Raw genomic sequence first — 52,168 nt, 5'->3', positions numbered from 1 at the left:
TTCTTGACGACCATAGAGCATTGGAACCACCTGATCCCATCCCGAACTCAGTAGTGAAACGATGCATCGCCGATGGTAGTGTGGGGTTTCCCCATGTGAGAGTAGGTCATCGTCAAGATTAAATTCCGAAATCCCTGTCTGCTAACGCAGACAGGGATTTTGTTTTTGTGCTCAAAAAACACTGAGCATCACCCCGCAACAAACAATCGATAAACCCAGCGAAACCCCAACTGGAACGGGACACCCCCACCCAGGCCCCCACGCTCTTGCAGCTTGCAGCTTGCAGCTTGCAGCTTGCAGCTTGCAGCTTGCAATGCGCCAATTCCCCCGAGCAATGTTAAGGTTCGCCTTTGGATTTTGCTTTCTCCTAAGGATGCCGTCATGCCGGTTACTACGTCTCTCAATGCAGGTTTTATGGTGGTCCACGGTAACCGCCTTGATGAGTTACGCAGCCTGGTAGTGAGCTGGATGCGCCTCTACCCCTTGGCGCCTCTGGAGAACGAAATTGCTCTGGTGCAGAGCAACGGTATCGCCCAATGGCTAAAGCTGGCTCTGGCTGAAGATGCTCAAGATGATGATCTGGGCGGCTGCGGTATTGCGGCGGCAGTAGACGTGCAACTGCCCGGCAGTTTCATGTGGCAGTTGTATCGGATGGTATTAGGCAGCGAGGAAATCCCCGCCAAATCGCTGCTCGATAAAGCGCCCCTGACGTGGCGTCTGATGCGCTTGCTCCCGGCCCTTATTGATCAGCCGCACTTCGAGCCCTTACAGCGCTTTCTGACCCACGACACCGATCTGCGTAAACGCTATCAACTGTCAGAACGCCTGGCCGATCTGTTCGACCAATATCAGGTTTATCGCGCAGACTGGCTGGAAGACTGGGCCGCCGGTCGCCATCAATTACGCAATGCTCGAGGTGAAAGCCCAGCCTTAAGCCCTGCCAACTGCTGGCAAGCCGAACTATGGCGAGCCTTGCTGCTCGACGTTGGCGAGGAAGGCATGTCGCAAAGCCGTGCCGGGGTTCACCAACGTTTTATCGAGAAGATAAACAGCCTCGAACAAGCACCGCCCGGCCTGCCTGCACGGGTGATCGTTTTCGGTATTTCGTCACTGCCCGCTCAAGCGCTGGAAGCCTTGGCAGGGCTCGCACGTTTTAGCCAAGTCCTGTTGTGTGTGCACAATCCTTGTCGCCACCATTGGTCTGACATCGTTGCGGACAAAGATCTGCTACGCCATCAGTACAAACGCCAAGCACGCAAAGCCGGGATGCCCACAGCGCTGGATCTCGACATCCTGCACCAACACGCGCATCCACTGCTTGCTGCGTGGGGTAAACAAGGTCGCGACTACATCAACTTGCTCGATAGCTACGACGATCCCAACAGCTATCGCAGTGCGTTTCGTGATGGCCGCATCGACCTGTTCAGTGAAGTCGAGCCACGCAACCTGCTCAATCAATTGCAAGACGACATTCTTGAGTTGCGCCCCCTTAACGAAACCCGTGAACTGTGGCCCGCTGTCGATTTAGAAACAGATCACTCCATCCGCTTTCACATTGCCCACAGTGCGCAACGAGAAGTCGAGATCCTTCACGACCAGTTGCTCAAGCGATTTAGCGACAACCCGGACCTGCAACCGCGCGATGTGATCGTGATGGTGCCGGACATCGACAGCTACGCTCCGCATATCCGCGCCGTGTTTGGTCAGATCGAGCGCGACGACCGTCGCTTCATCCCCTACACCCTGGCCGACCAAGGTCAGCGCGGCCGTGACCCGCTGCTGATTGCCATTGAGCACCTGCTCAAATTGCCTGACAGCCGTTTCCCAGTCAGCGAAATTCTTGACCTGCTGGACGTTCCGGCCTTGCGAGCCCGCTTCAACGTGCAAGAGCGTGATTTACCGACGTTGCACCGTTGGATAGAAGGCGCAGGTATTCGCTGGGGGCTCAATGCACAGCAGCGTGCAGGTCTCGGCTTGCCGACAGGCCTGGAGCAAAACAGTTGGCGGTTCGGCTTGCGCCGCATGCTGCTGGGTTATGCCGTCGGCAGTGGTGAAGCGTGTGATGGTATTGAGCCTTACGATGAAATCGGCGGCCTGGATGCGGTATTGATCGGCCCGTTGGTGGCCCTGCTTGATGCTCTGGAAATCGCCCACCAAGAACTGTCGCAACCGGCATTACCGCAGCAATGGGGCGAGCGCCTGCAAGCGTTGATGCAGTTGTTCTTCCTGGCCGAAACCGAGCACGACGACTACTTGCTGGCCCAGCTCGAGGAGCTGCGTGAGACCTGGCTCGAAACCTGTGAACTGGTTGGCCTGCAAGACGAGTTACCGTTAACCGTGGTACGTGAAGCTTGGTTGGCGGGCCTTGACCAAGGCAAGTTGTCTCAGCGCTTTCTCGCCGGGGCCGTCAACTTTTGCACCCTCATGCCGATGCGTGCGATCCCATTCAAACTCGTCTGCCTGCTCGGCATGAATGATGGTGACTACCCACGTGCGCAGCCGCCGCTGGACTTCGACTTGATGGGCAGTGACTACCGCCCGGGCGATCGTTCCCGCCGTGAGGATGACCGCTACCTACTGCTTGAGGCGCTGTTGTCTGCCCGCGAGCAGCTTTATATCAGTTGGGTAGGGCGCAGTATTCGCGACAACAGCGAGCGTCCGGCCTGCGTTTTGATTGGCCAATTGCGCGATCACCTTGCCAGTGGCTGGCACCTTCAAGCGGGCCATGACCTGCTTGAGGCCATGACTCAAGAGCACCCGCTGCAGCCCTTCAGCACGCGCTACTTTCACGAAGGTTATCCGCGTCTGTTCAGCTATGCCCGTGAGTGGCAACAACTGCACGAACCACAGACTGCACCGGCGCTGCCCGGAACACTCGCGGCCCACGCGCAGGAAGAGCCTTTAAACCTCACTCAGTTGCAGGACTTCTTGCGAAACCCTGTGCGCCACTTCTTTAGTCAGCGTCTGAAAGTCTTCTTTGAAGCGGCTGAAGTGCCGCTGGAAGATGAAGAACCTTTCGTGCTCGACGCGCTGCAGCGTTACACCCTCAGCGACAGCCTTCTTGAAGCGGCCCTCGCTCAGCCAGATCAGCCGGAACAGGCTTTAGAGCACCGCGCCCGACGTCTGCAAGGCAGCGGATTGTTACCGATGGCAGGCTTCGGAGAGTGCCTGCAACACGAACTGATTGAGCCACTCCCCGATGTTTTGCAGCGCTATCAACAGCTTCTGGCTTTGTGGCCAACGCCGCTCAATAGCGCACTGCCAGTGAGTTTTGAAGGTCACGGGCTGATGCTGGAAGGATGGCTGAGCAATCTGCATCAACGCAGTGACAACGGCCTACTGTCCATCACCACGATTCCTAACAGCATTGGGGCGATTAAAACGCGCAAATGGCATCGTCTGACGCGCTCATGGGTCAATCACTTGGTGGCCTGCGCCAGTGGCCTGGACATGTCCACTGCCCTGGTTGCCAGTGATGACACCTTGCTGCTCGCCCCGCTAACCCCCGACCAGGCCCGCGATATTCTGGGTAATTTACTCATGGCCTGGAAGGTCGGCATGGGCCGTCCGCTGCCGGTTGCAGTAAAAACGGCGTTCGCCTGGCTGGCCCAAAGCGATCCGGCCAAGGCCGATGCCGCCGCGCAAAAAGCCTACGAAGGTGACGGTCAAACCAGCGACGGCGAGCGCCGTGAAAGTGCAGCACTGGCGCGCCAGTTCCCCGATTACGCCGCATTGATGGCCGACGGTGAATTTGAAGACTGGTGCGATGCACTCTATCGCCCACTCTTTGATGCGCCTTGGCGCTCATTAAACAGCGAGGAGTCCCGCTAATGAGCGAGCAAAAAGTACCTTTAGCGTTGGCTTTTCCCCTACGTGGCAGCCAACTGATCGAAGCCAGCGCCGGGACCGGCAAAACCTTCACCATTTCGGCCCTCTACCTGCGCCTGATCTTGGGCCATGGCGGCGCCGAGACCGGGTTTGGCCGTGAGTTATTGCCCCCGCAAATTTTGGTAGTGACCTTCACCGACGCCGCCACCAAAGAACTGCGTGATCGCATCCGCACTCGGCTCGCTGAAGCGGCGCGGTTCTTCCGTGACGAAATCAAGGCCCCGGATGCGCTGGTTGAACAACTGCGCGACGAGTTCCCGCCTGAGCAGTGGGCCGCCTGTGCTGGCCGCCTCGACATCGCCGCGCAATGGATGGATGAAGCTGCCGTTTCAACGATCCACAGTTGGTGCCAACGCATGCTGCGCGAGCACGCCTTCGACAGTGGCAGCCTGTTCACCCAAACCCTCGAAACCGACCATAGCGATTTGCTCGGCGAAGTGCTGCGCGATTACTGGCGACTGTTCTGCTACCCCATGCACGGTGACGCGCTGAACTGGGTACGAGCTAACTGGGGCGGCCCTGGCGCTTTAATGCCACGTGTTCGCGCCTTGTTTGGCAGCTCTCGTCCTAGTGCAAATGCAGAACAAACCCCGGCTGAGATCATTGAAGCCTGCTTGCAAGAGCGTCGTCAGGCGCTGTCACAGCTCAAAATCCCGTGGTTGCAATGGGCTCAAGAGCTACGCGATATCTGCCTGCAAGGCGTGGCCGCCAAAGCCGTTGATGGTCGGAAAATGCAAGCGCGTTACTTCGAACCCTGGTTTGAAAAGCTCAGCGCGTGGGCGTCTGACGAGTCCCAAGAGCAACTTGATCTGGGCACCGGCTTTACCCGCCTGACACCAGACGGCATGGCCGAAGCCTGGAAGGGCGAACCCCCTCATCACCCTGGGCTGGACGCCATGGCAGGGCTGAAAACAGCGCTGGATGCATTGCCCAGCCCTGATGCTGCCGTGCTGGAGCACGCAGCCCGCTGGGTGAGCGCACGCTTTGAAGCAGAAAAGCGCCGCCGTGCCGAGATGGGGTTTGATGACATGCTGCTCAGGCTGGATGCCGCACTGCAGGCTGAGGCCGGTGAGCGATTGGCGACCTTGATCCGCGAGCAATTCCCTGTCGCGTTGATCGATGAGTTCCAGGACACCGACCCGGTGCAGTACCGCATCTTCGAAACGATCTACCGCATCGAAGACAACACCCCGGAAACGGGCTTGTTCCTCATCGGCGACCCCAAACAGGCGATTTATGCCTTCCGTGGCGCGGATATCTACACCTACTTGCGCGCCCGTCAGGCCACCAGTGGCCGGCTGCATACGCTGGACACCAACTTTCGCTCCAGTCATGCCATGGTCGAAGCGGTCAACCTGGTCTTTGAGCGGGCCGAGCAGCGAGACACCGGGCGCGGCGCTTTTTTGTTCCGTGACGGCGCTGAAAACCCGGTGCCTTTTGCTCCGGTTAAATCCTCGGGGCGCAAAGACACGTTGCAACTGGATGGCCAGCCCATCACGCCTTTAACATTTTGGCAATTGCCATCCGAGCAGCCTGTCTCGGGCGTCGTGTATCGCCAGCAACTAGCGGCGGTGTGTGCCAGCCAAATTGTCGAGTTGCTCAATGGTGGGCAACAAGGTCGCTGTGGCTTTGCCAAAGAAGGCCAGCCTTTAAAAGGTCTGTTGCCCGCTGACATTGCCATTCTGGTCCGCGACGGTAAGGAAGCTCAGGCCGTACGGCGAGAATTATCAGCACGGGGTGTACGCAGCGTTTACCTGTCGGATAAGGATTCGGTCTACGCCGCGCAAGAAGCCCACGATGTCTTGGCCTGGCTCAAAGCCTGCGCCGAGCCGGACGTTGAGCGCCCGCTACGCGCCGCTCTGGCCTGCATCACCCTGGGCTTGCCGCTGATCGAGCTCGAACGCCTGAACCAGGACGAACTGGCCTGGGAGCGGCGCGTCATGCAGTTCCGTGGCTACCGCGAAACCTGGCGCAAGCAGGGTGTACTCGCCATGTTGCGCCGCCTGTTGCATGACTTTGAATTACCTCAGGCCTTGATCGCCCGCCCGGACGGTGAGCGCGTGCTGACCAACCTGTTGCACCTGTCGGAACTGTTGCAACAAGCCGCTGCGGAACTGGATGGCGAGCAAGCATTGATCCGGCACTTGGCCGAACACTTGGCCTTGTCCGGGCAAGCGGGCGAAGAACAAATCCTGCGCCTTGAAAGCGATGAGCAGTTGGTCAAAGTGGTGACCATCCACAAATCTAAAGGTCTGCAATACCCCTTGGTATTTTTGCCGTTTATCTGCTCGACCAAACCTGTGGATGGCAGCCGTTTACCGCTGCATTACCACGATGCGCAGGGCAACGCTCACGTCAGCCTGAAGCCGACGCCCGAGCTGATCACTCAAGCGGATGACGAGCGTCTGGCCGAAGACCTACGCTTGCTTTACGTGGCGCTGACGCGTGCCGAGTATGCTTGCTGGCTGGGCGTTGCCGATCTTAAACGCGGCAACAACAATCGTTCGGTCCTGCACCTTTCAGCTTTGGGCTACCTGCTGGGCGGTGGTGCGCTGTTGGCCGAGTCCACGGCGTTGGAACGCTGGCTGGCGGACTTGCAGCAAGACTGCACGGCGATCCAGTACGGCCCCGTTCCAGCCGTCAATGATGACCGTTTTTACCCACCGCTCAATCAGGCCACCTTGCTCAAACCGTTGGTGCCGACCCGTCGTGCGGCAGAAAACTGGTGGATTGCGTCCTACAGCGCATTGCGCATTAGTGACAGCCTCAGCCCTGCCGAAGCCCCTGACAGCGCCCTGGCGCAAAAACTCTCGGACGATGAAAGACTGGACCCGGACGCACCGCGTGATGTGTTACTCAGCGGTGGCGATATCCACCGATTCCCGCGTGGGCCGAATCCCGGGACCTTCCTCCACGGCTTGCTGGAGTGGGCGGGCAGTGAAGGCTTCAACGCCGATGCCGACACCGTCAAAGACGCCGTAGCCCGGCGCTGTAACCGACGCGGCTGGCAAGGCTGGATCGACACCCTGAGCGACTGGTTGCAGCATCTGCAGCATGAGCCGTTGCGTCTGAATAACGGCCAGCCTGCTGTGGTACTGAGTGAACTGAACCAGTATCAAATCGAAATGGAATTCTGGTTCGCCAGCCACAAAGTTGATGTCCTGCAACTGGACCAGCTCGTACGTGAACACACCCACGGCGGCGCGGCGCGAGCGGCTGCTGAGCCGAGCCTGCTCAATGGCATGTTCAAAGGGTTTATCGACCTGACATTCGAACACGAAGGCCGGTACTACGTGGCGGACTACAAATCCAATTGGCTGGGTGCTGACGATTCGGCCTATACCGAACAGGCAATGAACACCTCGATTCTGGACAACCGTTACGACCTGCAATACGTTTTGTACCTGCTGGCCCTGCACCGTCAACTCAAGGCCCGCCTGGCGGATTACGACTATGACCAGCACATGGGCGGCGCGTTGTACCTGTTCTTGCGTGGCACGCGCTCGCAAAGCCAGGGGGTGTTTTTTGCCCGGCCGCCTAAACAATTGATCGAAAGCCTGGACTTGCTGTTCCAGGGCAAACCGCAGCTCAAACCCGCTGAACCGGCGTGGGAACAGGGAGTGTTGTTATGAGTCGTTCGTTTGCCGAACTGTTGCCCACGCCATTAACGGCCGAAAGTCTGGCCGAGCTCCAGCCTTTGAAACACGCCTCCGATTTGCTGCTGTTGCTTGAGCGTTGGGTTGAGCGCGGCTGGCTGCGCGCACTGGACAAAGCCTTTGTTGCGTTTGTGCATGAACGCGACCCGCAGGGCGACCCATTGGTGTTGTTGGCCGCGGCCCTGACCAGTCACCAACTGGGCCACGGCCACGTCTGCCTCGACCTGTTTGAAACCCTTAAACAACCGGACTTCGCACTGTCATTGCCGCCCGAAGGTGACCCGCAAACCGGTGCCATGTTGTTGCCCTCGCAACTGCTTGAGGCGCTGGATGGCAATACTTGGTGCAAAGCCCTACAGAACAGCGCGTTGGTTGAGCAGGCGGGCGAGCCATCGGCCGACTCGTCGAGCCGCCCTTTGGTGCTCTGCGAACGCCGCCTGTACCTGCGCCGCTATTGGGCCTATGAGCGACGAATCGACAGCGCATTGCGCCAGCGTCTTTCATCTTCCGAACCCACGCCGGCCGATTTGCCTGCGCGGCTGAACGGGCTTTTCGGTGCTGCGCAGGGCAATGCGCCGATTGACTGGCAAAAACTGGCCTGCGCGTTGGCCACACGCGGTGCCTTCAGCATCGTCACAGGCGGCCCGGGTACCGGCAAAACCACCACTGTGGTGCGTTTACTGGCGCTGCTCCAGGCACCGGCGGTTGAAGCGGGCGCTCCCTTGCGAATTCGCCTGGCAGCGCCCACGGGCAAAGCGGCTGCGCGCTTGACCGAATCCATCAGCCTGCAAGTTAAATCGTTGGAAGTGGACGACAAGGTTCGGCAAAAAATCCCCAGTGATGTCACCACCGTTCACCGCTTGCTGGGCAGCCGCCCCGGTACGCGGCATTTTCGGCATCACGCTGGCAATCGCCTGCCGCTGGACGTTTTGGTCGTCGATGAAGCCTCGATGATCGACCTCGAAATGATGGCCAACCTGTTGGACGCATTGCCCGAACATGCCCGGCTGGTGCTGCTGGGTGACAAAGACCAATTGGCCTCGGTCGAGGCGGGTGCGGTATTGGGCGATTTGTGCCGCGATGCCGAAGCGGGCTGGTACACCCCGCACACCCGTGAGTGGCTGGAGCGCGTCAGCGGTGAAAACCTTGCCGCCAGCGGCTTGCAACAAGACCTCGACGGCACCCACCCGCTGGCTCAGCAGGTGGTCATGCTGCGCCATTCACGGCGCTTCGGTGAAGGCAGCGGCATCGGCCAACTGTCGCGCCGGGTCAACCAGCAACTGGCGCAAGAAGCTCGGGCGCTGTTGACGGCGGGTACCTACCCCGACCTCTTTGCCTTGGCGCTCAAGGGCGAGCAAGACCGGGCCTTCGAGCGTCTGGCGCTGGAGGGCCGAGGGGCAGAGGCCAAAGGCTATCGGCATTACCTTGAAGTCCTTCGCCATCAGCGTCCGCTCGCGGCGGCGGGCCTTGAAGACCCCTGCTGGGCCGCGTGGGCCGGCAAAGTGCTGGAAGCCTTCGAAGCGTTTCAGGTGCTGTGCGCCGTGCGTAAAGGGCCGTGGGGTGTTGAAGGCCTGAACGAGCGAATTACCCGAGCCTTGTTCGCTCGCAAGCTGATTGACAGCGACCAGCATTGGTACGAGGGGCGGCCGGTGCTGATGACCCGTAACGACTACGGCCTGGGGCTGATGAACGGCGACATTGGTATTGCCCTCAAACTGCCCGAGCAGGACGGCCAGAGCCAACGCCACGTCTTGCGCGTGGCCTTTGCGCGCAATGACGGGCAGGGCGGCATCCGCTTTGTGCTGCCAAGCCGTCTGAATGATGTGGAAACCGTGTACGCCATGACCGTGCACAAATCCCAAGGCTCTGAGTTTTCGCACACCGCGCTGGTACTCCCCGAAGCGCTTAACCCCGTGCTGACCAAAGAGCTGATCTACACCGGGATCACCCGTGCCAAACACTGGTTCAGCCTGGTTGAACCTCGTGCCGGGGTCTTCGAAGAGGCTGTGCAGCGCAAGGTCAAACGCCTGAGTGGCCTGATGTTGGGCTTGGGGTGAGCGCCCTGAAAAGGGACGAACTGAGCCGGCAATAAGGCGACCGGTATCACAGCCCCTAGACGGGCTGTGGTATCGTTTCGACATTATTCTTGGAATGAATACAGAGATTTCCTGCATGGATGTGGCTGTCTCATCGACAGAGCAGCGTTTTGGAGGGTGGCTGCGATGCCTTTCTCTTTGCCTGTTGCTGTTCAGCACTCCCTGCCTGGCCCAACATGACGCTTCCGTTAATCTGGCGGATCAGCGCGCCAAGGCTGTGACCCAAGTGGTGCTCGGCATCCTCAGTTATGCGCGTTGGCCTGCCGAGCCCGCCCAGTTGGAACTGTGCGTGATCGGTCCTACCGAATTCACCGACGACTTACTCAAAGGTACGACTCAATCCAGCGGCAGGCCGGTGCATGTCACTCGTTTGCTGGCGAACAATCCGGCAATTGCCACCGCCTGTCACTCCGTCTATCTGGGCAAATTAAGCACAGAAGAGCGCACCTACGTGTTCGACATCCTGGCTGGCCAAGCCGTGCTGAGCATCAGTGAAGAGGTTAGCCAGTGCACGGTCGGCAGTTTGTTTTGCCTGAACGTGCGCGATGATCAAGTAGCGTTTGAAGTGAACCTCGACTCGGTTGCCCGCAGCGGCGTGCGTATTCACCCCAGCGTGTTGCAACTGTCACGCCGTCGGGTCGAACAGCCATGAGCCTGATCAAGCGTTCTCGTAACCGTCGCAGGTTGCGCTCGGTGTTGCGTCGTGGGCATTTGAGCGTGGCCTTGGTCGCCGTGGTGCTGGCCAGCCTTTCATTGACGCTGTTGGGCATCCTTGCGCTTAAGGTGTACGCCGATCACAACCTGCATTTGATTGCGCGGGCCATCAACTACACCGTCGAGGCCGCCGTGGTGTTTGATGACAAAACGGCTGCGTCCGAAGCGCTGGCCATGATCGCGTCCACCGAAGCCGTGGCCGAAGCCAAAATCTACAACGTCGAGGGTGAGTTGCTGGCCTACTGGCGCCGTCCGGAAAGCGGCTTTCTGTCGCGGGTCGAAATGCTCTTGGCCAATGGTTTGCTCGAACAGCCGATTAGCGTGCCGATTGAGCATCAGGGCAAGCAGGTAGGGGCGGTTATCGTCAGCGGGCACGGTGCCAATGTGTTGCGCTTTTTGCTCAGCGGATTGTTTGGCGTCATCGTCTGTACCGCACTCAGCGCCTGGAGTGCGCTGTACTTGTCGCGGCGCTTGCTCAATGGCATCACCGGGCCTTTGCACAAACTGGCTGAAGTGGCCCACGCTGCACGCAGTGAACGAGCTTTCAACCGCCGCGTGCCCTCTGCGCAGATTGCTGAAATGGACAGCCTGGGCAATGACTTCAATGCATTGCTGGACGAGTTGGAGTCTTGGCAAAGCCACCTGAAAAGCGAAAATCAGGCGCTGGCGCATAAGGCCAGCCATGACTCGCTCACCAATCTGCCCAATCGCGCCTACTTTGCTGCGCGGCTGGCGCGAACCCTGCGCTCGACCAACCCGGCCAACGATAAAGTCGCCGTGCTGTTTCTCGACAGCGACCGCTTCAAAAACATCAATGACACCTACGGCCATGCCGCCGGTGATGCCGTCCTGGTCGCCGTGGCCACCCGCGTGCGCGCGCAATTGCGCGAAGACGACGTGGTCGCGCGTTTTGGCGGTGACGAATTCGCCATCCTCCTGGCGCCGCTGTATCACGTTGAAGACGCCCAGCGCATCGCCGACAAGATTATTGCCAGCATGCAGGAGCCGGTCGAGTTGCCCGGTCACATCAGCATCGTGACCTCGCTCAGCATCGGCATCGCCGTTTATCCCGAACACGGTGCAACCCCGGACTTGCTGCTCTGCGCAGCGGATGCGGCGATGTACCAAGCCAAACGCCTCGCCCGGGGCGGACAACATCTTGCCGAGTCGGAGTACTCGCCAACCCCGCTATTACCAGGAGCTTAACCCCCATGCATACAGTCACTCGTCGCTACCAACAACTGTTCGGCGTTGTCTGGTTAATGGCCGTGCTGGTCTTGACCGGCTGCCAGACCGCCGCCCCGCAAAAAGGCCTGAGTGCCGCGCAGATCGCCGTGTTGAAGGAACAAGGTTTCCAACTGACCGACGAAGGCTGGGCGTTTGACCTGTCGGGCAAGGTGCTGTTTGGCAGTGACCTGGATGCCCTCAACCCGCAAAGCCAGCAAGTCGTTGAGCGCATTGGCCGTGCTTTGCTGGGCGCCGACATCCCGCGCGTGCGGGTAGACGGGCACACTGACTCTTCGGGGCAAGAGTCCTACAACCAACAACTGTCAGTGCGCCGTGCCAGCAGCGTGGTCAAGGCACTGACCAAAGTCGGCATGCAGCCTGAAAACATCCAGACCCGTGGATTGGGCAGCAGCGCCCCCGTGGCCTCCAACAAAACTCGCGCCGGACGCACCGAAAACCGCCGCGTCTCGATCATCGTCATTGCCGACTAGCCCCCCGTTGGAACACCCGTCTACGACAGCAACAGGCCACCGATAATCGACAGCATCCCCCAATCGGTTCCCTCTCCTTCGGGAGAGGGCTAGGGTGAGGGAGGGCTTTTAAATCAAGAGCCAGTCAAGACTCCGCAAATCTCAACGCCCGCGTCTCCCCAAGCAGCAGCGGCGCATTCAGCTCCGTCACGTTGCGGATGTAATCCCACAGCAGCGTGATCCGTTTCAACTTGCGCAGATCCTCCCGGCAGTACATCCAGAACTGCCGTGTCAGGTTGATTTCATCGGGCAGCACCGGCAATAAACGCGGGTCTTGCGCCGCCAGAAAGCACGGCAAAATCGCCAGCGAGCGCCCTTGCTGCGCCGCCACGTACTGCGCGATCACGCTGGTGCTGCGCAAGTTAGCGCTGGCGCCAGGCAGTACGTTGGCCAGGTACAGCAACTCGGAACTGAATGCCAGATCGTCGACGTAGCTGATAAACGGATGCTCGGCCAAGTCGGCAGCCCGGCGAATGGGCGGGTGCTGGTCCAGGTAGTCCTGGGTGGCGTACAACTGCAAACGGTAGTCGCACAGTTTGCAGCACACATAAGGCCCGTGTTCCGGGCGCTCCAGCGCAATCACGATATCCGCCTCACGCTTGGACAGGCTGATGAAGTGCGGCAGCGGCAGGATATCCACCGAGATGGCCGGGTAGGTATCGACAAAATGGCTGAGTTGCGGGGTGATGAAAAAGCTCCCGAAACCCTCGGTGCAGCCCATGCGCACGTGCCCCGATAACGCCACGCCAGAGCCGGACACTTGCTCGCAGGCCATGTGCAGCGTGCTTTCAATAGACTCGGCATAACCCAGCAAACGCTGGCCTTCGCTGGTCAGCGTAAAGCCATTGGTGCGCGACTTTTCGAACAGCAACGTGCCCAGGGCGGCTTCCAGCGAGCTGATGCGCCGTGACACCGTCGTGTAGTCCACGGCCAGGCGCTTGGCCGCGCTGCTGGCCTTGCGGGTTCGGGCTACCTCGAGAAAAAACTTCAGGTCGTCCCAGTTCAATGCGCTTAACGATGTGATGTTTTTTTGCATGTTTGACCGGCTTTTATGTGCGTTCTTATTAGAAGAACGCACACCTATACTCCAAAAACAGTCCTGCGACCAATCTGGACGCCCGCCCCTGTCGTTTACGGGCTCATAAAAATAAATTCGGAGACTTCCATGAACGTTTCTACCACCCCGTACCAAAATGCCCGCCTGCTGATTGATGGCGAATGGGTCGAGTCGCAGACCACCGAGTGGCACGACATCGTTAACCCGGCCACTCAGCAAGTGCTGGCCAAAGTACCGTTTGCCACCCTTGATGAAGTCAACGCCGCCATTGCGGCCGCGCAACGCGCTTTCCAGACCTGGAAGCTCACGCCCATCGGCGCGCGGATGCGCATCATGCTCAAGTTGCAGGCGCTGATCCGCGAACACTCCAAACGCATCGCCACCGTCCTCAGTGCTGAACAAGGCAAAACCATTGCCGACGCCGAGGGCGATATTTTCCGTGGCCTGGAAGTGGTCGAACACGCGTGCTCCATCGGCACCTTACAAATGGGCGAATTCGCAGAAAACGTCGCAGGCGGCGTCGATACCTACACCCTGCGCCAACCTATCGGCGTGTGTGCGGGCATTACCCCTTTCAACTTCCCGGCCATGATCCCGCTGTGGATGTTCCCGATGGCCATTGCCTGCGGTAACACCTTTGTTCTCAAGCCTTCCGAGCAAGACCCGCTGTCGACACTGATGCTGGTCGAGCTGGCGCTGGAAGCGGGCGTGCCACCGGGTGTGCTTAACGTGGTGCACGGCGGCAAAGCGGTGGTAGACGCGCTCTGCACCCACACCGATATCAAAGCCGTGTCGTTTGTCGGTTCAACCGCCGTCGGCACTCACGTCTATGACCTGGCCGGCAAGCACGGCAAGCGTGTGCAGTCGATGATGGGCGCGAAAAACCACGCCGTGGTACTGCCTGACGCCAACCGTCAGCAAACCCTCAATGCACTGGTCGGCGCCGGTTTTGGGGCGGCCGGCCAACGCTGCATGGCCACCTCGGTAGTGGTGCTGGTGGGCGCGGCTAAACAATGGCTGCCGGACCTCAAAGCGCTGGCGCAAAACCTCAAGGTCAACGCGGGCAGCGAGCCGGGTACGGATGTCGGCCCAGTGATTTCCAAGCGTGCGAAAGAACGCATCCTGGGGCTGATCGAAAGCGGGGTCAAAGAAGGCGCGGTACTGGAACTCGATGGTCGCAACATCAGCGTGCCGGGCTTTGAAGACGGCAACTTTGTCGGCCCGACCCTGTTCTCGGGCGTGACTACCGACATGCAAATCTACACTCAGGAGATCTTTGGCCCGGTGCTGGTGGTGCTCGAAGTCGATACCCTCGACCAGGCCATTGCTCTGGTCAACGCCAACCCGTTCGGCAACGGCACCGGCCTGTTTACCCAAAGCGGTGCGGCGGCGCGCAAGTTCCAGAGCGAAATCGACGTGGGCCAGGTCGGCATCAACATTCCGATCCCGGTGCCGGTGCCGATCTTCAGCTTCACCGGTTCGCGCGGTTCCAAACTTGGCGATCTGGGCCCGTACGGCAAGCAAGTGGTGCAGTTCTATACTCAAACCAAGACGGTCACCAGCCGCTGGTTCGACGATGACAGCGTGAATGATGGCGTCAACACCACCATCAATCTTCGTTGAGGGCACGACCATGAACATCGCATTTATTGGCCTCGGCAACATGGGCGCGCCCATGGCGCGCAACCTGCTCAAAGCCGGGCATTCGTTGAACCTGTTTGACCTGAACAAAGACATCCTCGCCGAACTGGCGGCGCAGGGCGGGCACATTAGCGCCTCGCCACGTGAAGCCGCACAGGGCGCTGAGCTGGTGATTACCATGCTGCCAGCGGCGGCCCATGTACGCAGCGTGTGGCTGGGTGAAGACGGCGTATTGGCCGGTATCACCGAAGGCGTGCCCGCGGTGGATTGCAGCACCATCGACCCGCAAACCGTGCGCGACGTTGCCGCCGCAGCCGCCAAGCAGGGCGTGCACATGGCGGATGCTCCGGTGTCCGGCGGCACCGGCGGCGCACAATCGGGCACCCTGACCTTTATGGTCGGCGCCAACAAAGCGTTGTTCGACACCTTGCACCCGGTGCTGTCGCAGATGGGCCGCAACATCGTCCATTGTGGTGAAGTGGGCACCGGCCAAGTGGCCAAGATCTGCAACAACCTGGTGCTCGGGATCTCGATGATCGCGGTCAGCGAAGCCATGGCGTTGGGCGCGGCATTGGGCATCGACAGCCAAGTACTGGCGGGGGTGATCAACAGCTCCACCGGGCGCTGCTGGAGTTCCGAGGTGTACAACCCGTGGCCGGGCATTGTTGAGACGGCCCCGGCATCACGCGGCTACACCGGTGGTTTTGGCGCCGAACTGATGCTCAAAGATCTGGGGCTGGCCACTGAGGCCGCGCGTCAGGCCCATCAGCCGGTGGTGCTGGGCGCTGTGGCGCAACAGTTGTATCAAGCCATGAGCTTGCGCGGAGAGGGCGGCAAAGACTTCTCGGCCATCATCAACGGCTACCGCAAACCCGAATAGGGTTTTCCAGGGAATCCGCGTCGGGCGGATTCCCTGGGTTTTACCGGATGCGATCAGGCAAAAACGAAATACTTGCGCACGGTTTCAACCACTTCCCACGTGCCTTTCATCCCCGGCTCAATCACAAAAATGTCACCGGCCCGCAGATGGATCGGCTCTTTGCCCTCCGGGGTGATGATGCAATAGCCTTCACGGAAATCGCAGTACTCCCACTTCACATACTCCACGTACCACTTGCCGGGCGTGCAGATCCACGTGCCCATGATTTTGTTGCCGTCCTCGCTGGTGTAGGCGTTGAGGTTGACGGTATGCGGGTCGCCTTCGAGCTTTTCCCATTTGCAGGCATCCAGTACGGGCAAAGGATGCGTGTCGCGAAGTACGGTAATCGGCGCAGACATAAGAACTCCGTTGAGGGTGTGAGACACAAACCTCACCCTAACGGGCCTTGCGCGTGGGCAGATGCCTGGTTCCGACACTCAGCGGCCCGAATACGCACCCCCAGATACGCAAAAGCCCCGGCACTTGAGGGTAAGTGCCGGGGCTTTTTAATTGCGCGTCGGGATTAGTGGCGGTTAACCAGCGTTTTGCCCATGCGCAGACGCACGCGGTAGAACACGTAAATGATCAGCAACCACACCGGCATCGCATACACCGAAGGGCGAACGTCGGGGATCATCCAGATCACCGAGACGATCACCGCCATGAACGCCAGGCACAGCATGTTGCTGAACGGCGACCAGAACGCTTTGAAGCCAGGCTCCACGCCGCGCTGGGCCATCGCCTTGCGGAACTTGATGTGGGTGAGGCTGATCAGCGCCCAGTTGATCATCAGCGAGGCAACCACCAGTGCAAACAGCAGCTCCAGCGCTTTGTGCGGCGCCACGTAGTTGACCACCACACACAACAACGTCACCAGCGCCGACACACCCAGCGCCCGCAATGGCACGCCATTTTTGGTCAGCTTCATCAGCACTTTCGGCGCATCACCTTGTTCGGCCAGGCCAAACAGCATGCGGCTGTTGCAGTACACGCCGCTGTTGTACACCGACAGCGCGGCGGTCAGCACCACAAAGTTAAGGATCTGCGCTGCGGTGTCGCTGCCGATCAAAGCAAAAATCTGCACAAACGGGCTGCTGCCGTAGGCATCGCCACCGGCGCCCAGCGTGACCAGCAACTGGTCCCACGGGTACAGCGCCAACAGCACGGTGAGTGCGCCCACGTAGAAAATCAGAATCCGGTACACCACCTGGTTGATGGCTTTGGGGATGACTTTTTTCGGCTCGCTGGCTTCGGCGGCGGTGATACCCACCAGCTCCAAACCGCCAAAAGAGAACATGATGAACGCCATGGCCATTAGCAGCCCGGTGCCGCCGTTGGGGAAGAACCCGCCGTGGCTCCACAGGTTACTGATCGACGCTTGCGGGCCACCGGCGCCGCTGAACAGCAGGTAGCAACCGAGCACGATCATGCCGAGAATCGCCACCACCTTGATGATCGCGAACCAAAACTCCATCTCGCCGAAGACTTTGACGTTCAGCGTGTTGATCAGGTTGACCAGCACAAAGAACACCACGGCGCTGACCCACGTCGGCACCTCGGGCCACCAGAACTGGATGTATTTACCCACGGCCGTCAGCTCGGCCATGCCCACCAGTACGTACAGCACCCAGTAGTTCCAGCCCGCCAGGAAGCCCGCGTAACCGCCCCAGTATTTGTGCGCAAAGTGGCTGAACGATCCCGCCACCGGCTCTTCAACGATCATTTCGCCCAGCTGGCGCATGATCAGAAAGGCGATAAAACCGGCAATCGCATAGCCGAGAATCATCGACGGTCCCGCCGACTTGAGCACGCCTGCCGAGCCCAGAAACAGCCCCGTACCGATCGCGCCGCCCAAGGCAATCAGCTGAATATGGCGGTTTTTCAAGCCGCGTTTGAGTGTGACCGGGGGGGAGTTAGCGTCAGCCATCGGTTGCCCTGTTGGTTGGTGTATTCAGTGTGTTGATGCCATCACCCGGATGCCTTGGGTGCCAGCAAGCCGGGGATATTACTCTTGGTAAAAATTCAGGCATACAGGCGAAGGCGTCTCTGGGAGATTTCTTACAGATTTAATTCGTCGATAACGCCTCAAACAAGGCCTTGGCGTAAGCCGGTAATTGTTCAAACGAACGGGCGCACAGTAACAATTTGCGCGCCGCCCACGGCTCGCTCAGGGGCAAAACGCTGAACGTGGGCGGCGCTTGCCAGCGTTCAATCGTGGCCTTGGGCACAATGCCCAGCCCGGCGCCCCTGGCCACCATGCGCACCACACCGTCAAACCCTTCTGCGCGGATCCGCACCTGCATGCGCGTGCCTGCATGCAGCGCTTGTTCCTCCAGATACACCGCCAGCGCGCTATTGGCCGACAGCCCGACATAATCATGGCTCAGGGTGTCTGCAAACGTCAGCGCGGGTTCTTGGGCCAGCGGGTGGTCCTGCGGAATCACCAGCACCAGCGGGTCGTCGCGAAAAGGCCGGGTGTACAGGTCGTGGGTATCCACCGCGGTGGACACCACACCAATGTCGGCGGCGTTCTGGCGCAAGGCGTGGGTAATGCGCAGGCTGGTAAGTTCTTGCAGGTCGACACTGATGGCCGGGTGCTGGTGCACAAAATCGGCCAGCAACTCCGGCAGGTACTCCGTGAGGGCGGCGGTATTGCACAACAGGCGCACCTGGCCTTTAAAGCCATGGGCGTACTCGGCCATGTCGTGATGCACGCGCTCGACCTGTTGCAGCAACAGCCGGGCATGTTGCGCCAGGGCTTGCCCGGCGGGTGTCGGGCTGACGCCTCGGCGGCTGCGCTGCAAACACTCAACCCCAAACGCGGCCTCCATGGCACGAATGCGCGCACTGGCGGCTGCCAGCGACAAATGGCTGAGGCTGGCGCCCGCCGTAATATTGCCCGCCTGCACCACATTCAAATACAAGCGCAGATCAATCAGGTCGAAATGCATATGTCGTGTACGCCTCAATTCAACTGTAGGAGCGAGCTTGCCTCGCGATCTTTTGATCTTTTAAAAAGATCGCGAGGCAAGCTCGCTCCTACAGGGGGGGGTGTTCTGCCTATGTCTAAACAAGAGTCTGGCTCAATGTATGACGCATTTTCAAACCTTGCGCCATCCCCCAGCATGGCCACATGAATACATTAATCGCGTACTACCAACACTTGGGCTGGGCCTTGTCACTGCTGGTTATGATGACTTTTCTGCTGGCGGGCACGGTCAAAGGCATGATTGGCCTGGGCTTGCCCACCGTCGCCATGGGCATGCTCGGCCTGGCTATCGCTCCGGCGCAGGCTGCGGCCTTGCTGATTATCCCTTCCATCGTCACCAACACCTGGCAACTGGTGGCCGGCGGGCAACTGCGCGAGCTGATCAAGCGCTTGTGGTCCATGCAAGTGGGCATTCTGCTGGGCACCGGTCTGGGCGTGCTATGGCTGAGCGTCGACAGCGGCGGTTGGGCCGTGCGCGCATTGGGCGCGGCTTTGTTGCTGTACGCCCTGGTCGGGCTGTTTCTACCAGCCCTGCACGTGCCGGCGTCTGCCGAGCGCTGGGCGGGACCGGTCTGTGGGTTGATCACAGGCATCATCACCTCGGCCACCGGCGTTTTTGTGATTCCTGCTGTGCCGTACTTGCAAGCCCTGAGCTTGAACAAAAACCAATTGGTCCAGGCCTTGGGTTTGTCTTTCAGCGTCTCGACCCTGGCCCTGGCGGCCGGGCTTTATTGGCGCGGCGCGTTGGGCGGTGGCGAACTGAATGCCTCGGTGCTGGCGCTGTTGCCCGCGATGCTGGGCATGTGGCTGGGGCAATGTTTGCGTCAACGCATCAGCGCCGCGTTGTTCAAGCGCGTGTTTTTTGTCGGCATGGCGGTGTTGGGTGCTCATTTATTGATCAGCGGCTAAAGCTGCTTTGCAACAATCTGATAGTTATTCGTGATCTGCACGCAAAGGTAATTTGCTTTAGCGCGGGTTTTTCCTAAAGGCTGGGCTCTATATCGTGGCCCTACGTTTTAATCCTTTAAGACCCCCGTGCCGCTCAACAGCGCTGAGGGTTAATTCCTGAAGAGGCTGCTCATGAAAAAAATTCTGTTACTCAATGGCGCTAAAAAATTCGCCCACTCTGATGGCCGCTACAACCTGACCCTGCACGACACCGCGCTGGCCTTTTTTGATCGTCAAGGCTTTGAAGTCAAAGTCACCCACATCGACGAAGGCTACGACGTGGCCGAAGAAGTCGAAAAATACCTGTGGGCCGACGTGGTTATTTACCAAATGCCGGGCTGGTGGATGGGCGCGCCGTGGATCGTCAAAAAATACATCGACGAAGTGTTCACCCAAGGGCATGGCAAGCTCTACGCCAGTGATGGCCGCACCCGTTCCGACGCGTCCCAGCGTTATGGCAGCGGTGGTCTGATTCAAGGCAAACAGTACATGCTGTCGCTGACCTGGAACGCTCCGCAGCAAGCGTTTGAAGACCCGGCCGACTTCTTTGAAGGCAAGGGCGTGGACGCGGTGTACTTTCCGTTCCACAAAGCCAACCAGTTTTTGGGCATGACCGGCTTGCCGACCTTTCTGTGTGTCGACGTCATGAAACGCCCGCAACCGGACGTTGATGCGGCGCGTTACGAGCAACACTTGAGCGAAGTCTTCGGCTTGTAACCTGCCTGAAAGCTGCTCGTAGTCGCTGTCGAGGCACGAGGCTGCGAGGGAGCCACCTTATTTCACGACGGCTTTGCAGCCGATCGCAGCCTCGTACCTCGTCAGCGGCTACTATCAGTCGTTACCAATGAGGGGCACGTGTGAAAGCCAGATCCGATGAGCTGCAAATATTTGTCTCGGTGATTGAGTGCGGCTCGATCTCCGCCGCCGCCGAGCAAGCCGGGCAAACGCCTTCGGCCGTCAGCCGCACGCTGTCACGGCTGGAGGCCAAGCTCGAAACTACGCTGATCAACCGCACCACGCGGCGCATGGACCTGACCGAAGAGGGCAAGTTCTTCTTCGAGCAGGCCAAGTTGATTCTTGAGCAAATGGACGAGCTTGAAGAACGCCTCATCTCGCACCAGCGCACACCGTCCGGGCGTCTGCGCATCAACGCAGCGGCGCCGTTCATGCTGCACGCCATCGTGCCGTACCTCCCCGAGTTCCGGGCGCTGTACCCCGAGATCCAGCTGGAACTCAACAGCAACGACCTGATCATCGACCTGCTAGAGCAAAGCACCGATATCGCAATCCGCATCGGCACGCTGGCGGACTCGACCTTGCACGCCCGTTCATTGGGCTGCAGCCCGCTCAACATTCTGGCCAGCCCCGAGTACATCGCCCGGCACGGTGTACCCAACAGCGTGGCCGAGCTGGCCAACCACACCCTGATCGGCTTTACCCAAAACGACGGCCTCAACCAATGGCCGTTGCGGTTTGCCCAAGGTGATCGCTGGCCTATCCAGCCGGCCATCAGTGCCTCTAGCGGCGAAACCGTTCGCCATTTGGCGCTGCAAGGGCAGGGCATTGCCTGCCTGTCGCACTTCATGACCCACGAAGACATCAGCGCCGGGCGCTTGCAGGTGCTGTTGGGCGAATTCAACAGCGGCTATCGCCAGCCCATTCATGCCGTGTACTACCGCAACTCGCAGTTGGCGTTGCGCATTCAATGCTTTCTGGACTTTATCCAGACCAAGCTGGCGAGCTATGCAGCGCCGTATTTCAAAGACTGACGGGCTTACTCCTACAGACGTTTAAGGCCAACACCCACACATATAGCAACGTCTGCACCTGACGCATCGCTTTCTATTGAGTGAAGTTTCCGAGAGAATCCCGACCGCCTTGCGGCGCTCGATAGGCGTGGATAGTCTCGCTGAGTCACTGACAATCAGTGACCGGCTTTGACAGGCCTAACAGAACTAGCTGGGCGGCGTCATAAACAGTTCATCGTGTTATGGCGGCTGTGTGCGGGGCACTTTCGAGTGCGCCGGGTTTTGCTAGCTCCCCCGGTCTGTCAAACCGCACATAGCTGCCACCTGTTCCGTTTGACAGCGGGGGGGATGGTAGCTCCACACGTTTGGAGCCCTAGCATGAGTAAAATTGTCCCCGATCCACCCCTAAATTCCCTTAATACCGCTGCTCACTCCTGTACCTCACTGTTCGGTATCAACTCCGGCATTGGTGCGCGTGACGCGCTGACGCAGGTTTCGCTGTTGCTTAAAGGCGCTGAACTCAACGCCGACGATATTGGCTCGCACCTCAGCGGCTTTGAAGCCGAGCAACTCTGGCGTATTACCCACAGCGTCGAGCTGGCGCGTGGCGTGGTCGATGCACTGCTGGCGGACCAACCACCCGCTTAGGTGCGGGTGCAGGCGGCAAGGTGTAGAGGTTGAACACCTTCGCCGTCTGCGGCTTTTGTGTAGCGCTGCGCAGTTTTCCTTTTGCTGTTTGAAATTTTTGACGAAATCAGACAAGGTTCGGCAACAGTTGATAACAATAAAAGGAAGTAGCGAATGCGTATTGTGTGGTTCAAAACCCTGGCTTTGACGGCGGCCATTGCCGCCAGCTCCTCGGCGTATGCCGTCACTCTGGAAGGCGGCGCAGTGGCTGCACCGGATCAATACGGCGCTGAAGTGGCAGCGCAAATCCTCAAAAAAGGCGGCAACGCGGTCGATGCCGCCGTCGCGACGGCTTTCACCCTGGCCGTGACTTACCCCGAAGCCGGCAACATCGGTGGCGGCGGTTTCATGACTTTGTTCATTGATGGCAAACCCTACTTCCTCGACTACCGCGAGACCGCCCCCAAAGCGGCCAGCCGCGACATGTACCTCAATGACAAAGGCGAAGTCATCGAAAACCTCAGCCTGGTAGGCTCCCGTGCGGCGGGCGTGCCGGGCACGGTCATGGGCTTGTGGGAGGCGCATCAGCGCTTCGGCAAATTGCCATGGGCCGAGTTGATCACCCCGGCCGTGGGTTACGCAAAAAATGGCTTCAAGGTGGCCGATCAGCAATTCCAGTACCGCGAAGATGCGCTGGCGCTGTTTAACGGCACCACAAACTTCGGCGATTACTTCGGCACCATGAAGCCGGGCGAAACCTTCAAGCAGCCAGAACTGGCCAAGACCCTGGAGCGCATCGCTGACAAAGGCGCCAAAGAGTTCTACCACGGTGAAACCGCCGACCTGCTGGTCGCGCAAATGCAAAAAGACAAAGGCCTGATCACCAAAGAAGACCTCAATGACTACAAGGTCAGCTGGCGTGAGCCGATGCGTGTCGATTTCCGTGGCAACACCTTGTACACCGCGCCGTTGCCCAGTTCGGGCGGCATCGCCTTGGCGCAACTGATCGGTATTAAAGAAGACCGTGCGGCAGACTTTAAAGGTGTGGAGCTGAACTCGGCCCCGTACATTCACCTGCTGGCGGAAATCGAAAAGCGCGTGTTTGCTGACCGTGCCGATTACCTGGGCGACCCGGACTTCGGCAAAATGCCGGTGGCTGAGCTGACCGACCCGGCGTACATCGCCAAGCGTGCGAAAGAAGTGAACCCGAAAGCGATTTCCGAAACCGCCAAGGTCAAACCGGGCCTGGAACCGCATCAGACCACGCACTTCTCCATCGTCGATAAAGACGGCAACGCCGTGAGCAACACCTACACCCTGAACTGGGATTACGGCAGCGGCGTTGTGGTTAAAGGCGCGGGCTTCTTGCTCAACGATGAAATGGACGACTTCAGTTCCAAGCCGGGCGTGGCCAACGCCTTTGGTGTGGTGGGCGGCAATGCCAACGCCATCGAGCCGGGCAAACGCATGCTGTCGTCGATGAGCCCAAGCCTGGTCACACGCGATGGCAAGGTCACACTGGTACTCGGCACGCCGGGCGGTTCGCGGATATTCACCTCGATCTTCCAGGTGCTGAACAACATCTACGACTACGACCTGCCGCTGGAAAAAGCTGTGGCAGCGCAGCGCGTGCATCACCAGTTGTTGCCTAAAGACACCATCTACTACGACGCTTACGCACCGCTGACCGGCAAAGTCGCGGATGAGCTCAAAGCTATGGGCTACACCCTGGAAGATCAGGGCTGGAACATGGGCGACATCCAGGCCATCCGTGTTAACGGCACCGCCCTGGAAACCGCCTCCGACCCACGTGGCCGTGGCGTAGGGCAAGTCGTGAAGTAACCTCTTAACTCTGTAGGAGCGAGCTTGTCTCGCGATCTTTTGATCTTTTTAAAAGATCGCGAGGCAAGCTCGCTCCTACAGTTTTCTCACTTTCTGCGCAATTTGTTACCATCCATTTCTCGTTTTCTCCCTTCGCATCTCCCGTCTTTTAGGTAACCCATGAAATTCTCACGTCTGCGCGCTGATGTCCTGGCCGGGCTCACGACGTCATTTGCCTTGCTGCCCGAGTGCATTGCCTTTGCCCTGGTGGCTCATCTCAACCCGCTGATGGGCCTGTATGGCGCGTTCATTATTTGCACCATTACCGCGCTGTTCGGTGGTCGACCGGGCATGGTGTCCGGGGCTGCGGGCTCGATGGCGGTGGTGATCGTGGCGCTGGTGGTGCAACACGGTGTGCAGTACCTGTTGGCGACCGTGCTGCTGAGCGGGCTGATCATGCTGGCGTTCGGGCTGCTCAAACTCGGCAAGCTGGTGCGCATGGTGCCGCACCCGGTGATGCTCGGGTTCGTGAACGGGCTGGCGATTGTCATTGCCATGGCGCAACTGGATCACTTCAAAGATGGCGACACCTGGCTCAGCGGCATGCCGCTGTACGTGATGATCGGCCTGGTGGCGCTGACCATGGCCATTGTCTATTTATTACCGCGCCTGACCCGCGCCGCGCCGCCTGCGCTGGTTGCGATCTTGAGCGTGGGGCTGGCGGTGTACTTTTTGGGTCTGCCGACCCGTACCCTCGGTGACATGGCGCACATTGCCGGGAGTTTGCCGACGTTTGCCCTGCCAGATATCCCGTGGAACCTCGACACCCTGCGCATCATTGCGCCGTACGCGATCGTTATGGCGGTGGTGGGGCTGCTGGAAACCCTGCTGACCTTGAACCTGACCGACGAAATCACCGAGTCCCGGGGTTACCCGGACCGCGAGTGCGTGGCGCTCGGGGCGGCGAACATGGTGTCGGGGGCGTTCGGTGGCATGGGCGGCTGCGCGATGATCGGGCAAACCGTGGTCAACCTCAGCTCGGGCGGGCGAGGGCGGCTGTCGGGGGTGACGGCCGGGGTGATGATCTTACTGTTCGTGCTGTTTTTGTCGCCGTTTATTGAGCGAATTCCGCTGGCAGCGCTGGTCGGGGTTATGTTCGTGGTGTCGCAACAGACCTTCGCTTGGGCCTCTTTGCGGGTGCTGAACAAAGTCCCGTTGAACGATGTGCTGGTGATTATTGCGGTCACGGTCATCACCGTCTTTACCGACCTGGCGGTTGCGGTGATGTGCGGCGTTATCATCGCGGCACTCAACTTTGCCTGGCAACAGTCGCGGCAGCTGTATGCCGAGACGTCGGTGCAAAGCGACGAGAGCAAACTGTACCGGGTTCACGGCACCTTGTTTTTCGCCTCGACCACGGCGTTTCTCAAGCTGTTTGACCCGACCGAAGACCCCGCCAGCGTGACCCTGGATTGCAGCCAGTTGAGCTTTGTCGATTACTCGGCGATTGCCGCGCTGGACACGTTGCGCGAGCGCTACCGTAAAGCGGGCAAGCATTTGCGCGTTGTGCACGTGTCGGAGCGCTGCAAAAAACTGCTCAAGCGCGCCCGCGTGCCTCACGTTTAACACCCTCTCCCGTGGGAGAGGGTTTCTAAAGGTCGGTTACACCTTAAAGTGGCTGACCATTGCTTGCAGTTGTGTCCCCAGTCGCGCCAGTTCAACGCTGGACTTGGCGGTTTCATCACTGGCCGCAGCCGTTTGTTCTGACACGTCACGCACGTTGAGGATGCTGCGGCTGATCTCTTCCGCCACGGCACTTTGCTGCTCGGCCGCTGCGGCAATTTGCTGGTTCATCGACTGAATATTCGACACGGTGCGGGTAATGCCCTGCAACGAAGTGCCGGCCTGGCGGGTCAGGTTCACGCTGCTATCGGTCAGGGTGCGGCTGTTGTTCATGACCACGGCTACTTGTTGAGTGCCACTTTGCAGCGCCGCGACCAGGGTTTGGATTTCTTCGGTGGAGTTTTGCGTGCGCTGCGCCAAGGCCCGCACTTCATCGGCCACCACCGCAAACCCACGCCCGGCATCACCGGCACGTGCGGCCTCAATCGCCGCGTTAAGCGCCAACAGATTGGTCTGGTCGGCCACGGCTTTGATCACGTCCATGACGCTGCCGATCTTGTCGCTTTCTTCTTGCAGCACAGCCATGGCCTGGGTCGAACGACCGACTTCCACGGCCAGGCGCTCGATCTGGTCAATGGCCTGATTGACCACGTTGTCACCGGCGCGGGCTTCGTCGTCGGCGGCCGCTGCGGCGTGGGACGCTTGCTCGGCATTGCGTGCGACTTCTTGCACGGTCGCGGTCATTTCGTGCATGGCGGTGGCCACTTGATCGGTTTCGACCTTCTGGCTGTTGACCCCGGCGCTGGTCTGCTCGGTGACCGCAGACAACTCCTCAGCTGCGCTGGCGATTTGCGTGACGCCGTCGCGAATCCCGCTGATCAAATCACGCAGGGTCGTGCCCATGCGCGCAATGCCTTGTTGCAGGATGCCCAAGTCATCGCGGCGAGTAACCTGCAGGTTGTGGCTCAGATCACCGCTGGCAATGCGCTCAACGACGTCCAGGGTTTCACGCAGCGGGCGGGTGATCTGACGGGTGATCACGACCGCCGCCACCACGCCCAGCAGCAAGACCAGCAAGGTGCTGATCAATTGCAGGCGGTTGGCACTGGCGCTGTCGGTGTCACGGCGTTCCAGCTGAATGTTGTACAGCTCGGTGCTGCGGCTAACGATGCCGTTGCCGTAGTCCGTCATGTCTTTGCGGCGGTCGATAATGCTGTTGTCAGTGTCAGTGAATACTTGCAACGCCTGGGTGTACTCAGCCATGGCATCACTTAACGCACGCAAGGTGTCAGCGGCGCTGGTGCTGAAAAAAGCGTTCAACCCCGCAAGGCTGGCCGTCGCAGCGGCCAGTTGGCTGCGTGCAGCTTGTTCGGTCGCAGGTGTTGGCGAGGCAATGTAGGCGCGGCCCAGATCACGGGCCATCAGGAACTGTTCGCGCACTTTGGTGACCGCCTGGTACTGCTCAAAACGGCCTTCTTCGCCCGCCGGGCGTTGCAAGGTGCGGGCATCCAGCGTGGCGATGTCGGCCAGCGTCGCTTTGGCGCTGCGATCCATGCGCTCACGCGACACCGCAGACTCAACGTAAGCCTTGCGCATCGCCACCAGGGCGCTTTGGTAGCGGGTGATGAGGTCGTGTTGCTCGTTCAGCAACTTGAGGTTTTCGGGGCTCTTGAACGTGCCCAGCAGTTGTTTTTGCTGCGCCTCAAAGGCCTCCAGGTTGGTCTGCACGTTCTGTGCGGCGGTTTCATCGCCATTGGTCAGCATGTACTGCAAACGTGCAACCCGCAGGTTGGTCAGCGCACTGTTGAGTTGCGTGATATCGGTCATCCAGTTACTGCGGTCAATCAATGTCCCCAGGCTGAACCAATTGCTGATTGCCATCAGGCAGGTGAGGGCCAAAACCAGGCCGAAGCCCAAGGCCAGTTTCATGTTGACGCTGATGTTGCTCAGCCAACTGTTCATTTTAATCTCCAGGAACGGTGCGCGCAGGATCTGTTCTCGCTGGAGGGTTTTGTTTTTTTGGCCCAGCAAAATACGTGTGTTGAGCTGTATCGGCGGCGTTGAGCAGAGCTGAAACGTTTTTTGATGCGCAATGATCAGTGGTTAAAAAGGTCCTCCAAAACGGCAATCAAAGGTGTGTTTAAAGACTTTTTTCACATTTGCTTCACCTGCCTCCTACACCCGGATTTCTAGACTATGTTCAGTTTGGGAAAAGCCTTGCTATGCAAGACTGTTTTCTTACCAGCGGGATTGTTCACCCATCCATTGTCATATTCGCGTTATAGGGTGGCAGCGACTGTTGTTCACTGACTGCCATAGGGGCGTTCTACGTGATTTTGAGTCTTCGTTTAGCGGGTGCTAAGCGCGCATTACTGCGCAAAGCGTTCGCGCGTTATCGAAATGCACTGGTGGTGGTCGTAGCGACGGGGTTGACCGTATTTATTACCCTTCAATTGCTGGCGCCTGCACCTGCGCCCAATCTGGCGTTGCCCGGCAATGCCAGCCGGGTGCTGGCACTTAAACAAAGCTGGGCTAAAGGCGATGTGATTGCGCTGGTTCGTCACGGCGAACGTTGCGACCGCACCTCGACCCTCTGCCTGGGGCCTGAAGACGGCATCACCGTGCACGGCGAATCCGTTGCCCAGGCGCTGGGTTATGAGTTCCGTCAAATGGGGCTGGCCCATGCCGATATCTACAGCAGCTTGCTGACCCGCTCACGGCAGACGGCAGACGCGATGTTCGTTCGCCCGGTTGAGGCTCAAGACTGGGTGTTCAACTGCCGAGGCAAAATGCTCAGCGACGTGCTCAAGCACAAAGTCCCGGGCCGCAACCTGGTGCTGGTCACCCATAGCGAATGCATGGACGAGCTTGAGAGCCAGATGCATGTGCCCACAGAGACTACCTTCAGCTATGGCGCTTCGTTGTTTCTCAACGTAGAGGGCGCCAGCGCACAGCCGCAAATGCTCGGTTATGTCGAAACCAAAGACTGGAACGCCATCGTGCCGCCAGGCACCCTGCCATCTGGCCATAGCCTCGAAGCCTCACGGTTTTAACACCTGATCAAAAGATCGCAGCCTGCGGCAGCTCCTACAGGAATACACGCTTGTAGGAGCTGCCGAGGAACGACGGCTGCGATCTTTTGACCTAGAGGATCAAGCCAACACACGATTCCAATTGTCTTCGACCGGCAGCGGCACGTCCCTGAGTTCCTGGGCCACGGCTTTTTCGATGTCGTCAGCGCTGAGTTCTTTCTCATCAAGCCACGGCCACGTGGCATCCGCATCGCGAAAGTTGAGCTGGTCGTTCAACTGCTGACACGCGAGCGCGAGCAAGTGCATCAGCACCCACTGGCTGGTGAGGTACGCCTTCTGTTGCACCGGGCTGCGGTTGAGCAGGGCGGTGACCTCTGTCACCTGCGGGTTTGGCCACGCGCTGCTGCGCAGGTTCCAGACCAGCGCGCCGTTGTTCGAGACGTCTTTGTCGGCCAGTGCCGGGTCGGCGCTGACCTCGATGCTCAGCTTTAAATGTTGATGCTCAAGCTGGTCAATCAGATAACGGGCGAGGCCGGATTGGCGCAGGTACGCCGTCGCGGTCTTGTAGGCCAACTGAGCATCATAGTCGCTCAGGCTCTGGCTGGTAATGCTGATGGTCATGGCTAGCTCCTTGACTGGGTAACGTCCAGCACAGGGAGCGTAGCCAATGTGCCGTAATCGGCCACGCCAAGTGTCGTTCTATTGCCGCGGATCAATCTTCTGAAGCGGGCGCCAGCGTCACGAAGTAAAAGTGATGACGACCAACACTGACCGTGTCCAGCACCTTCAGCGCCACACCCGGCACCTCGGTTTTGTCGATAACCGCGATATTGTCGGGCGACTCAGCCAAAAACGCCTGCAACTCGGCGGCTGAGTTCAGCGTGTGCGGCAGTTGCTGGCTATAAAACACAACGGCCCCCAGACGCTCGTCCGGTTGCAGCAGGGCGATGTGTTTGCCGCTGGCTTGCAGGCTAATGACCTGCGCGGCCACGGGCTGGAAGGATTCGCTGCGATCGGCGCGCGGCGCCCACACCGCCGCAGAGATCAGGTAGGTGGTGACAACCCCGGCCAACAGCGCGATGGCCAGCGAGCGATGGTAGTCGCTCAAAAACTTGGCGATGGCCGAGTCCTGGCTTTTCTTGCGCAGCCATTGCAGCACCACCCCGGCGTACTCGGCAGCGATCACGGCGGCCGCCGGGGTCAGCGACATCAAGTACACCGCGCGCTTGCTTGAGGCGATGTTGAGCATCAGGTATTGCGCCAGCAGCCACACGCAGAAAAACAGCAGGTAAGGGTTGCTGCGCAATTGCTTGCGGAAATGCCACAGCCCCAGGAACGTCAGCAGGTTCCACGGCAGGAAGCTTTCGGGCAGTTTGCGCAGGTAATAGTAGAAGGGCTCGTAGTGCCCGGCTTCGACAAAGGAGCCGCTGAAACGGCCAATGCTGTTGGTCAATACCACTTCGCTGACCGCTTGCAGCCCGCCACGTTGATACAGCACACACAGCCAGATCAGCAGCGGGATCAAACCCACCAGGGTCATCAGGGCCGGACGCAGCCAGTCATTCACGGCAAAGCGTTTGTTGATCAGGCTGTCACACAGCAGATAGGTAAAAATCACCACCCCCGGCAAGGCCAGGCCGAACACGCCTTTGCTCAAGGTGGCAATGGCAATCCCCGCGGCAAACAGTAACCAGCTACCGGCCGCAAAGCGCGGCTGGCGGCTGGCCTGGTAAAACGCCAGCAGCGCTATGCTGACGCCCAAGGTCAGCAGCGAATCTTCACCGACCTGGCGCGCATTCGCCCAAAAGCTGCCCATGGTGGCCAGCATCGCGGCAGCCGTCCAGGCCATGGCTGTCGGCCGACCAAAACGGCGCAGCATGGTGAACAGCAGCATGATGCTGCACAGCCCGGCGATGGCGGATGCCAGGCGCACGGCAAACAGTTGGCCGCCAGACAGCTGGATCGCCGTCGCATCGAGCCACAGGCTCAGGGGGGGCTTTTCAAGGAAGGGTTCATTCAGCAGGGACGGGGTGACCCAGTCCTGACTCAAGTGCATTTGCATGGCAATCCCGGCGACCCGGGATTCGGTGGAACCTTGCAGATGGTGGTTACCCAAGGCAAAAAACATCAACACACAACCGAGCAGCAGTAACAGCAGAGCGGGACGAGTCAGACGCATTGGGTTACCAGGCAATATTTCAGTGAATAATGCGCTGGAGTATAGGAGGGGAAAGTTTAACAAAATGTGAAAAATGGCCGATTCAGGACTTTTTGCCCCGTGAAGGCACCGCAGTGCTTGCAGGCTTCATGTTTATTCCTGACCCGGCGATGACCGGGTCAGGATCACTCTCAGAACGTTGCTTTGACCTGCAGGCCTGCGACCAGTGCATTGCCCCGGCTTTTGCCGTAGAACGCCCCCGGTTCGATGATGTATTGCACATCCGGACGCAGTAGCAACCACGGCGTCACTTGCGCGCCGTAGTTGAGTTCCAGCAACTGCTCGCCGCTGTCGAGGTTGGCAATCATGTTGGCTTGCTCCGGGTTGGCAGCCGCAGCTTCTTGCACGTCACGCGAGCGTGAGTTGAACACGGCGCGCCCGTAAGCGAAGGCGATGCTGTCTTGCGGGCGGCTGGCAAACGGCTTTTGTTTCACCAGGCCCACTGCGTACCAACGGCGCATGGCCGAGGTCGCGGCATTGCTGGTGGCGGCCTGGCCAAAGGCGCGCAGGACGCTTTCGGGGTCTTGCTCATCACGCCAGATCGCCTGGTCGACCAGTACGTAAGCCCCGGTGCGATTGTTGGCTTTTTGCGTGCTGCCAATTTTCGTGGTGTTGGAGGTGTCGTAGTACCAGCCCGCTTTGTATTGGCCGCTCAGCCAGGCGTTGTGGTTGTAGATCGCTTCCAAGGGCAGGATGGCGCCGGTGGTGCCGCGGGTGGTCATGGTGAACGCTTCGGAGGAGCGACTGTTGTACTCCGGGTTGACCTGGAACACAGCGGTTTGCAAGGTCAGCGCCGGGCTCACGGTGTAGCGCAGTTCAGCGCCCCAATGAGGTGTCGGGTAGTTGCTCCAGCCGCTGCCGTTAGACATGGTCAACGGGTGGGCGCAGAAACCGGCGTTAACAAAACTGGTCAGCAGCGGCATCCCGCCAAAGTCGTTGCCCATCGCCAGAAAGCCGAGCTTGGTGGTCAGCGCCGGGCTGAACAGCGTGCGCTGATAGCTGAATTCAGACAGCCGCGTGTACTGGCCGCCGTAGTTTTCTTGCACCGGCAGGCGGTTGCCCACCAAGTCTTCCGAGGCGCTATGGCCGCGACGGTCGTTGACGGTGATCTGCACCAGACCTGCGTCCGGGGTGTCGAGCAACTTGCTCAGGTCGAACTGGGCGCCGATGCGCACTTGCTGCGAATACCGCGTGCCGTGCTTGATCCCGCCATGCAGGTTGGTAAACGTTTCGGAGTTGTAGTCGCCGGTCAGCTTAATGCCTTTGTCGATCAGCTTTTGGCGTTCGCCGCCCCAATCGCCGGTCAGCGTTGAGCGATTCATCAGGTCGTCAGAGGTGTCTGCAAGCGCACAAGCGGGGGCGAGGGCCAAGAGTGACAAGCCGCTGCACAGGCCGGAAGTCAGCAAGGCGCGGGAAGAAAAAAACATCTAAAAGTGCTCCTTCAAAAGCGGTGTCGCAAAGCAGGGGGCGACACGATGTCGCACAGTATGAACTAGTTAGTTCATAAAATTAATATTTCGTCATATTGCCGCGACGAGAGGATGCGGTTCGCTGTGAAGGTGAAAACGCGCAGTTTTAGCGAGATTTCGGCGCATATGTCGGCATGTTAGGTAACGATTTTCTGCTTGTTTTAGCCGGGTCACTGGCGAATCGTCCGCGCTCTTTCGACGTATTCCCAGGTAATAGACTCTGATGAGCAGCGCTAAACCCATGATCGGCACCAAGGCTTTGTCCGCAAACCTTAAGCGCGGTCGCCTGGAGGTTGAGGTCAATGCATCGACTTTTGAGCCGCAGGCCCTGTTCCGTTTCGCTGAACGGCGTAACCCCAAGCGCGCCTTTTTGTTTGTCTCGTGTGTGTTGGGGCGGCACATCCCAGCCCGGCCGTCGTTGATGGCCGAGTGTTTCGAAGCGCTGGCTGCGCAAATCTCTGCTGACTTGCCCGGCCCGGTGCTGGTCATCGGCATGGCCGAAACGGCTGTCGGCCTCGGCGCTGGCGTGCACCGCGCCTTGGCCCGCACGCGCAACGACAGTGTTTATGTGTGCAGCACCCGGCATCCAACCGGCAGCGCGGTATTTGCCCGTTTTGAAGAAGAACACAGCCACGCCACTTCGCATTTACTGCACCTTCCGCAGAATGCACATGCCCGCGCCCTCATGTTGACGGCCCGCTCACTGGTGCTGGTGGATGACGAAGCGTCCACCGGCACGACCTTTATCAATGTGTATAACGCTCTGGCTGACGCCGGGCTTGAGTCGATTGAACGCATCGTTAGCGCAACCCTCACCGACTGGTCCCAGGGTGCGTTGCGCAAGGCTAAAGGCAGTCACGCTAGCAGCGTTTCACTGCTCGCCGGGCGCTACACGTTTGTCGAAGATGCACACGCCGAGCTGCCAGAAATGCCCAGCGTCGGCACAGTGGGCCAAGGTCATTGGCCACTTGAGCCTGATCGAGGCTGGGGGCGCATGGGCGTGTGCGAACACCGCGACACGCTGGCCCCCGAGCTGCATGTCGCCCCCGGCGAGCGGGTTGTGGTGATCGGCACCAGTGAGTTTGTCTGGCCGCCTTTTTTGCTCGCTGAGCGGCTGGAGCGTTCGGGCGCTGATGTGCATTTCAGCGCCACCAGCCGTTCACCCATCGCCTTGGGGCACGCCATCGACCATGCGCTGTCATTTCGCGACAACTATGGTCTGGGCATTCCCAATTTTTTATACAACGTCGCCCCCGGCCAGTTTGACCGTGTGCTGATTTGCAGCGAAACCCCGGCTGCTGCGCTGGACCCTGTGTTGCTGAGGGCATTGAATGCGCAGGTCATTGTTTATGGCCATTAATCGCCCGCTGGTGTTCGTTGACCTCGACGACACGTTGTTTCAAACCGCCCGCAAAATGGCCGAAGGGCCGCGCTGCACCGCCACGCTTGATGCTTTTGGCCAGCCCAATGGCTTTATGAGTGCGACGCAGCAGGGCTTTGTCGAGTGGTTGCTGGTCACCACCGACGTGGTTCCCGTGACTGCGCGCAGCGTTGAGGCGTATCAGCGGGTGCAGCTTCCATTCGCGCACGGGGCCATCTGTGCCCACGGTGGCGTCATCCTTAGCGCAGAAGGTGTGCCCGATGGCGACTGGCATGCGCGCATGTGCCACGAACTGGCGCCGGAGCAGGCGCGTTTGCACCGCCTGAGCGAGCAAGCCCGGTCGATTGGCGCAGAGTTGGGCTTCTCGCTACGCAGTTGGGTGGTGGAGGAGCAAGGCCTGGCCACTTACGTGATGACCAAACACAGCCATGAAACCGATCAGGCGCTGCTGGTCGTGCGCGCAGAGGTCAAGGCGCGGGGGTTACTCAACGGCCTGAACGTGCAAGGTAACGGCAACAATCTGGCCTTCCTGCCGTTGGCGCTGCAAAAGCGCGAAGCGGTGCGCGAGTGGATTCGCCGCGATCAGGCACTCAACGGCAAACGGCCATTGCTCGGCTTTGGCGACAGCGTGTCAGACCTGGGCTTTATGGCCGAGTGCGACTGGTGGGGCACCCCAAAACGCGGCCAACTGGCCAGCCATGTGTGTGCGAGCGTGGACCATGCGTAATTTTTGTGCGGGTTTGAATACCGTCGGCAGCGGCAGTTACGGTCGTGATGATGTGCACTTTTTACTGCGTGCGATGGACATTAAAGCCACCGATGTGCAGGAAAAAGAGCACCTGATCCAGACCCGACAGCGCCACTACTCCGAAATGATCAGCCAAGAGCATGCGCCCTCTCAGCCTCATCAAAATCTCTATCGACGGGCGCTGGCGCAAAATGCGGCGCGCATGGCCACGGATGCGCAAGCCTTGGCCAACGCTTTGAACGAACGTTGCACCGGCAGCACCCTTGCGCTGGTGTCATTTGTGCGCGCCGGGGTGCCGCTGGGCGTATTACTGCGCCGGGCATTGCTTGAAGCCGGTCGTGATGCCCGGCATTACGGGGTCAGCATTGTCCGTGACCGTGGCATCGACAACGTGGCCCTCGAAGCGGTCATCAAGGCCCACGGGGCCGAAAACATTGTCTTCGTTGATGGCTGGACGGGCAAAGGAGCAATCAGCGAGCAACTGCGGGAGAGCCTTGCCGCCGATTCGCGCTTTGCACCCCGGCCGCGTCTGGTGGTGTTGGCAGACCCGTGTGGGCGTGCCTGGCTGGCGGCGTCTGCTGAAGACTGGCTGATCCCCTCGGGGATTCTGGGTGCCACCGTGTCCGGTCTGGTATCACGCTCAATCTGGTCGCCAGAACCCGGCTTGCACGGGTGCGTGATGTACCCCCATTTGGCTGGGCATGACGTGACCATGAGTTTTATCCACAGTATCGAAACCGAACGTGCCCGGTTAACCAGGCCCGCCAGCGCTCAACCCTGGACGTTGGCACAGAGCTGGGCGTTGCAACGCCGCGCGCAAAGTGTGCTGGACGGTATCGCGGAGCGCTTTTCGGTACTTAACAGCAACCGGATCAAGCCTGGCATTGCCGAGGCGACCCGTGCCGTCATGCGCCGCGTGCCCGAGCAGGTGCTGGTGCGCCGGCGTGACGATCAGGACGTGCAACTGTTGATGCACCTGAGCCGTCAGGCCAACATCGAGGTCCGCGAAGTCGGTGACGAACTGGGGCCGTATCGCGCCCTCACCGTCATCAGGAGCATGCGCTGATGATCAAGCATTCTCCCTATGCCTTGGGTGCCACGCTGTACATGCCGGCCACCCGGACTGACCTCCTGGACGTGGTGTCTGGTGAAAAAATCCAGGGGTTGCGTTCGCTGGTGCTGTGCCTCGAAGACGCCGTGGCCGCCACCGATGTGCAACAGGCACTGACCAATCTCAAACACCTGCTGGAGGCTATCGAGGCGCGGGGCGGTCGACCGTTCGGCGGGCCGATTCTGTTTATCCGGCCGCGTGACAGCCGCATGGCGGCGCAGCTCAATGAATGGCCATTAATGCGCCACGTCGATGGATTTGTTGTGCCTAAACTGTGTCTGAGCAACTTGCGCGAGTGGCAACAGGCCGTGGCCTGCGACGACTTGATGTTGATGCCAACCCTTGAAACACCTGAGGTCTTTGACCCTGGCGCCATGGTTGAATTGCGCAGCGCCCTGCTCGAACACTTGCCGGGGCGTATCATTGCCCTGCGCATAGGCGGTAATGATCTGATGGGCTCTCTGGGGTTGCGTCGTTCACCGACGATGACGCTTTACAGCACACCGATGGGTTACGTTATCCCGATGTTATGCGGGATCATGGGCTCTGCGGGGTTTGCGCTGACGGCGCCGGTGTTTGAACAGCTCAACGCGCCGCAGTTGCTGGAGCAGGAGTTGGCGCTGGATATCGCCCACGGACTTGTCGGTAAAACCGCGATCCATCCGGGGCAAATTGCAGTTATCCACAGGGCGCTGCAAGTCAGCCTTGAAGATTTCAACAGTGCGCGCCAAATACAAAGTGATGCGGCGCCTGCGGTGTTCAAGTTCAACGATGCAATGTGTGAACCTGCGACCCATGGCAAATGGGCGCAAATGATTATTGAACGAGCGCATTGGCAAGGGGTTCGCCCCGAAATGACCCGCTCGATAGACCCTTTTTGGAGGCAGCCTGCGATGGGCTGAAGCAATCGGTTGAATGAAGTTTTAAATACGCCTGAGAAGGGCAAACAGGTCCTGTCGGCTTTCGATTTTGATGGCACGTTGACCTATCACGACAGCTTTGTGCCCTTTTTGCGCTTCGCGTTTGGCAACCGCTTGTTCGCGATGCGGCTCTTGCGAATGATCCCGGCGACAACCGCTTATTTGCTGGGCCGGATCAGCCGAAATGATTTGAAAGAAAAACTCATCACGGTCTATCTCACCGGAGCCAAGGAAGCATGGGTGGCCGAGCGTGCCGAAGCATTTTGTGACGCTTCCTGGCAGCAACTGATGCGACCTTTGGGCTTAGTATCGGTCGCCTCCGAGCTTGAACAGAAGGCCATCGTGACCATCTGTTCGGCCTCGCCAGAGCTGGTGCTCAAGCCCTTTGCCAAAAAGCTCGGTATCGCGCTCATTGGCACCCGGCTGCAATCGGTTGATGGCGTGCTGACCGGAGAGATCGACGGCACCAACTGCCGATGCGAGCAAAAAGTCATTCGGCTGGAGGCCCGGTACGGGCCTTTGGATCAATACACATTACGTGCCTGGGGAGACACCCGGGGCGACGAGCAAATGCTGGGGGCAGCCCAAGAGCCACATTGGCGCGAGTTTCATGCGCTGTGGCGTCGCAAGCGGCCATTGGATGTGTGTCTGCGAGAGGAGCTTTGAGCAGAACAGACCAAGACTCAGCAGTGACTGTCGGCCCCCGTCCCTGAGTTCAGACAAGGAAAGGAAACGCTACATGGCTATTTCGTTGTCAAAGAACCAAGCGATATCCCTGGAGATGGAGGCCGGGGCGGGGCTAAAAAAAGTATCTATTGGGTCGAACCTGACCTGCAACGCGCCCCTGGTGGTGTGTTTATGACCCTTCTGGCGCCGGGCGCCAACACGGGCGTTAATACGCAAACCTTGAACGTGACCGTCAGCTACAGCCCTGTGCCGTGCGCGGAGCTGGACGTTTCGGCATTCCTGCTCACTGCGTCGGGCAAGGTGCGTGGCGACAACGACATGTGCTTCTTCGGCCAGAAAACGGTCAACAATGGCGCGGTCAAACTGCTTGAGTCCGGCCCCGGTCGGGCAGTGTTCAGCCTCGACTTGCAGGCAATTGATCCCGCAGTCGACAAAGTCGCATTGACCGCCACCGTTTATGAAAACAAGGCTAAATTCTCGGCATTTCCCCATCTGACCGTGGCGGTGAGCAGCGGCATAGAGGCGCCGATTCCGACGCAGGGCATGGCGGAAACCGCATTGATTTTGGGTGAGTTCTATCGTCGCCAGGGCGCGTGGAAATTCCGCTGTGTCGCTCAGGGCTTTGCTGGCGGCCTGGCCCCCTTGGCGGAACACTTCGGTATGGAAATTGACGCCCCGGTCACGCCATCCCCTGCGCCTGTGGTGCCGGCTCCTGCAACCCGAGTCAACCTGTCAAAGGTCACCCTCGACAAGCAACGCCCCTCCATCAGCCTCGTTAAAAATGACGGGGATTTCGGTGAGATCAAAATAAACCTCAACTGGAACCGGGCTCCGCAAAACAGCGGCGGCGGTGGCTTTTTTGCAGCGTTGCTCGGCAAATCAGGCGGTATCGATCTGGATGTGGGTTGCCTGTACGAGCTGCAAAACGGCCGCAAAGGCGCCGTCCAGGCCCTAGGTAATGCGTTTGGCGAATTTGCCGATGAGCCGTTTATTCAACTGATGGGCGATGACCGTACCGGAGCCGCCAGCGATGGCGAGTGGCTGCGCATCAATGGCAAACAGTGGCACGCAGTACGACGGGTGCTGGTCTACGCGTTCATCTACAAAGGCGCGCCGAACTGGGAGGCCACTGACGGCGTCATCACTTTGTACATGCCGGGCGAACCGCCTGTCGAAGTGCGCTTGAGCGAAGAGGGCGGTACCAAAGGTATGTGCGCTGTCGTCTTGCTTGAAAACATTGGCGGCAGCGTCAAGGTCAATCGCAAGGTTGAGTTCTACAATGGCCACTCAGACATGGACACGGCCTTTGGCTGGGGCATGCGCTGGGCTGCCGGGTCTAAATGACCGCGATATAACGACCGCCGAAGTTGGCGATTTTGATTTTTGAGGACACCATGGAAAACACGGCAATTGGCTTTCCGCCAACGACCATCGCTGTATTTGTAGCACTTGCGGTCATTGCCCTGGCAATCGATCTGTTTACCCACAAAAGCGATAAACCCGTCACGCTGACCAACGCGGCCTGCTGGTCGATTTTTTGGGTGCTGATCTCTCTCGCCTTTGCGGGCTACCTGTATTACGCCCATGGTCCGAGCGTGGCCAGCCTGTTTGTCACCGGTTACGCCCTGGAAAAAGTCCTCAGCGTCGACAACCTGTTTGTGTTCATGGCGATCTTTGCCTGGTTCAAGATCCCCGATGTGCTGCGTCACCGTGTTCTGTACTGGGGCATCATCGGCGCCATCGTGTTCCGCTTGATTTTCGTGGCGATCGGTACAGGGCTTCTGGCTTTTGGCCCATGGGTGGAAGTGCTGTTTGCGGTGATTGTGGCCTGGACTGCGGTCATGATGCTGCGCGGCAATGAAGACGACGAAGACGAAGACTATTCCAAACACGTCGCCTACCGGTTTGCGAAAAAACTGTTCCCGGTGTGGCCAAAGCTGCACGGTCACCAGTTTTTTGTGTCGCGCACGGTGCTGGAGCAGGAGATCACCAAGCCCGAAAACAAGGGCATGACCCTGGCCAGCAAAGGCGCCTTGTTCGCCACGCCGCTGTTTTTGTGTGTGGTGGTGGTTGAAGTCTCGGACATCCTGTTCGCCTTCGACTCCGTGCCAGCCGTCATCGCCGTCAGCCGTGAACCCCTGATCGTTTACTCCGCCATGATGTTTGCGATTTTGGGCTTGCGGACCATGTACTTCGTACTTGAAGCCCTCAAGCGTTATCTGGTGCACCTGGAAAAATCGGTTATCGCGTTGTTGTTCTTTATCGCCGCCAAGCTGGCGTTGAATGCAACCAACCACCTGTTTGGCCATGGCATCAGCATTGAGCCAAACACCAGCTTGCTGGTGGTGTTGGTGGTCTTGGCCATCGGCATTGCGGCCAGCGTTGTTTTCCCCGGCAAAGAAGAAAAATCGGACGTTAAAAACGGCTGACAGCTTTGCCTTGTTCAACGGCCAGGAGGCGCAGCACACGATGCAGTCGAGGGGGGATGGCTTGGTCTTTCAAGCCGTTCCCATTCAGTTCTTTATATAAGGATTCACGCACATGGCAGTAAGTCTGAGTAAAGGCGGCAATGTATCCCTGAGCAAAGAAGCACCGGGTCTCACCGAGGTCGTGGTGGGGTTGGGCTGGGATCCACGGGTAACCGACGGCCAGGAGTTCGATCTGGACGCCTCGGTGTTTATTGTTGGCGAGAGCGGCAAAGTGCTGAACGACGGCAGTTTTGTGTTCTACAACAACAAAACCTCACCGGACGGCAACGTTGTGCACCAGGGCGACAACCGCTCGGGCGCAGGCGATGGCGATGATGAGCAAGTGCACGTCAAGCTGTCCGGCTTTGCCCCAGACACCAAAAAACTGGTGTTTGCCGTCACCATCCACGAAGCGGCCGGGCGCAAGCAGAGTTTTGGTCAAGTCGCCAATGCGTACATTCGCGTAGTGAACAAGGCGGATGACAAAGAGCTGGCGCGCTATGACCTGAGCGAAGACGCCTCAAGCGAAACCGCCATGATCTTTGGCGAGCTGTACATCAATAATGGCGAGTGGAAGTTCAAAGCCATCGGCCAGGGTTTTGCTGGCGGCCTGGGCCCGTTGGCCGCGTCTCACGGCGTAAACCTGGGCTAATCCCTTGCGTTAAAAAAGACCCTCCCCGATGCCGGGCAGGGTCTTTTTTTTTGTGTTAAATCCCGCAGCCATCCAAAATTTCGCCCTCTGTAGGAGCGAGCTTGCCTCGCGATCTCTTGATTGTTGAGCGTGAGAACATGCTCCTTTCATCGCTGTAGCCGGTCACAAAACTGCACTTAACAACTGCGCAAAAAATTGCGCACTTAAACGCTGTTTTTACACCGAATACTTTGCTGTAGGCCTGATCAACAAAGGGCTCCAGCGAACTGCGCAACTTTTTGCGCAGCAGTGCGCAACACCTTGCGCACTTTTCCCTGATATTTCGCCTAAATCCCCTGTCGATAAACACACGTTCGTCTACAGGCGTTGATCTATAAGGGCTGAACGTTAACTGGCACAACTATTGAACTCTCCTATGGCCGCGCAACGTTTTTGTTTGCCGGGTTATCACATTTTTTGTGCAAGGAGAGCTTCATGGCTACGCCAGCGTATATGTCCATCACCGGTGCAAAACAGGGCCTGATCACATCCGGCGCGTTCACGGCCGATTCAGTGGGTAACACCTATCAGGAAGGGCACGAAGACCAGGTCATGGTTCAAGGTTTCAGCCACGAGGTGATCATCCCGCGTGATCCGCAATCGGGTCAGGCCACCGGTCAGCGTGTTCACAAGCCACTGTGCATCACCAAGGTTTTTGACAAGTCTTCGCCGTTGCTGCTGCAAGCATTGACCTCCGGCGAGCGCATGACTGAAATCGTTATTCAATGGTTTCGGACATCGGCTTCCGGGACGCAAGAGCACTACTACACCACCAAAATTGAAGACGCGATCATCGTCGACATCAAAGACTACATGCACAACTGCCAGGACCCGGCTAACAGCCATTTCACCCACCTGGAAGACGTGCAGTTCACTTACCGCAAAATCACCTGGACTCACGAAATCAGCGGTACTTCTGGCTCTGATGACTGGCGCACCCCGGTCTGAGGTTAAACCCAAGTACCCATAAACTTCATCAGCCCGCCTCGGCGGGCTGATGTCGTTCGCAGGAGGCATTCAATGGATACGCGTGATCTTTCGTTGTCGGCAGGTCTACCTGCCGACCTTGAATGGCAAGGACGCTGCGGTTTATTACTGGACGCGGTCAGCCTGATCAAACGCTCCCAACAACTGGCGCAGTGGAACAACCCCTGGGTATTTGAGCCGCTGTACACCGCCTCGGCAATGCCCGGCCTTGAGCAACTGTCGCCGCGTGTATTGACGGTCGACACACCGGCTCAGCCCGTGCTCCAACAATTTTTAGCCAAAGCCGAAGAAGAGTGGGGCTACCTGCTGTTTTGTGACGGTGAATGGCCGTCCATGATTGCCCACCTGCGCTGGCTGACCGTGGTCCGCATGCCCCTCGAACAGCGTGTGTTTCTGCGTCTGGCAGACCCTTCGGTCATGCATGCATTATTTACGCTGGCGGTCGAAGCGGGGGATCCCACGCTGTTTGGCCCTTGCCAGCAGATCCTGATCGCCGACGCAGCGCAGGGTGTCTGGCACCTCCATCAGCGTCCCGGCCCTGCGCCCATCCCGCAACAAGGCACGCCTTACTTACTCTCGGAGCAAGAGGCGAGTGCGCTGGATGTCGTCAGTTTTCGCAATGTGGTGCTGCGGCTCGACCGGCATCTACGTCATTACTTTCCTGCGTACCAGGTCCACCTCTCGCCAAGCGAGCGCTGGGCGCATGTTCACGCGTTAGCGAGCATGGCCTATGAGCGCGGCTTTAACAGTGAACTCGACATCACCCTTTACGCCAATGTGCACGGCTACCTCGGCGAACACGCCCTGCGGGACCATCCCGATTTACACCTTCAACTGACCACCGTCTCGGCGCTTACGTCTGCGCAACGCATCGAGAAAGTGGCTGAAATCGCCCGCTGCCGAGCACTGCACCTGAGAGAGCCCGCTTGATGTCGACCGTCTTCTGGCCCAAAAACCCCAATAACGTCAACCTCTCCCGCGATGATGCGCGAAACAGTATGGGCACCTGCCCGCTGATGAAAACCACCGTGCAGTTGATCCCGCTGCGCTACGCCATCGTCGACAACCCGGCACTCGACCCCGCGAGCGAGGTTGCCATGCCCTACAGCCTCGACGCCCGGCCGCTGGGCATCCGGCTGTTGCGCGATGGCTGGTTGTACGTGATTGAGGGCAGCAGCGGCACCTTGTCCGAGTACCGTATTGAAGACGGTTTGGTCAGCGCCATGCTGTGGCAAGGTCAGGCGGTGTTCGACGACGACCGTGAAGCACCGATCCACGAACCGAGGCTGATTTACGCCAAAACCAGCACGCTGTACGTCACGTATTCCGAAGTCCCGTGGACAGCAAAAAAGTGCCAGCAAGTACTGAGCTCAACGTCCGAGCGTAACCACTTCATGCAAGCGGTCGACTTGAGCAAGGCCACGTGCGACACCGGCGGGCCCCATCTGCTGACCCCGGACATGACCGAGCATTGGCTGGCCGAAGTCGCCACCGAGCGGATCGAGGCAGAGCAACAGAACCCTGCCACCACGCTGGCCGAGCACACCAGCAGCACCCAACAACGGCTGGACGCGGAGCTGCCCGAGCACGAGCGTTTGCCTTATCTGTGGGAAACGCCCGCGCGTTTCGCCCAAAGCTCCATGAACCGCCTCACCGGCTGCATTCATCCGCAGTACCGGCACGACACGCTGTATCTGGTGCTGGAAGACACCTTGGGGGTCATGCGCGACCTGGCCAATTATCAGGACCACGTGGTTGGCTGGATCGACGACTGGAGCAATGGCGGGGCGAAACAGGGTCACAATGAACGTGATTACGTGCTGGGGTGCTACATCGAATCCCTCAGCCAGCTCAATGCGCTGGATATCAAAACGCTGATCGGTGAGAGCACGGACCCGGCGCACAAAGCGCTGCTGGATGATTTGCTGTGCATGGCTGAGCCGCAGCACGGGGTGACCGATGCCGCGATCATTGAGTACCTCGAAAGAGGTGGCTTGATGACCCCGCCCGCGGGTAGCCCGGTGCCGGCGGAGTTGGAGGTGTTGCGTCAACGGGCGCAGATGCTGGCCAATGAGGACCGCTTAAAAGGCGCTGCCATGGGCTCAAATGCTCGAAGCACGGCAGTAGACGTCGACCGTCGTTTCTACACCCGCGAACATTTTCAGGTCGCCCCCGAGGCTTTTGTCGACACACATTTCGAAATCCTGGTGTCTCTGGGTAAGCACCGATTCAATCAAGTTGATGACCTGCTGTACGGTGCAAAATTTGGCCAGCGCGGCGTCAATGAACTGATCGACCGCGAAGCAATGGACCGCGAATTACTCGCCCATCGAACCAGGCTGACGCGCTGGAACCACCTGCTCGACTCCATCACCGCCGACCGGGTCAAACTGATGTGCTCGGGCGCATTTCATACAGCGGGCTGGTACTTCGACCCGATGGACATCGGCCACGCCGGGCACGCGTTTGCCACTGAATATGCCTGCCTCAAAGACATTTGCCGCAGCGACGACGCTTGTGAACAACTGCTGGCGTACAGCGAGCGCAACCCCCAATTCAGCCGCCCGCTGTATTACACCTTGCCCTACAGCGACCAAACCTCGTTGTGGGTGCACTACGCATTTTTGCTGGCCGCGGGCATGGTCCTGTTCAACAACAGCCCTGAACTCCTGGCCCGCCTGCGCAGCATTGAACAGAGCCGTTTACCGGCACTGGACGATCTCCCCGACAGCACCCGCTCAGTGGCCAATGCCGCCCTCAACACCCTGACCCCGGCGCTTAATCGCGGGTTGGAAAACGTGCTGGTTAACTTTGACGAGTTCTTCAAAAACAACGCCATGCCCGACGTTGAAGAACTGCTGCGCAAACTTCCCGTCGCCCTCAAATCGCGAATAGTGCAGGCGGCCAAAACCGAGGGCGTGACGTTTCACTTTGCGACCCCACAAGAACAGGCCGCATTACGCGAAACGCTGGGTGAAACCTTCAAACTGCGCCAGGAAATAGCCCTGCTTAAACAGAAACGGGCCAGATCCAATCGTCAACACGGGCACAAATCTCAGACCTCTCGGGAACTGCTGGAGAAAATCCAGTACGACAGCCAACGGCTGGATCTGGAGCAAAGACGGCTGGCAGCCAGCCTTAGCCCCATCCCGGAGTTGCCGGATGAACATGCACGGATTTTCGGTTCGACGCAGGGCAAAGCAGGGCTGACGGTTATCTTTCCGAATGAAGGCAAACGGCAAGTGGCCGGGCTGATGGATAACTTTCGTAAAGGTGTCCATCGCGCGCCGGTGATGAACGTGCTGGGGGATGGCGCGGCGTTGTTGCTGTTTGTGGCGCAGGCGGTGAATTTGGTGCAGGTGTTCAGAGAGACACTGGCTGTTTCGAGTGATAAGAGGCAATGGCTACCTCTAATAAGTGCGTTCGCTGCCACTGGTGCTGCCGGGTTTGCGGCGGCTCAAGGCGTATTTGACACGGCGCTAAGCGCTCAGGTTAAAAAGCTAGGAGATGGTTTGGCTCTAACTTCGCTCAGTCGGCTGCAAGTCACGATGGGCAAGTTGCATGTTGGATTGGGGGTTTTTAGTTATTTAGCTGGTTTTATTGCTGCTGTTATCAGCCTTAAGAACTACCACAGTAATTGGTTACAAGCAGTCCGTAGCGGGAATCGAGGCGCTCAAACTGGAGCTTTGATAACGATGGTTGCTGCAGGTGGTCTGGCGGCCAGCAATGCTTATGGGGTTGTTAATACAGTACGGGCAGGATTAGATGTATTGAATACTGCTAAAGGGGCGGCCCGTGAGACGGCGTGGAAGGTTGCTGGAACTCGTCTAAGCAGTGTCTTTTTTCGCTTTAACTGGGCCGGTGCATTCTTTACGTTATTGGAATTGGCAGGTACTTGGTTTTACAACCGCTACAACACCAGCGGCCACGATCGTTGGCTGCAAAGCACCCCATGGGGGCTTGAGGCAGATAAACGTGAAAATTTAAGCCTTCAAGAGTTTCAGCATTACTTGACGATGCAGCAGCAGGCGCCCTTTGTAGAGATCAAGCGATCAGATGACGAACCGTTCTGGCAGAGTATGCTGCCCAGCGCAAAGCCGGGTGAGATATTCGTGATTCTTCCTGGGATGACTGTCTCTGACTATCAACCCACGCTAGAAGGTCAGGCCAATCATGGCCTTAGAGTTGGTGCGCTGCGAATAACTACGTTTCTGCAAGGTGATCGAGGCAAACCCATTGAGCAGCGTGAGGTTGTAACCGAACAGGTAGAGGCGGGCTTGTATCGTGAGGAGAGCAGGCTGGAAAAGGAGCAGAGTGGTCCTGCACCTTTGTTGCTAAAGCTCACTTATCCACGTAATCCGCAGCGAGTACTGGGTAAATTATCCGAAGAGTTATTGATAGAACTTGAACTCCAGTCGCTGCGTGAGAAGGGAAATTTAGCTTCGCGTACGTACCGTATTCGTTTTAATCCTCATGAAAGCGGACGATTTCTCTCTGCGAAGCAGCACTTCGAGTCAAGTTCGGGAATACCTTTAGTGGTGATTGATGTCGATGCCTTGGATTTATTTTCATGAGCAAAGCCAAAGTTGTATTACCAAAATCATCCATCAATGGGACCCAAAAGGTAGCAGGTGACCTAGAGCAGTTTTCTGGTGGTCAGCAGACCTATTTAGCTCCATTACCCCTACCTACCGCAGCGGAGCCTTATTGCCCCTATATCGGTGATTACAACGATATCTATTTAGATTTCGGAGGCGGAGAACCGAATGTTTATTCATATCAAATATGGCTGGGTGGGCCATTCAGTTCATCATGCTTAATGGGATTCGGGTTCCCTTTATTTTGCTGGGTCATGGTTTTGGCGCTGGGTGGAAGCTCAGCCGAGAGTTGGGAGTTTGCAGTAGATTCTTTTTATGCTGTCTGGGGCTACGCTTTATTTATGTGGTTCGCTGGATCAGCTATGTGTTTTTACGTCTGGCTCCAAGCCCACAAACTCTTCACCAAAGTCATCCCCACCCGCTTCAACCGTCAACGCCGTGAAGTCTGTTTTATGCCCGAAGGCGCCACACAACCCTTGTTCGTCCCTTGGGAATCCTTGTCTGCCTGGGTGGTTCAAGGCCAAAGCGCGACGCAATACGGCGTGACCCGCCACTACGGGATGGGCATGGGCTTTGTGCATGAAGGCGAGTTGGTCAGTGTCGAATTCCAGTGCGGCGCTCTGCAACTGGCGATTGCCAATTGGGAGGCCGTGCGCGGCTACATGGAGTACGAACTCAACGACCTGCACGCCATCCAGGACCCGCTGGAACTTCAGGCTCCCGGCGACCCGCCCCATGAAGGCCTGCACACGTTTCGCAATGCTCGCGCCAGTTTGCATCGGCGTATACGGGAGAAAGAAGTGGGTTGGATCTACGGCTTTTTTTGGTACGTCTACCACGTCATGACGTTATGGACCTTGCCCAACCATTTGGTTGAGTGGGAGATAAAACGCATCGCCAAGGTCGGCCGTAAAGCGCTGCCCGAGGCGATGCGTGAATGGTCCGAGCCGCTGCCGCCCGAGCAATGGGCCAAGCCCAGCGCCGAGTTGCTTCGTTTGAGCGCCAAGGTCAAAGCGCTGGTCAAACGATCACCCCGGCGAGCGATAACGGAGATTTTCGCCGAGGTGAACAGGCCTTAAAACGTGTACTGGTACTGCGCCGTGACGCCTTGTTCGTGTGAGCGTTTACCACGTTGATCATTCAGGTTCAGGCTTAACGTGCTGCCCCGCGAAAGGCGTGCTACCGCACCGAGGTCCAGTTGCACGGTGCTGCTGAGTGGGGCGCCGGCAATGCGCTGGCTGCTGGCGCCCTGCCAGGCAACCTGGGTGGTGGGTTGCAGGTCGCCGCTGGCGTGGGTGTAGGCCAGGCCTGCGTTGAAGCTCAACCACGATGGGCCGATCTGACGCTGGCTCAGGTCAACCGTGAAACGCACGCCCGTGGTGCTCAAATTAACCGCGCTGCTGGTTTTACTGCCCTGCAAGGCGCTCTGGCCGCCACGCTCTCTAAACCCTTCGTTGCTCACTCGTACATGGGCCAGTTGCACATAGGGTTGCAGCGCCCAGGCGTCGTAGTTCAAGCGGTAATTGCCTTCGATAAAAAGCTGTCGGGTGTGGCTGAGGTAATTGGCTGAGAGGCCTTCATCGATGTCTGCAAAACTGACCCGGCGCTTGCTCTGTATCGTATTGCGCGCATAGGCCAGGCCGCCGTGAAGCCCAAACGCGTTCCAGGTGTGTCCCGCATGCAGGCCGAACTGGACAGTGTCGAGCGAGGCTTTGCCCGCGCTCCCGGTGTTGACACGGCCTTGGCTGTTGGCGAACAGCAGCCCCGCGCGCGTGCCCTGTTCGAACCCATGGTCGGCGCCGATCATGACCCCGGTGTTGCTGTGGCTGACTTTCGCGGCGTTGCCATCGCCGTCGAGTCGGCCGTTTTGATTTAACGCCTGTACCCACAGGCCAGAAGGCGACAGGCCCGACGCGCGAGTCAGGGCGGCATCCCGTATAACGTGGCTGTTTTCCAGCAACACTGACTGGGTGCTGGCATACAGTTCGCCGCTGAGCTGGTCCAGCGCCCGTTGCGCCGGCTCCGGGAACAGTGAGGTCAGGCGCTGTGCCAAAGGTGCAGACATGGGCAGTGCATCGGCAGCCTTGGCCATGGCGCGCTGGTTGGCGCTATTGGCTGCCGACACCAACGGCAGGCCACGGCTGACATCAACCGATAACTGCTCGGCTTCGTGGATTTGGGTGAACCCGAGAAACGGTGAAAACGCCTGATGATCCAGCGCGTCGTATCGGCCATTAATCCCCGCGTCAGCCTGCAACACACGGTAGCGCTGACCCAGGGCGAACACATTCGGCGCAGGCGCCAAACGCAATGTACCGCCTTGCAAATGGGCCGTGCCCGTGACCTGTAGCGCAGGCAGACCAGGGCTTAGGCCGGGACGGGCGATCAAGGTTGAGCCGGCCTGTTGCTGGTAATCGCCGTTTACCGTCAAGGCCCGGTGTTCGCTGCCCGGCATGAGCGTGCCCTGCACGTGGGTGTGGGACAGTTCGCCGTCACCACTGAGCAAACCGGCCGCACCGACCCAGGTCGTGGCGTCGGTCACCCGGCCGTTGATCTGCGCGATGCCGCCGTTAACGTTGAGCGCAGAACCATGCAAGGCGCCATTGAGCCGCAGCAATCCGCCTTCAACCGTAATGTCGCGGGTGAGGTGGTTGGTGCCGTCGAATTCCAGAATGCCCTGGTTGAGGGTCGCACCGGCAAAACGGTTATTGCCGCTCAGGCGCAGCCAGCCGACACCGTCTTTGTTCAGCCGCCCCGGGCCGCCGATATCATTGCGCCAATCGTCCCAGGCACCACCCTGCCAGACCACGGCGCCGCCTGCGCGACGGTCCATCTGTACGTGGGTGTCGACCCGCAGTTGCCCCGGCCCGTCAATGGCCTTTTTCAGGTCGATCAGCCCCCAGCCATAGACCTCATCGACACCGGGCGCGCCGAGGTCTTGAGCGGTTGTCAGCAACACATCACGGATTTGCGGGTTGTCCAGGTACGGGAAGCGCTCCATCAACAACCCCAGCGCGCCCGTCACATGCGGGGCGGCCATGGAGGTACCCGACCAGGTTTCATAACCAAAAACAGGCCGGTCGCCTGTCACTTCAAAGCCATTGACCTCGCCGTCTTCGTCGTACCACTTGTTGGCGTCAATTTCGCCGCTGACTACCGACGAAGCAATAGCGGTCCCGGGGGCTGCTACGCACCAGTCCATGCTGTAGCCACAGCGAAATGAGCCGGGTGAAAGGGTCAGGTTTTTGTCCACATTAACCACGCTCAGCCAGTACGGCTCAAGGCCCGCAATGGCCAGCGGTAGCGTCGCGAGAACACCCGCCATGGGGGCTTGTTCAGGTGAGAGGTTTGGCGAGCTTGTATTACCGGCCGCCCAGACCTGGAGCAGGCCGAAATCCAGCGAGCCCTGAGCCACGGAGCGTCCGACGCCTGCACGGTGTTTTGCCAGCGCTGCCGTCAGTTGATCAAGGTCGGCGAAGCGGTCAGAGAGGTTCCAGCTATGGTTAATCGCGCGTACGTTCTGCGCGTGCATTTGCTTATAGGTGGGCGTGGATGTGTCGAAATGGCCCGGTTCAATGCTCTGGGTTTTTTTGTACACGGGAGGAAGAAAGTTATAGGTGTTGCTGAAAATCCGCACCGTGTTCAGCGCGGCACCATAGGCCACGCCGTGTGTGCCCACGCCATCGCGATTAGCCAGCATTGTGCCCGCCACATGGGTGCCGTGCGCTTCATATTCGATGCCGGCCATGTCGAGGTAATCGTTCAAGTCATCGCTTGAAAGATCGCCAATGGAAACCAGGTAGTGCAGCGCCTCCAATACGTCTGGCGGCAGGTCGTTATAAACGACCTGGGCACGATCCCCGTTGCTGAAAAAGCAGCCATCAGCTAGCTCGGTGGGCAGCTTCTCACGGGTGCAACCGGGGTCTGCCAAACGGGTAGCACGATGGTCTTTGCCTGCGAACTCACCGTGGCGAAGGTCGACACCGGAGTCGAAAATACCCAGATTCACCCCGCGGCCACTTAGCCCGCGCGCATAGGCGGCGTCTGCACCGATGGCTTGCAGGCCCCAATCCTGAGTGAATTCCTGGCTGTGCCAACTGGCGGCGTCGTGCAGGCGGCCTTGTTCGTGATAGGCAAGACCGTGTGCTGGCAGCGTCCATAAGCCCGCCAACAGGCCCAGGGTGAGGGTGTTCGCGGGCAATGAGCAGGCGCTCGGCAGTGCTCGCCGCCGAGATTGCGGTACGTTCGACATGGGGATCCTTTGCGTGATTGCTGACGCTGCGTAGCGTGGGCAATCTGCAACAGGATGCGTATCGGACGCGGCGGGGTTGGCCGGGAGAGAGGTCCGGGAGTGTCGTAGGGCAAAACGATTATTCAGGGCGCTTCTTACAGATTCTGCGCCAGCATGGCCAGCGCTGCACCCAGCATCATCAACGCCGCGCCTCTAAACAGGTAGTGTTGAGCGCGCGGGCTGGCGAGCAAGTGGCGGATGCGCACCGCGCCCAGCACAAACAGACCGCCGACGATAAACAGCACCGCGATGGTCAACGGCACCAGCACGACGCCCCACGTGTGCAGCGACACCGACTCCAGATTGATGACCAGCGGCAACAGCGCCAGGTAGAACGCGATGGTTTTCGGGTTGCCCAGCGTGATGGTCAGGCCGGACAGCCAGGCGCTGAACAGCTCGCGCTTGTTGATCGGCCGACCTAGCACCACCGGCTGCGGTTTCGCCCACCAGAACTGCCAGGCCAGATAGCCCAGGTAAACTGCCGCACACGCTCGCACCAAGACAAACAAAGCGTCGAAGTAGTGGGCGATCAGGCTCAGGCCAAACACCGCGAAGGACAAATACACCAGGTCGCCCAGGATCAATCCAGACAATAAACTGAAGCCGGGCAGGGCGCCGCCACTTACGCTGCGTGCAACCAGAGCGGCCATGCCGGGGCCCGGTATGGCCGCGGCGACGCCCAGTGCGGCGGTGTATGTCAGTGCTTGAGAGAGTTCGAGCATGATCCGGATTCATCCTTGGCTGAGGGTGTGTGTCAATAAGCATATCCCGCAGGCGCTGGATAAATTGGTCTGTTTCGGTTGCCGGTTGGCTGAATTGGGGTCAAATTTACCCCTGAAAATAATCCACGGGGTATTTATGACCGAACAGAGCTTGAGCGCCATTGACGCCAAAATTCTTGCCGCCTTGCAGCAGGATGGGCGCACCACCAATCAGACCCTGGCCGATGGTATCGGCATGTCGGCTTCGCCTTGCTGGCGGCGGGTACGACAACTGGAAGAGCACAAGGTCATCCAGGGCTATCGCGCGGTGCTGGACAGACGCAAGATCGGCCTCGGCGTGCTTGTGTTTGTGCGGGTCACCATTGACCGCCACAGCGAAGTCGAAGCGCGCAAGTTTGAGCAGGAGGTCATGGCCCTTGAAGACGTGGTGGCCTGCTACAGCATTGGCGGCGATGCGGATTTTCTGCTGCAAGTGGTCTCGCGGGACCTGGACACCTTTGCCGACTTTGCCATGTCGGTCATCCGGCGCCTGACCGGGATCAAAGAGATGCAAAGCATGTTTGTGCTCAAGGAAATCAAGCCGTTTATGGCGTATCCGGTCAAAGGCCCCAAGGGATGAGGCGTTGTGATCGTACAACATCGCGGCTTGTTTAATGGCATGCCCGGTTGGCACTCACGAGGCACGAATCTGCGCGGGACCGCAAAGCGCTATCATCGCTGTACGCACTTAAATCCGCAGATTTAGCCTTTCTGATATTTATTTCATCCAGCGTTTGACCGCTCTAATACGGCCCTTGGCCTATGGCTATTGAGCGGCCAAGGCGCCTCTGTGGGCGTGATTTCAATAAGAGGGATTGACGATAATGTTAATAGTTGTACGATGACGTACGACAAAGCTAAGTGCTGCCATCCTTATCCCCACAACACGTCCCAGGGTGTTCGAATAATGAATCCACAAGAACTGAAGTCCATCCTCTCGTCTGGCCTGCTGTCTTTTCCGCTCACCGATTTCAATGCTCAGGGTGATTTTCACCGTGAGGGCTACATCAAGCGCCTGGAATGGCTGGCCCCGTATGGCGCGTCTGCCTTGTTCGCGGCAGGCGGCACCGGTGAGTTTTTCTCTCTGGCGGCCAGCGAATACTCGCAAGTGATCAAAACTGCGGTCGATACCTGCGCCACCAGCGTGCCGATTCTGGCCGGTGTCGGCGGTTCTACCCGTCAGGCCATCGAATACGCGCAAGAAGCCGAGCGCCTGGGCGCCAAAGGGCTGCTGTTGTTGCCGCACTACCTGACCGAAGCCAGCCAGGACGGTGTTGCCGCCCACGTCGAGGCGGTGTGCTAGTCGGTGAACATCGGTGTGG

38 protein-coding genes, 1 rRNA gene and 2 pseudogenes (1 of these 41 running past the window's edge) are annotated in these 52,168 nt (G+C 58.9%); 30 read left to right on the top strand and 11 right to left on the bottom strand.

Features of this window, described 5'->3' with window-relative positions; genetic code table 11:
• Nucleotides 1–2 precede the first annotated feature (2 nt).
• From rrf to TU84_RS22240, 7 genes are all read left to right on the top strand, one after another.
• Nucleotides 3–118: ribosomal RNA gene (gene rrf / locus TU84_RS22270) — 5S ribosomal RNA — on the top strand.
• A gap of 263 nt (nucleotides 119–381) precedes the next feature.
• Complete coding sequence (gene recC, locus TU84_RS22265) at nucleotides 382–3,831, top strand: exodeoxyribonuclease V subunit gamma (protein WP_048373015.1); 3,450 nt, start codon at nucleotides 382–384, stop codon at nucleotides 3,829–3,831.
• Nucleotides 3,831–7,520: an exodeoxyribonuclease V subunit beta gene (gene recB, locus TU84_RS22260; protein ID WP_048373013.1), complete on the top strand. Its 3,690-nt coding sequence runs from the start codon at nucleotides 3,831–3,833 to the stop codon at nucleotides 7,518–7,520. The genes recC and recB overlap by 1 nt, the downstream gene beginning before the upstream one ends.
• Nucleotides 7,517–9,601: an exodeoxyribonuclease V subunit alpha gene (recD, locus tag TU84_RS22255; protein ID WP_048373011.1), complete on the top strand. Its 2,085-nt coding sequence runs from the start codon at nucleotides 7,517–7,519 to the stop codon at nucleotides 9,599–9,601. Before recB ends, recD begins: the two co-directional genes overlap by 4 nt.
• A 115-nt stretch (nucleotides 9,602–9,716) precedes the next feature.
• Nucleotides 9,717–10,292, top strand: coding sequence for a YfiR family protein (locus TU84_RS22250; protein WP_048373008.1), 576 nt, complete (start codon nucleotides 9,717–9,719; stop codon nucleotides 10,290–10,292).
• Nucleotides 10,289–11,560, top strand: a complete 1,272-nt coding sequence (locus tag TU84_RS22245; RefSeq protein ID WP_048373006.1) for a diguanylate cyclase domain-containing protein — start codon at nucleotides 10,289–10,291, stop codon at nucleotides 11,558–11,560. Before TU84_RS22250 ends, TU84_RS22245 begins: the two co-directional genes overlap by 4 nt.
• A gap of 5 nt (nucleotides 11,561–11,565) precedes the next feature.
• A complete protein-coding gene (locus TU84_RS22240; RefSeq protein WP_048373004.1) occupies nucleotides 11,566–12,072 on the top strand; it encodes an OmpA family protein in 507 nt (168 codons plus the stop codon).
• A 124-nt stretch (nucleotides 12,073–12,196) separates the two neighbouring features.
• Here the strand turns inward: TU84_RS22240 and TU84_RS22235 are convergent, their stop codons facing one another.
• Entirely contained in the window at nucleotides 12,197–13,147 is a 951-nt protein-coding gene (locus TU84_RS22235) for a LysR family transcriptional regulator (RefSeq protein WP_048373003.1), read from the bottom strand.
• Between the two features lie 129 nt (nucleotides 13,148–13,276).
• On the opposite strand from TU84_RS22235, the gene TU84_RS22230 reads away from it, so the two are divergent.
• The gene (locus tag TU84_RS22230) at nucleotides 13,277–14,791 is read left to right on the top strand and encodes a CoA-acylating methylmalonate-semialdehyde dehydrogenase (protein WP_048373001.1); all 1,515 of its coding nucleotides are present in this window, start codon (nucleotides 13,277–13,279) and stop codon (nucleotides 14,789–14,791) included.
• Between the two features lie 10 nt (nucleotides 14,792–14,801).
• Nucleotides 14,802–15,689 (top strand): 3-hydroxyisobutyrate dehydrogenase, encoded by an 888-nt coding sequence (gene mmsB / locus TU84_RS22225; RefSeq protein WP_048372999.1) that lies wholly within the window; start codon nucleotides 14,802–14,804, stop codon nucleotides 15,687–15,689.
• A 53-nt stretch (nucleotides 15,690–15,742) separates the two neighbouring features.
• Here the strand turns inward: mmsB and TU84_RS22220 are convergent, their stop codons facing one another.
• From TU84_RS22220 to TU84_RS22210, 3 genes are all read right to left on the bottom strand, one after another.
• Complete coding sequence (locus tag TU84_RS22220; protein WP_048372997.1) at nucleotides 15,743–16,087, bottom strand: cupin domain-containing protein; 345 nt, start codon at nucleotides 16,085–16,087, stop codon at nucleotides 15,743–15,745.
• A 164-nt stretch (nucleotides 16,088–16,251) separates the two neighbouring features.
• On the bottom strand, nucleotides 16,252–17,655 hold the full coding sequence (locus TU84_RS22215; RefSeq protein ID WP_048372995.1) for an amino acid permease: 1,404 nt from the start codon (nucleotides 17,653–17,655) through the stop codon (nucleotides 16,252–16,254).
• Between the two features lie 139 nt (nucleotides 17,656–17,794).
• Nucleotides 17,795–18,679, bottom strand: a complete 885-nt coding sequence (locus TU84_RS22210) for a LysR family transcriptional regulator (RefSeq protein WP_048372994.1) — start codon at nucleotides 18,677–18,679, stop codon at nucleotides 17,795–17,797.
• 182 nt (nucleotides 18,680–18,861) lie between these two features.
• Between TU84_RS22210 and TU84_RS22205 the strand changes: the two genes are divergently transcribed.
• From TU84_RS22205 to TU84_RS22180, 6 genes are all read left to right on the top strand, one after another.
• Nucleotides 18,862–19,626 carry a sulfite exporter TauE/SafE family protein gene (locus TU84_RS22205; protein WP_048372993.1) on the top strand — a complete coding sequence of 255 codons (765 nt, stop codon included), beginning with the start codon at nucleotides 18,862–18,864 and terminating at the stop codon, nucleotides 19,624–19,626.
• Nucleotides 19,627–19,797: 171 nt separating this feature from the next.
• Complete coding sequence (locus TU84_RS22200; protein ID WP_048372992.1) at nucleotides 19,798–20,382, top strand: NAD(P)H-dependent oxidoreductase; 585 nt, start codon at nucleotides 19,798–19,800, stop codon at nucleotides 20,380–20,382.
• Between the two features lie 140 nt (nucleotides 20,383–20,522).
• Nucleotides 20,523–21,434, top strand: a complete 912-nt coding sequence (locus TU84_RS22195; RefSeq protein ID WP_048372989.1) for a LysR family transcriptional regulator — start codon at nucleotides 20,523–20,525, stop codon at nucleotides 21,432–21,434.
• A gap of 357 nt (nucleotides 21,435–21,791) precedes the next feature.
• Entirely contained in the window at nucleotides 21,792–22,061 is a 270-nt protein-coding gene (locus tag TU84_RS22190; protein ID WP_048372987.1) for a hypothetical protein, read from the top strand.
• Between the two features lie 153 nt (nucleotides 22,062–22,214).
• Nucleotides 22,215–23,882 carry a gamma-glutamyltransferase gene (ggt, locus tag TU84_RS22185; RefSeq protein ID WP_048372986.1) on the top strand — a complete coding sequence of 556 codons (1,668 nt, stop codon included), beginning with the start codon at nucleotides 22,215–22,217 and terminating at the stop codon, nucleotides 23,880–23,882.
• 159 nt (nucleotides 23,883–24,041) lie between these two features.
• Entirely contained in the window at nucleotides 24,042–25,487 is a 1,446-nt protein-coding gene (locus tag TU84_RS22180; protein ID WP_048372983.1) for a SulP family inorganic anion transporter, read from the top strand.
• A 36-nt stretch (nucleotides 25,488–25,523) separates the two neighbouring features.
• Here the strand turns inward: TU84_RS22180 and TU84_RS26800 are convergent, their stop codons facing one another.
• Both TU84_RS26800 and TU84_RS26795 read right to left on the bottom strand, forming a co-directional pair.
• Complete coding sequence (locus TU84_RS26800; RefSeq protein ID WP_371928891.1) at nucleotides 25,524–26,387, bottom strand: methyl-accepting chemotaxis protein; 864 nt, start codon at nucleotides 26,385–26,387, stop codon at nucleotides 25,524–25,526.
• A pseudogene (locus TU84_RS26795) lies at nucleotides 26,379–27,311 on the bottom strand (methyl-accepting chemotaxis protein); the annotation flags it as partial. The pseudogene TU84_RS26795 and the gene TU84_RS26800, both read right to left, overlap by 9 nt.
• 503 nt (nucleotides 27,312–27,814) lie before the next feature.
• Here TU84_RS26795 and pmrG point away from each other — a divergent pair.
• A complete protein-coding gene (gene pmrG / locus TU84_RS22170; RefSeq protein WP_048372974.1) occupies nucleotides 27,815–28,537 on the top strand; it encodes a lipopolysaccharide core heptose(II)-phosphate phosphatase PmrG in 723 nt (240 codons plus the stop codon).
• Between the two features lie 99 nt (nucleotides 28,538–28,636).
• Here pmrG and TU84_RS22165 read toward each other — a convergent pair whose 3' ends face one another.
• The 3 genes from TU84_RS22165 to TU84_RS22155 all read right to left on the bottom strand — a co-directional run bounded on the left by TU84_RS22165 (nucleotide 28,637) and on the right by TU84_RS22155 (nucleotide 32,161).
• The gene (locus TU84_RS22165; RefSeq protein WP_048372966.1) at nucleotides 28,637–29,137 is read right to left on the bottom strand and encodes a hypothetical protein; all 501 of its coding nucleotides are present in this window, start codon (nucleotides 29,135–29,137) and stop codon (nucleotides 28,637–28,639) included.
• A gap of 91 nt (nucleotides 29,138–29,228) precedes the next feature.
• On the bottom strand, nucleotides 29,229–30,695 hold the full coding sequence (locus TU84_RS22160; RefSeq protein WP_048372964.1) for an ArnT family glycosyltransferase: 1,467 nt from the start codon (nucleotides 30,693–30,695) through the stop codon (nucleotides 29,229–29,231).
• 170 nt (nucleotides 30,696–30,865) lie between these two features.
• Nucleotides 30,866–32,161, bottom strand: coding sequence for a carbohydrate porin (locus TU84_RS22155; RefSeq protein WP_048372962.1), 1,296 nt, complete (start codon nucleotides 32,159–32,161; stop codon nucleotides 30,866–30,868).
• A 265-nt stretch (nucleotides 32,162–32,426) separates the two neighbouring features.
• On the opposite strand from TU84_RS22155, the gene TU84_RS22150 reads away from it, so the two are divergent.
• The 12 genes from TU84_RS22150 (at nucleotide 32,427) to TU84_RS22095 (ending at nucleotide 46,873) form a co-directional block, all read left to right on the top strand.
• Nucleotides 32,427–33,563 (top strand): phosphoribosyltransferase domain-containing protein, encoded by a 1,137-nt coding sequence (locus tag TU84_RS22150; RefSeq protein WP_048372961.1) that lies wholly within the window; start codon nucleotides 32,427–32,429, stop codon nucleotides 33,561–33,563.
• A complete protein-coding gene (locus TU84_RS22145) occupies nucleotides 33,553–34,311 on the top strand; it encodes a trehalose-phosphatase (RefSeq protein ID WP_048372957.1) in 759 nt (252 codons plus the stop codon). Before TU84_RS22150 ends, TU84_RS22145 begins: the two co-directional genes overlap by 11 nt.
• Nucleotides 34,304–35,398, top strand: a complete 1,095-nt coding sequence (locus tag TU84_RS22140) for a cysteine protease StiP domain-containing protein (protein ID WP_048372955.1) — start codon at nucleotides 34,304–34,306, stop codon at nucleotides 35,396–35,398. The genes TU84_RS22145 and TU84_RS22140 overlap by 8 nt, the downstream gene beginning before the upstream one ends.
• The gene (locus TU84_RS22135) at nucleotides 35,398–36,345 is read left to right on the top strand and encodes an HpcH/HpaI aldolase/citrate lyase family protein (protein WP_048372953.1); all 948 of its coding nucleotides are present in this window, start codon (nucleotides 35,398–35,400) and stop codon (nucleotides 36,343–36,345) included. Before TU84_RS22140 ends, TU84_RS22135 begins: the two co-directional genes overlap by 1 nt.
• A gap of 9 nt (nucleotides 36,346–36,354) precedes the next feature.
• Nucleotides 36,355–37,029: an HAD family hydrolase gene (locus tag TU84_RS22130; protein WP_048372951.1), complete on the top strand. Its 675-nt coding sequence runs from the start codon at nucleotides 36,355–36,357 to the stop codon at nucleotides 37,027–37,029.
• Between the two features lie 192 nt (nucleotides 37,030–37,221).
• Complete coding sequence (locus tag TU84_RS22125; protein ID WP_048372950.1) at nucleotides 37,222–38,394, top strand: TerD family protein; 1,173 nt, start codon at nucleotides 37,222–37,224, stop codon at nucleotides 38,392–38,394.
• A 50-nt stretch (nucleotides 38,395–38,444) separates the two neighbouring features.
• Nucleotides 38,445–39,479: a TerC/Alx family metal homeostasis membrane protein gene (locus TU84_RS22120; protein ID WP_048373027.1), complete on the top strand. Its 1,035-nt coding sequence runs from the start codon at nucleotides 38,445–38,447 to the stop codon at nucleotides 39,477–39,479.
• Between the two features lie 112 nt (nucleotides 39,480–39,591).
• Nucleotides 39,592–40,170 carry a TerD family protein gene (locus tag TU84_RS22115; RefSeq protein WP_048372948.1) on the top strand — a complete coding sequence of 193 codons (579 nt, stop codon included), beginning with the start codon at nucleotides 39,592–39,594 and terminating at the stop codon, nucleotides 40,168–40,170.
• Between the two features lie 474 nt (nucleotides 40,171–40,644).
• Nucleotides 40,645–41,157 (top strand): Hcp family type VI secretion system effector, encoded by a 513-nt coding sequence (locus tag TU84_RS22110; RefSeq protein WP_048372946.1) that lies wholly within the window; start codon nucleotides 40,645–40,647, stop codon nucleotides 41,155–41,157.
• Between the two features lie 72 nt (nucleotides 41,158–41,229).
• Complete coding sequence (locus tag TU84_RS22105; protein ID WP_048372944.1) at nucleotides 41,230–42,126, top strand: DUF4123 domain-containing protein; 897 nt, start codon at nucleotides 41,230–41,232, stop codon at nucleotides 42,124–42,126.
• A complete protein-coding gene (locus TU84_RS22100) occupies nucleotides 42,126–45,770 on the top strand; it encodes a toxin VasX (protein ID WP_048372943.1) in 3,645 nt (1,214 codons plus the stop codon). The genes TU84_RS22105 and TU84_RS22100 overlap by 1 nt, the downstream gene beginning before the upstream one ends.
• A gap of 386 nt (nucleotides 45,771–46,156) precedes the next feature.
• Complete coding sequence (locus tag TU84_RS22095; RefSeq protein ID WP_409348751.1) at nucleotides 46,157–46,873, top strand: hypothetical protein; 717 nt, start codon at nucleotides 46,157–46,159, stop codon at nucleotides 46,871–46,873.
• Here TU84_RS22095 and TU84_RS22090 read toward each other — a convergent pair.
• Nucleotides 46,870–50,046, bottom strand: coding sequence for an autotransporter domain-containing protein (locus TU84_RS22090; protein ID WP_053225294.1), 3,177 nt, complete (start codon nucleotides 50,044–50,046; stop codon nucleotides 46,870–46,872). The two genes, TU84_RS22095 and TU84_RS22090, sit on opposite strands and share 4 nt — an antisense overlap.
• A 134-nt stretch (nucleotides 50,047–50,180) precedes the next feature.
• Nucleotides 50,181–50,807, bottom strand: a complete 627-nt coding sequence (locus TU84_RS22085; protein ID WP_048372939.1) for a LysE family translocator — start codon at nucleotides 50,805–50,807, stop codon at nucleotides 50,181–50,183.
• Nucleotides 50,808–50,943: 136 nt separating this feature from the next.
• On the opposite strand from TU84_RS22085, the gene TU84_RS22080 reads away from it, so the two are divergent.
• Together TU84_RS22080 and kdgD are read left to right on the top strand one after the other, a co-directional pair.
• The gene (locus TU84_RS22080) at nucleotides 50,944–51,426 is read left to right on the top strand and encodes an Lrp/AsnC family transcriptional regulator (protein WP_048372938.1); all 483 of its coding nucleotides are present in this window, start codon (nucleotides 50,944–50,946) and stop codon (nucleotides 51,424–51,426) included.
• Nucleotides 51,427–51,753: 327 nt separating this feature from the next.
• Nucleotides 51,754–52,168 (top strand): annotated as a pseudogene (kdgD, locus tag TU84_RS22075) (5-dehydro-4-deoxyglucarate dehydratase) (it continues 497 nt past the right edge of the window).

Origin of the sequence: Pseudomonas helleri, from assembly GCF_001043025.1 — a bacterium.
GTDB lineage: Bacteria > Pseudomonadota > Gammaproteobacteria > Pseudomonadales > Pseudomonadaceae > Aquipseudomonas > Aquipseudomonas helleri.
Note: the sequence above shows the minus strand (reverse complement) of the source record. Positions and strands in the feature narration are given on the sequence as shown.

What these genes read in the sequence shown, in the direction of transcription:
- TU84_RS22210 (WP_048372994.1), bottom strand. Translation starts at nt 18,679, where the DNA reads ATGCATTTCGACCTGATTGATCTGCGCTTGTATTTGAATGTGGTGCAG.
- TU84_RS22215 (WP_048372995.1), bottom strand. Translation starts at nt 17,655, where the DNA reads ATGGCTGACGCTAACTCCCCCCCGGTCACACTCAAACGCGGCTTGAAA.
- TU84_RS22235 (WP_048373003.1), bottom strand. Translation starts at nt 13,147, where the DNA reads ATGCAAAAAAACATCACATCGTTAAGCGCATTGAACTGGGACGACCTG.
- TU84_RS22220 (WP_048372997.1), bottom strand. Translation starts at nt 16,087, where the DNA reads ATGTCTGCGCCGATTACCGTACTTCGCGACACGCATCCTTTGCCCGTA.
- TU84_RS22190 (WP_048372987.1), top strand. Translation starts at nt 21,792, where the DNA reads ATGAGTAAAATTGTCCCCGATCCACCCCTAAATTCCCTTAATACCGCT.
- TU84_RS22085 (WP_048372939.1), bottom strand. Translation starts at nt 50,807, where the DNA reads ATGCTCGAACTCTCTCAAGCACTGACATACACCGCCGCACTGGGCGTC.
- TU84_RS22165 (WP_048372966.1), bottom strand. Translation starts at nt 29,137, where the DNA reads ATGACCATCAGCATTACCAGCCAGAGCCTGAGCGACTATGATGCTCAG.
- mmsB (WP_048372999.1), top strand. Translation starts at nt 14,802, where the DNA reads ATGAACATCGCATTTATTGGCCTCGGCAACATGGGCGCGCCCATGGCG.
- TU84_RS22095 (WP_409348751.1), top strand. Translation starts at nt 46,157, where the DNA reads ATGTGTTTTTACGTCTGGCTCCAAGCCCACAAACTCTTCACCAAAGTC.
- TU84_RS22180 (WP_048372983.1), top strand. Translation starts at nt 24,042, where the DNA reads ATGAAATTCTCACGTCTGCGCGCTGATGTCCTGGCCGGGCTCACGACG.
- TU84_RS22200 (WP_048372992.1), top strand. Translation starts at nt 19,798, where the DNA reads ATGAAAAAAATTCTGTTACTCAATGGCGCTAAAAAATTCGCCCACTCT.
- TU84_RS22080 (WP_048372938.1), top strand. Translation starts at nt 50,944, where the DNA reads ATGACCGAACAGAGCTTGAGCGCCATTGACGCCAAAATTCTTGCCGCC.
- recC (WP_048373015.1), top strand. Translation starts at nt 382, where the DNA reads ATGCCGGTTACTACGTCTCTCAATGCAGGTTTTATGGTGGTCCACGGT.
- TU84_RS22135 (WP_048372953.1), top strand. Translation starts at nt 35,398, where the DNA reads ATGATCAAGCATTCTCCCTATGCCTTGGGTGCCACGCTGTACATGCCG.
- TU84_RS22140 (WP_048372955.1), top strand. Translation starts at nt 34,304, where the DNA reads ATGCGTAATTTTTGTGCGGGTTTGAATACCGTCGGCAGCGGCAGTTAC.
- TU84_RS22115 (WP_048372948.1), top strand. Translation starts at nt 39,592, where the DNA reads ATGGCAGTAAGTCTGAGTAAAGGCGGCAATGTATCCCTGAGCAAAGAA.
- TU84_RS22205 (WP_048372993.1), top strand. Translation starts at nt 18,862, where the DNA reads ATGAATACATTAATCGCGTACTACCAACACTTGGGCTGGGCCTTGTCA.
- TU84_RS22245 (WP_048373006.1), top strand. Translation starts at nt 10,289, where the DNA reads ATGAGCCTGATCAAGCGTTCTCGTAACCGTCGCAGGTTGCGCTCGGTG.
- TU84_RS22120 (WP_048373027.1), top strand. Translation starts at nt 38,445, where the DNA reads ATGGAAAACACGGCAATTGGCTTTCCGCCAACGACCATCGCTGTATTT.
- TU84_RS22110 (WP_048372946.1), top strand. Translation starts at nt 40,645, where the DNA reads ATGGCTACGCCAGCGTATATGTCCATCACCGGTGCAAAACAGGGCCTG.
- TU84_RS22150 (WP_048372961.1), top strand. Translation starts at nt 32,427, where the DNA reads ATGAGCAGCGCTAAACCCATGATCGGCACCAAGGCTTTGTCCGCAAAC.
- TU84_RS26800 (WP_371928891.1), bottom strand. Translation starts at nt 26,387, where the DNA reads ATGGGCACGACCCTGCGTGATTTGATCAGCGGGATTCGCGACGGCGTC.
- TU84_RS22100 (WP_048372943.1), top strand. Translation starts at nt 42,126, where the DNA reads ATGTCGACCGTCTTCTGGCCCAAAAACCCCAATAACGTCAACCTCTCC.
- recD (WP_048373011.1), top strand. Translation starts at nt 7,517, where the DNA reads ATGAGTCGTTCGTTTGCCGAACTGTTGCCCACGCCATTAACGGCCGAA.
- TU84_RS22105 (WP_048372944.1), top strand. Translation starts at nt 41,230, where the DNA reads ATGGATACGCGTGATCTTTCGTTGTCGGCAGGTCTACCTGCCGACCTT.
- TU84_RS22250 (WP_048373008.1), top strand. Translation starts at nt 9,717, where the DNA reads ATGGATGTGGCTGTCTCATCGACAGAGCAGCGTTTTGGAGGGTGGCTG.
- TU84_RS22090 (WP_053225294.1), bottom strand. Translation starts at nt 50,046, where the DNA reads ATGTCGAACGTACCGCAATCTCGGCGGCGAGCACTGCCGAGCGCCTGC.
- TU84_RS22160 (WP_048372964.1), bottom strand. Translation starts at nt 30,695, where the DNA reads ATGCGTCTGACTCGTCCCGCTCTGCTGTTACTGCTGCTCGGTTGTGTG.
- TU84_RS22145 (WP_048372957.1), top strand. Translation starts at nt 33,553, where the DNA reads ATGGCCATTAATCGCCCGCTGGTGTTCGTTGACCTCGACGACACGTTG.
- TU84_RS22230 (WP_048373001.1), top strand. Translation starts at nt 13,277, where the DNA reads ATGAACGTTTCTACCACCCCGTACCAAAATGCCCGCCTGCTGATTGAT.
- ggt (WP_048372986.1), top strand. Translation starts at nt 22,215, where the DNA reads ATGCGTATTGTGTGGTTCAAAACCCTGGCTTTGACGGCGGCCATTGCC.
- recB (WP_048373013.1), top strand. Translation starts at nt 3,831, where the DNA reads ATGAGCGAGCAAAAAGTACCTTTAGCGTTGGCTTTTCCCCTACGTGGC.
- TU84_RS22155 (WP_048372962.1), bottom strand. Translation starts at nt 32,161, where the DNA reads ATGTTTTTTTCTTCCCGCGCCTTGCTGACTTCCGGCCTGTGCAGCGGC.
- TU84_RS22240 (WP_048373004.1), top strand. Translation starts at nt 11,566, where the DNA reads ATGCATACAGTCACTCGTCGCTACCAACAACTGTTCGGCGTTGTCTGG.
- TU84_RS22125 (WP_048372950.1), top strand. Translation starts at nt 37,222, where the DNA reads ATGACCCTTCTGGCGCCGGGCGCCAACACGGGCGTTAATACGCAAACC.